Here is a 54,513-nt window from a genome sequence, read left to right on the forward strand (position 1 = left end):
GTTGGTCAGGCCGCTGAAGCCGTGGATGTCGCCACTGCCGCCAAACTGCACCAGTTGCACCTCGCGCAACTCACCGGGCTCGAATCGCACGGCAGTTCCGGCCGGGATATCCAGATGCATGCCGAAGGCGAGTTCCCTGGGGAAATCCAGCGCCTTGTTGACCTCGAAAAAGTGATAGTGGCTGCCGATCTGCACCGGGCGGTCACCGGTGTTGATCGCGCGCAGTGTGACTGTGGGCCGGCCGCAGCTGAGCTGAATGTCGCCCTCTGGCGAGATGATCTCCCCTGGCGTCGGCATGATCTTGAGTGCCAGTCGGCCGGGGCGGATCGGCTGATGCACGGTGACCAGCTTGGTGCCGTCAGGAAACGTGCCTTCCACCTGCAGCACCGGCAGCAGGTCGGCGACACCGGGCATTACGTCGTCGGTGGTCAGGATGGTCGAGCCCAAGCCAATCAGCTCGGCGACGCTACGACCTTCGCGCGCGCCTTCGAGAATTTCGTCGGCGATCAGGGCGCTGGCTTCCGGAAAATTCAGGCGCAGGCCCTTGGCGCGGTGTTTGCGCGATAGCTCAGCGGCGGTATATAGCGTCAGCCGTTCGAGTTCTGTTGGGGTCAGCAGCATGTTCAAGCTCCTGTGTTGACGGCAGGCACAGAGCCTATCGCTTCAATTGGCAAAAAGTCGGAGTGCCTGGGTTTCGTGACGCATCACGGCAATCTCTGCCATGGGGGTAAAACCGCAGGCGTCTTCAAGCTCGGGTATGGGGCGAGTGAGGATGTCCATCAACAGCGGCTGGATAGTGGTCAGCACCCTCTGTGCATCCAGATGGCCCATGACGCCCAGGCGTACGGCGGCACTGACCAGCCCCGTGCACAGTCCATGAGCGGCGGCCAGTTGGCAGTGGTCGTGGTCCATGCCCAGTCGTTGCCAGAGCAACCCTTGCACCACGGCCAGATGCCCCGGTGCATTGCCCGCCAGCACACACCGCTGGTAGCCCTCGGCGCCCGGGGTGGCCAAGGCCACATGCACACCCAGCAGTGACTGACCCACACGGCGTGAGCCCAGGCGTAGTTCTTCGGCCAGGGTCAAGGCCTCGACCTGTGCATCCAGTGCACATAGCCCCTGAGTATCGGTGGCCGCGTACCAGGCTGCGGACAGGAAGGCCCGGTCGAAACTGGCCCAACGGTGGCGCAGTTGGCCCTCGACGAATCCACTCACCTGAGCACTGCGATCCCGATGCACGCCCCGTTGGCGACGAGGGGCCGAGATTTCTGTGCTCAGACGACCATCGGCTACCAGCGTCTCCAGCCCCCATGACCAGGCCACCGCGCCCCCCGGGAAAAAGCTGTCGGCCTGTTGCAATGCCAACAGGCTGCTGTGCAGCGAGTTCATGAACGCGACACCCGGCCGTCGGCCAACATCGGTGCGAGGCGCTCCAGGTAGTCAGCTTCCGGGCCATGCAGCGGAATCTGTAGCTGGTCATCGGCGAAACGCACTTTCCAGTGCATGTTGCCTGCGAAATACCCCAGTTCCAGCGCCGCGCCCGCATCGCGAGGGCGCAGCGTCAGGTACTGCTGGTCCTGCATCTGCACGACGATGGCGCGCTCATGGTCGAGCATCAGCACCGAGCCATTGCGCAGCTGTTGGTGGCGCTCAAGCCGAATGGCGCAGTCGGTGCCACGGTCACTGGCCAGGCGCAGGCGATGACGCTGGATGTCGCTGGCCGAAAGGATCAGGGTTTCGACCTGACCGTTGTGGTCCAGGTCGTGCAGCCGCTCGGCCAGAGCCGGGTCGCTGACCTGGCCAAGGATGCGATCGAGTATCAACATGGTGGGTTCTCCCGTGTCGAATCAGATGGTCAGGTAGCGCAGGATGCGCTCGCAGTCCACGGTTTCACGGACTTCGCTGTGGACGAATTCGCCTTTCTCGATGATCAGGTAACGGTCGGCCACTGCCATGGCGAACGACAGCACCTGCTCGGAGACGATCAAGGAAAACCCTCGCTCTTTTTTCAGCAGGTTCAGGGCTCGGGCGATGTCCTTGATGATCGACGGCTGGATACCTTCGGTGGGTTCGTCGAGGATCAGCACCTTGGGGTTGGAAACCAGCGCGCGGGCGATGGCCAGCTGTTGCTGCTGGCCACCGGACAGATTGCCGCCTTTGCGACGGCGCATATCGAACAGCACCGGGAAATACTCGTAGATGTAGTCGGGAATCGGCGCGGCCGGTGCGCCCTGCATACCGGTCATAATGTTCTCTTCGACGCTCAGGTAGGGAAAGATCATCCGGCCCTGAGGCACAAACCCGACGCCTGCCGCGACCCGGTCGTAACTCTTGCGTCCGGTCAGTTCCTCGCCCGCAAGTTTGATGCTGCCACTGCGTGCGGGGAGCATGCCCACCAGACTCTTGAGCAGGGTGGTCTTGCCCATGCCATTGCGTCCCATGATCGCCAGGGATTCGGCGGGCGCCAGATTCAGGTTCAGACTGCGCAGCACGTGGCTATCGCCGTAATACACGTTGAGGTTATTGACGGTCAGCATGCTCAGTGCCCCAGATAGACGTCGATGACGCGAGGATCGTTTTGCACCTGATCCATCGAGCCGTAGGCCAGGGTCTTGCCCTGATGCAGAACGGTGACTTTGTCAGCCACCGATTTCACGAACTCCATGTCGTGTTCAATGATGACCATGGCGCGACCCTTGGCGATCTGTTTGAGCAAGCCTGCGGTTTTTTCTCGCTCGCCCGCGCTCATGCCTGCCACCGGCTCGTCCAGCAACAGCAGTTCGGGGCGTTGCATCAGCAGCATGCCGATTTCCAGCCATTGCTTCTGACCGTGGGACAACAGCCCGGCCTTGCGACCCAACTGGTCGTGCAGAAAGATCATCTCGGCGGTGCGTTCGATTTCAGCCTGCAAGGCCTTGTCCTTGCGGGCGAACAGGCAGTTGAAGATGCCGCGCTTGTCCGGTGAGGAGATGTCCAGGTTCTCGCGCACAGTGAGGTCTTCGTACACCGAGGGGTTCTGGAATTTGCGACCGACACCGGCGCGCGTGATCTGGTACTCGATCATGTTGGCCAGTTGCAGATCCTTGAACCGGATGCTCCCGGCACTGGGGCGAGTCTTGCCACAGATCATGTCCAGCAGCGTGGTCTTGCCGGCGCCGTTAGGGCCGATCACCACGTGCACCTGATTTTCCTCAACGTAGAAGTTGAGGCCGTCCACGGCTTTGAAGCCATCGAATGACACGGTCAGGTCTTCGATACTCAATAGCATCGCGCTCATGACTGCACCTCCTTGTTGCTTAGGCGTTGCAGCAGCCCCGCCAGACCGGACGGCAGGAACAGCACCACGCCCATGAACAGAAAACCGATGAAGTACTGCCAGAAGTTGACGAAGTTTTCCGACAGGTAAGTCTTGGCCACGCCGATCAGCAGCGTGCCGTAAACCGCGCCCACCAATGACAGACGCCCGCCCAAGGCTGCATAGATGACGATTTCGGTGGACGGAATGATGCCCACCAGCGAAGGGGAGGCGAGGCCGACCTGGAGTGTGAACATCACTCCGCCCAGAGCCGAAATCAGTGCTGCGACGGCAAAGATGAATGCCTTGAACAGGGCCGTGTTGTAGCCGGAAAAGCGCACCCGGTCTTCCCGGTCACGAATGGCCACCACCACTTTGCCCAGTCGGCTGCGCAGAATGAACCCACACAGCGCCACGCAGCCGAGCAACAGCAGGGTGGTGATGAGGTACAGGATCCAGGGTGTTTGCGGGGTTTGCAGGCTCAGGCCGAAGGCGGTCTTGAAGTCAGTCAGGCCATTGACGCCGCCGGTGTAGCCTTGCTGGCCGATGATCATGATCGACATGATCGCCGCCAGGGACAGGGTGATGATCGAGAAGTACACACCGCCCACGCGTTTTTTGAAGTACGCGTAGCTGAACGCGAACGCCAGCAGGGTCGGAAGGATCAGGATCGCGGCGATAGTGAAGGTCGCCGATTCGAATGGTTTCCACCACCAGGGCAAGGCATCGACACTGTTCCAGATCATGAAATCGGGCAGGGCCGAACCATAGAACTCAGCCAGGGCGCTGGCCGCTTCATCGGTGGCGGTCGCTTCCAGCTTCAGGTACATGGCCATCATATAACTGCCCAGGCCAAAGAAGATGCCCTGGCCCAGGCTGAGAATTCCGCCGTAGCCCCAGATCAGCACCATGCCTAATGCGCAGAACGCCAGGCTCAGGTATTTGCCTGTCAGCCCCAGGCGAAAATCCCCCAGGCTCAGGGGCAAAATGACCAGCAACAGGATCGACAACCAGATCAGGCCGTGTCGTTCCATCAGTGGCAACCAGCTCGCAATGAGCCGGCGCGAGCCACCGGAGGGCGCCTCTGGCTGGGTAGCCGGCTTTTCAGTCACGTCATTCATTTCAGCGTCTCACTTTCGCGGCAAACAAGCCGTTGGGGCGGAAGAACAGCAACACAATCACCACCATCAGGGTGATCGCCTTGGCCATGGAGCCGGTGGTCAGATACTCCAGCGAGATCTGCGTCTGGCCGATGGCAAAGGCGGAAAGAAAAGTCCCGAGCAGGCTTTCGACGCCGCCGAACACGACCACGATGAACGTATCCACCAGGTATTGCTGGCCGCTTACGGGGCCTGTTGAAGCGAGCATGGTGAAGGAGCTGCCGGCAATCCCTGCGAGACCACAACCCAGTGCGAATGTGACCGCGTCGACGCGAGCGGTGTTGATTCCAGCGGCGCCGGCCATGGCGCGGTTCTGGGTGACGGCGCGGATGCGCAGCCCCCAACGGCTGCGGTACAGGAACAAAAACACGGCACCGGCAATGACGAATGTCAGGCCTATGATGAAAATCCGGTTGAGGGGCAACTCCAGTCCCTCACTGATAGTCCAGGCGCCTTGCAGCCACTCTACGGTCGGCACGCTGACTTCCTTGGGGCCGAACACCTGGCGAAACACTTGCTGCAGCACCAGCGACAGGCCCCAGGTGGCGAGCAAGGTATCCAGCGGGCGGTTGTACATGAAGCGGATGAAGCAACGTTCGAGCAGAAAACCGAAGGCAAAGGTCACCACGAAGGCGACACCGATACCGAAGATGAAGTACCAGCCCATGTACTCGGGTAAATAGCGCTGAAACACCAGCGATGTGACATAGGTCATGTACGACCCCATCGCCATCAGCTCACCGTGGGCCATGTTGATCACGCCCATCAGGCCGAAGACGATGGTCAGTCCCAGCGCCATCAGCACCAGTACTGAGAACAGCGAGAATCCGCTGAACACCTGCATTATCAAAATATCGAGAGTCATTACGTTACTACCTGTCGCTGCTCATGGGCGGACCCGTTTCAGGAACCCTGGGTGACCGCTGGCGCGAGGTGAGTCGCGCCGGGTCTGCTTTACAGCTTCGGGAATGGGTTGGGCTCGATCGGCTCGGACTCGTAGACCACATCGACCTGGCCCTGGGCGTTGATGGTGCCGATGCGCGCACGCTTCCACAGGTGGTGGTTATCCTTGTGGACTTTGACCTCGCCTTCAGGCGCATCCAGGGTCAGCTCCGAAGAGGCAGCGATCACGGCCGGGACGTCGAAGCTGTTGGCTTTCTCCACGGCTTTCTTCCACAGGTACACCGCGGTGTAGGCCGACGCCATCGGATCGCCCACCACACGTTTTTCGCCATAACGAGCCTTGAATGCCGCGACAAATTTTTCGTTGACCGGATTTTTCAGGCTCTGGAAGTAGCTCATGCAGGTCAGAAAACCGGTGAGGTTTTCGGCGCCGATGCCGGTGACTTCTTCCTCAGTCACAGCCAGGGCCATCAACGTCTGGTTGTTGCTGTCGATGCCTGCGGCCTTGAGCTGTTTGTAGAACGCCACGTTGGAGCCGCCGACGACGGTCGACAGGACGATATCGGGCTTGGCGGCCTTGATCTTGTTGATCACCGAGGAGAACTCGATGTTACCCAGCGGCAGGTAGTCCTCACCCACGATCGAGCCGCCATGCTTGGTCACCGACGCGCGGGCCAGCTTGTTGGTGGTGCGCGGCCAGATGTAGTCCGAGCCCACCAGATATACGCTCTTGCCTTTGTTGGCCATCAGCCAGCTGACCGCGGCCAGCGTCTGCTGCGAGGCTTCGGCGCCGGTGTAAATGATGGCCGGGGACTTCTCCAGCCCTTCGTAGAACGTCGGGTAGTACAGCAAGCCCTTGTTACGTTCGAACACTGGCAGCACGGCTTTGCGCGAGGCTGAGGTGTGGGCGCCGAACGTAGCCACCACATGGTCCTTTTCCAGGAGCTTGCGCGCTTTTTCAGCGAAGATCGGCCAATCGCTGGCGCCGTCTTCGACGATCGGTTCGATGGTCTTGCCCAGCACACCGCCACTGGCGTTGATCTCTTCAATGGCGAGCTTTTCCGCGTCCGCCACCGAGGCCTCGCTCATGGCCATGGTACCGGTGAGTGAGTGGATGATCCCCACTTTGACGGTTTCTGCCGCTTGCACCTGGCTGGCCAGGCAGAGCGGCAGCAGGCTGAAGGCCCCTATTAACAGGGCATGCTTGATCACACGGCGCTTGTCGTTGTTCATTTTTTCTCCCCAGGAATAAAAAAAGCCCGACGTCCCAGTTAAATGATTAACCGGGAGGTCAGGCTTTTTGTGCCGAATCTGGCGGGACGACGGTGTCCGATCCAGTCGTACGCCAGGTGTCTCCCTACTTGCCAAGCGGGCGTAGGGCAGACAGCCGGCGCGATGTCTCGGGAGAGTATTTGCAAGGGCGGTGCCAATTGCCGATGAAGGCACCATCAGGGGCCAGCGGGCATAACGATCGGCATTCCCTGCATTTATTGCACGCTTGGCGGGTCATGCGCCGATTTGGGGCGGGGCGTCTGGTTGTGCACCAAAAGCGTGAAGGCTTGATCGGTGCTGTGCGTCCAGCATTGTCCTGCTGATGGTCCGTTCACTCTAGGCGTGGCTCCACGATCAGGCGGCTGGAGAGCGAGTGGCCCGCATTCTGCATGAGAGCACGGCATCACCCTCGCAGGGTTCCTTGCCGCACGCCCGTTTCCGGCAGGTGCGGAAGGCTCCCCGCATGGCCGGTCCCGACAGCGCAGTCGCACCGGTTTCAGGCACAAGCCGCCTGAGAGCAGCCGTTGAATACACGGCCACCGCTCAACAACGCATTGCACAATGACTCTTTGCAGATGGCCCGCGCCTGACGGACGCCGGGCGTCTGATCACACATTGAACAAGGTTGATAGGCATGGTTGACCAGGCGATCCGCATAGGCGGTCTGTTTTCCGACACTGGCGTCACGGCAGCCGCCGAGGGCTCGACAATGCGCGGTGCGCAATTCGCAATCGAGCAGATCAACGCAGCGGGTGGCGTCGGGGGGCGGCCTCTGGAACTGGTTACCCGCAACCCCGATTCGACCCCCGCGTTGTATGCCATGCATGTCGAGTCGTTGATCCGCGAGGAAAATCTGCGGTTCTTCTTCGGTTGCTTCACTTCGGCTGCGCGCAAGGCTGCGCTGCCGATCGTGGAACGCTACGACGCGCTGTTGATGTACCCGGTGTATTACGAAGGTTTCGAGTATTCGCGCAACATCATCTACACCGGCGCAACACCCAACCACAACGCGGTGCCGCTGGGCAATTACATGCTCGAGAACTTCGGCAACCGGGTGTTGATGATTGGCTCCGAGTACGTCTATCCCTACGAAACCAACCGATTGATGAGCGACCTTCTGTATGAGCGCGGCGGCACCAAGCTCGGTGAGTATTACCTGCCGCTCAAGAACGCCCAGCCCAAGGATTTCGCCAAGCTGATGGTCAAGGCCAGGGAGCTCAGGCCGTCGTTTATTTTCTCCACGGTCGTGGGCGAGAGCATGGCGCACTTGTATCAAGCCTATGCCGACGCCGGTTTTGATCCGGCCGTGATGCCCATCGCCAGCCTGACCACCAGCGAGACCGACATCAAGCAGATGGGGGCTCATCTGGGGGCAGGGCACATTTCGGCAGCGACCTATTTCCAGTCGGTGGACACTGCGTTAAACCGCCAGTGCATCGCGCAATACCGTGCACTGTTCGGTCAGGAGCAGGTCACCGACCGATGCTGGGAGGCTGCCTATTTTCAGGTGCACCTGCTGGCCAAGGCAATTCTCAGTGCAGGCAGTACCGAAGTCGATGACGTGCTGCAAGCCATGCGCGGTCTCGAATTCGAGGCGCCTCAAGGGCGCGTCAGGGTCGACGCGCACAACCATCACACCTACCTTTATTCGCGCATCGGACGGGCCAATGCTCTGGGGCAGTTCGACATTCTTTATGAAAGCCAGAACGCCCTCAAACCCGATCCATACGCTATCGCGCCGCGCCAGAACGAGTGGTCGAGTGATACCGGGAGGGCGCTATGACCTTGCGTGCGGCAAAGAAACGACAACGCAATGTCAGTAGTTCGGGGATCAAGGCTCTGCGCGACATAAGCGTGCTGGTGGTGCACCCGGATGACGACGATGGCCGCAACCTGATCGAACAGCTGCAGCGCATCGGCTGTCAGGTGCGTGTGCAGTGGCCGATTCCCGAGAGGCTCAACACCGAAGTGGACGTGATCGTGCTTGCCGTATCCCCGGAAAGCCTTTCGACCAATACGCCCTGGTTGCTGTACGCCAGCACCCCGCCGATCATTCCGGTAATCGCCTACGAAAATCCGATTATTGTCGAGGCGTTGGTGCAGCTCAACGCCAGTTCGGTGATCCCGTCGCCAGTTCGCTCGTTCGGTCTGCTCACGGCGTTGGCGCTGACCTTGAGTCAATCGCGCAAGGCCCGTGAGCGCGAAAAACACGTCAAGCGACTGGAAGGCCGGATGGCCGTGATGCGCACCGTACAGCAGGCCAAGATCATCCTCATCGAGACCAAGGGAATGTCGGAGGCCGAGGCTTATAACGCCTTGCGTGATCAGGCCATGGCCAAACGCGAGCCAGTGGAGAAGATCGCCAAAGCGCTGGTCAAGGCCCATGAGTTGTTGCAAAAAGCCTGTTCCTGAGCGTCGGCCCCAAGAGGCCTGACCCTCTTCTGCGTGGAGGCTTGCCATACGCCCTTGATCGGCAAGTATGGATCACCGCGTGGCGACCGGACTGGACAACGGAGTCCTCCGGAACGAACCGCTACCTGCGCATTCGCGCAGTGGGTTCGAGTCAATGGCTGCCTGGTCACGGGCAGTCCTTAACCGATATCTGGAGAGCCACCATGTCTGTAAAACGCCCGAGCAAAGCCGATTTTCTGATCGCCGCCGAAGACCACAGCTATCACCTGAACGACAGTCAGATGGAGTCCTTCCTCAGTCTGGCTGATGAGACTCTTGGCTCCTACGACGCCATTGACAAACTGTATGCCCAAACCATCGCGCAGCAGCCGCCCGTGCGTGAATTCAGCAAGGCACCGGAGGCCGATAATCTTCATGGTGCCTGGTACGTGAAAACCCATATCACGGGCGCTGCCCAAGGCCCGCTGGCCGGCAAGACCGTGGTCATCAAAGACAATGTCTCGGTGGCTGGCGTACCCATGGCCAACGGCTCGCTCAGCCTGGATGGTTACATTCCGTCAGAAGATGCGACCGTGGTTAAACGTCTGCTCGCCGCTGGCGCGACAGTAGTGGGCAAGTCGGTCTGCGAGGATCTGTGCTTCTCCGGCGCCAGCTTCACCGCTGCCAGTGGCCCTGTTAAAAATCCATGGGACCAGACCCGCAATGCCGGCGGTTCATCCAGCGGCAGCGCAGTGCTGGTTGCGCTCGATGAGGTCGACATGGCGATCGGTGGCGATCAGGGAGGCTCGATCCGCATGCCTTCGGCCTGGAGCGGCATCGTCGGTCACAAGCCCACCTACGGCCTGGTGCCTTATACCGGGACTTTCCCGATCGAAAGGACCATCGATCATGTCGGCCCGATGGCCAACAGCGTGCATGACGTGGCCGTGATGCTCGATGTCATCGCCGGGGCCGATGGCCTCGACTCCCGGCAGAAGAACCCGCCAGCCGTTGCCTGTGTCGCCACGCTTGATCAGGGCGTGGCGGGCCTCAGAATTGGCGTGCTGCGTGAAGGTTTCGCGATTCCCGGGGTATCCGAGGTGCAGGTGGATGCTCAGGTCAAAGCAGCAGTCGCCCAACTGCAAAGCCTCGGTGCGACGGTCGGCGAAGCCAGCGCGCCCTGGCATTCGGGGGTCGCAATGGATATGTGGAAGGTCATTGCCACCGATGGCGCGGCGTATCAGATGCTACAGGGCAACGGCTATGGCATGAACGTGGACGGCTATTACGATCCGGACATCATGAGCTACTTTGGTGCCAAGCGTCGCGAGCACGCCGATGCGTTGTCCAGCACCGTTTGCGCTGTGGCCTTGACCGGTCACTACAGCCTGAAAAACCTGCACGGCGCCTACTACGCGAAGGCGCGCATGCTGGTGCCGGAACTCACTCGTCAATACGACGAGGCGCTCAAGGATTTCGATGTGCTGGTGCTGCCAACCATGCCCTTCGTGGCGACGCCGCTGACCGCAGCCGATGCGCCGATCGAGGAGTACGTGCACAGCGCGCTGAGCATGCTGACCAACACTGCACCGTTCGACCTCACTGGCCACCCGGCGACTTCGATTCCTACAGGCCTGGCTGATGGCTTGCCGGTGGCGATGATGATCGTCGCCCCACGGTTTCAGGACGCTTTGGCCTTGCGCGTGGCTCAGGCCTACGAGCAAGCCCGTGGTCCATTCCCTAAACCGCCACGTCGTTAAGCAGGTCTTGGCCGGGTGCTGACGGTGTCAGCACCTTGCCCTATTCGAGATTCAGGAGTGTTTTCATGGCATTGAGTCAATTGGTACGGTTTTCGCTGGGCGCTGTCTTATGCCTGCTGCCGGTGTTCGCATTTGCCCATCCCGGGCATGACGAGTCAGGCTTTATGGCGGGCCTGGCACACCCCTTCAGCGGAGTGGATCACCTGTTGGCGATGTTCGCGGTCGGCCTCTGGGCCGCGCAGCAGACCGGCAAGGTACGCTGGATGTTGCCACTGATCTTCGTCGGCGGCATGTTGCTGGGTGGCCTCATGGGGTTCGATGGATTCGCCATTGACTATCTGGAAACCGGGATCGCTGCATCGGTGCTCGCCTTTGGTTTGCTGGTCGCGGTGGCGGCGCGTCCACCTGTGGCGCTTGCCCTGGGCATTACCGGCTTTTTCGGGATGGCCCACGGCATCGCCCACGGTATGGAGTTACCGGACATGCTAAGCCCTGCGGCTTATGCGGTTGGTTTTCTGATCGCAACATCGGTGCTGCATGCAGCAGGCTTTGCTTTGGCCCGGGTGTTGCCGATGCGCGCCGATGGACTGGTTAGAATGCTCGGTATGGCTTCGGCGGGGGCAGGCGTCGCGTTACTGGCAGGCTGATGGGGGGCGCTTATCAAGCGCTCGCAGTGAGGCTGATGTAGGCAGCCTCACTGCACGGCTCATTTCGATTCAACGCCGATTGAGCTAGCAGTGGTTGCCCGTACAGACCTCGTCGACATCCTGCCCCCGCGAGTATCCGCATTCCTTAACCTGCCGCACATCCACACTCTAGACACGCTGCGACCGCATATGGTGTGCTGTCGCCATCGAGCCCGGTGATGGTTGCCTGGGCTCATGCCGTCTCAGCCTATAACCGATGAGGTTCGTCTCTTGAGCAATTCTCCTTATGTTCCGCCTAAAGTCTGGACAAACACCGCACCGTCCGGTGGGCATTTTGCAAGTATCAACCGCCCGATTGCCGGGCCTACGCATGACAAGGAATTACCGGTCGGCAAGCATCCGTTGCAGTTGTATTCGCTGGCCACGCCCAATGGGGTGAAGGTGACGATTCTGTTGGAGGAGTTGCTGGCGCTGGGGCATAGCGCAGCTGAGTACGATGCCTGGTTGATTCGTATCGGTGAGGGCGATCAGTTTTCCAGCGGCTTTGTCGCGGTCAACCCGAATTCTAAGATTCCAGCGTTGCTGGACCGAAGTGTTGACCCGGCCATTCGGGTATTTGAGTCGGGCTCAATTCTGCTCTATCTGGCTGAGAAGTTCGGTGCCTTTATTCCCACTGACCTGGCCGGGCGTACCGAAACCCTGAACTGGCTGTTCTGGCAGATGGGCGCGGCGCCTTATCTGGGCGGTGGCTTTGGGCATTTTTATGCCTACGCGCCAGAGAAACTGGAATACCCGATCAATCGCTTCACCATGGAGGCCAAGCGGCAACTGGACGTGCTGGATCGTCGTCTGGCTGAAAGCCCGTATCTGGCGGGCGAGACTTATACCATCGCCGATATTGCGGTGTGGTCCTGGTATGGGCAATTGGTGCGTAACAATGTGTATTCGGCGGCTGAGTTCCTGTCTGCCCACGAATACACGCATTTGCAGCGCTGGGCTGAAGAGATTGCCAAGCGCCCCGCAGTGATTCGTGGGCTGCGGGTCAACCGTACCTGGGGTGATGAAGCCAATCAGGTGCCTGAGCGTCACCAGGCGTCTGATCTGGATTGATCGCCTTTACGCCAGCAGCTCGCTGATCCAGCGCACCTGTCGGGCGATGTCTTGCACTTTTTCCTCAGGCACGGCCTGCCGTGCTTGAGTGAACTGCTTCAACGTCTTTTGACGCTCACCCAGCAGCCGCTGCCATTTGGCCAGAAAGGCCGGGCTGCGGTTGGGCAGGTGCAGCGGGCCAAAGTACAGTTCTTGAGCGCTGTAGGTCACTGGCCCGGAGCGCTCTGCGACGATGATTTCGTAGTAGAAGCGGTTTTCCAGTAGAACTTCTTCAAAGACGATGCGGTAATGATGTTCCATCAGCCACTGACGTAGCGGTTGTTCCCCGCCGTTGGGTTGCAATATCAGGCGTTCCTGGCCGTTCAAATGGTGCTTGCCACTGTCCAGAATGTCGCGAATGGTCTCGCCACCCATGCCGCACAGGCTGATTGCGGTGATCCCGTCATCCGGTTCGATGGCCGCGAGGCCGTTGGCCAGGCGCACGGTGATCCGATCTTCCAAGTGATTGTCCCGCACGGTGCGTTGTGCCGCGTGAAAGGGCGTGAGTGCGACTTCGCCCGCCACCGCCGTCGAGATGGCGCCACGCTGTATCAATGCCACCGGCAGGTAGCCGTGGTCTGAGCCAATATCGGCCAGCCGCGCACCGGCTGGCATCTGCGCCGCCACGCGCTCAAGGCGCAGGGACAATGTGTGTGGGTTCAACGGCAGTTCCTTATCAGCACCCATGCGTGGCACTTATGCGGCCTCACGAAGTGCTCGCGCTGGGAAAAAGGGCGATTTTGTCATATCGGGCCGTTGGTGCGCTTGGCTCTTGGCGATTAAATGGCGCGTTGATTGACACGTTCAGTCAGTGCTTGCGCAGATTCCTTGCGCTCTGAATAACGATCCACCAGGTCGGGGCGCTCTCTGAGCAGCAGCGTGAACCTGACCAGTTCTTCCATCACGTCTACCACGCGGTCATACAGAGCTGAAGGCTTCATGCGGTTGTGTTCATCGAATTCGAGATAAGCCTTGGGCACTGAAGATTGGTTCGGGATGGTGAACATCCGCATCCAGCGCCCCAGCACCCGCAGTTGGTTGACCACATTGAATGACTGCGATCCGCCACTGACCTGCATGACCGCCAGGGTTTTGCCCTGGGTCGGGCGCACAGCCCCCAATGCCAGCGGCACCCAGTCAATTTGCGCCTTGAACACCGCAGACATGGCGCCATGTCGCTCCGGTGAGCACCAGACCTGGCCTTCAGACCACTGCATCAGCTCGAGCAGTTCCTGGACTTTTGGGTGATCGGCGGGCGCGTCGTCCGGCAATGGCAGCCCGCTGGGGTTGAAAATCCGCGTTTCGGCGCCGAAGTGTTCCAGCAATCTTGCGGCTTCTTCGACCAGCAGACGGCTGAATGAGCGCTCGCGCGTAGAACCGTACAGCAGCAGGATCTTGGGTTTATTTGCGTCGGCGCCCACCAGCGTGCTGGTGGTTAATGCGCTATCGAGGTTAGGCAGTCGGTCGGTCATATGAGCTCCGGTTACAGAGTGCTGATGCGGTCCAGTTCGTGTTTCAGGGTGTCACGGTCCAATTGCGTGAGCGGTAAGGCCAGCAGGGCGCTGCAGCGTCTTTTGATCTGCGCCAGGGTCGCGTTAAACGCTGCCGATACAGTGGCTTCGTCGCCGCTCACTTCAGACGGATCTTCAAGCTCCCAATGAGCTTTGATGGCGGGGCCGAAATACACCGGGCAAGCTTCACCGGCGGCCTTGTCGCAGACGGTAATCACTATGTCGGGCGGGTTGTCTGCGAAGGCTTCATTGCCCTTGCTGCTTAAACCGCTGATGCTGATACCGGCTTCTTGCAGTGTGCGCAGGCTGCGTGGCAGCACGCTGCCTTTGGGGAAACTGCCGGCGCTGATCGCCCGGATGCCTTGAGGGGCGAGGTGATTGAACATGGCTTCGGACAAAATGCTACGGCAACTGTTAGCGGTGCACATAAACAGGATACGCATGGAGTTTCTCGCTTCTGGGGCAGGGTCAAAGGCTCAAGCGCAAGGCCAGGGCTGACAAGGTGATAAACAGAATCGGCAAGGTCAGAATCACCCCGGTCTTGAAGTAGTAACCCCAGGTGATGCGGATGCCTTTGCGCTGTAAAACGTGCAACCAGAGCAGTGTTGCCAGGCTGCCGATGGGAGTGATTTTCGGGCCCAGATCAGCGCCAATGACGTTGGCATAGATCATGGCTTGACGCATCACATCACTGGCATCACTGGCCTGGATCGACAAGGCACCCATCAACACGGCAGGCATGTTGTTCATGGCCGATGACAGAAACGCCGAGAGAAACCCGGTGCCTAGTGTGGCCAGCCACAGGCTAGAGCCGAGCAGATGGTTCAGGGCAAGGGTCAGATAGCCCGTGAGGCCCGCGTTTTTGAGTCCGTAGACCACCAGGTACATGCCGAGAGAGAAAATCACGATCTGCCAGGGCGCATCGCGGACCACGCGGCGGGTCGAGATGATGCCGCCGCGTGCAGCGACTGCCAGCAAGACCACGGCGCAGACAGCGGCAATTGCACTGATCGGGATGCCCATGGGTTCCAGCACAAAAAGCCCGGCCAGCAACAGAATCAACACCGCCCACCCTGCGCGGAAAGTCATGATGTCGCGCACGGCAAGCCGTGGTTCTTGTAAGTCAGTCTGGGAGTAATGGCGAGGAATGTCGCGACGGAAAAACCCGTACAGCACCGCGAGGGTGGCGGCTATCGCAACCAGGTTGACTGGCACCATGATCGACGCGTACTCGTTGAAGCCCAGTCCGAAGTAGTCCGCCGACACGATATTGACCAGGTTTGACACCACCAAGGGCAGGCTGGCGGTATCGGCAATAAACCCGGCGGCCATGACAAATGCCAGGGTCGAGGCGGGAGAGAAGCGCAAGGCGAGCAGTATCGAGATGACGATGGGCGTCAAGATCAGCGCTGCGCCGTCATTGGCAAACAGGGCCGATACGGCGGCACCCAACAGCACTGTAAAGGCAAACAGGCGGCGGCCGTTGCCCTTGGCCAAACGCGCGACATGCAGTGCCGCCCACTGAAAAAAGCCGGCTTCATCCAGCAGCAAACTGATGATGATCACAGCGATAAAGGTCGCCGTGGCGTTCCAGACAATGCCCCACACCAAGGGAACATCGTCGAGCTTTACGACACCTGTGATCAGCGCCAGCGCAGCGCCCAGGGCGGCACTCCAGCCGATACCCAGACCTCTGGGTTGCCAGATGACCAATACCAGCGTGAACAAGAAAATGGCAGAGGCGGTGAGCATAAGCGTCTCGTCCTTTAGTCAGCAGCACATGGTTGTGTTGAGAGGGCGACCCTCCATGGCGCTGAGGCGGTGAGTGTTTGATTCAAGCCACTCGGTATTGGCTGCCAGGGTGGTGTCCAGTACTTCGCGTACCCAGGCGGGGAGTTCAGGGTTCAAGCGGTAATACACCCATTGACCCTGTCGACGATCAAGGAGCAACCCGCAACTGCGCAATTGAGCGAGATGCCGGGATATTTTGGGCTGACTGTCATCCAGCGCGCAGACCAGTTCACACACGCATAACTCGCCTTCGCGGGTGATCAGCAACGTTGCCCGGGCCCGGGTTTCATCGGACAGGCATTTGAAAACGGCAGCGGGAGTGAGCATGGATGTGCCTCTGTATATATGTTTATCCGAATATACGTTTATCCATATGTTTCAATCAAGCCCGGATTTTCCTCTCCTGACATTTTCGGCACCAGTGGAGGGTTGGCTGAAACAAAAAAGCACATCACGCCTGCACCGCTTCACCCACATAGTTCGCTCGTGGCCGAATCAATTGGCCTGTGGTCTTTTGCTCCAATGCATGGGCTACCCAGCCAACGGAGCGCGCCAGGGCAAACAGGATGACCGGTGCTTCAGAGGGCAGGGCATATGTCTCGGCCAAGGCCGACAGGACGAAATCGATATTGGGCTTTTCGCCGGAGATCTCTTCACCGGCTTCGCTGATGGCCTGATAAACGGGGGTTAAGCTGAACTGCTGCAACAGGGCCGCAGCCCGCGCATCGCCATGGGGGTACAGTGGGTGACCGAAAGCGGGCAGGGTGTCGCCGCGCTGTAAATGATCGCGCACGCTTTGCATAACCCCCTGCTGTTGCGCCTGAGCTTTTAACGCCCGGACACCTTTCACCGCTGAACCATGCAGTGGCCCGGTCAGGGCCGTTAAGCCCGCCATGAGCCCGGCGGGTATTGAGGCGCCGGTTGATATTGCGACCCTCACGGCAAATGCCGAAGCGTTCAATTCATGGTCGGCCAGCAGTACCAGGGTGCGACGCAGGATGTCTTCAGCCTCTGGAACGTCCCATGCCTGGGCGATACGACGATGCAGTGGCATGCCCGGTGTTTCTGAATGCCCAAGCATGGCGGCTATAAGAGTGCCGATCACGCTCATGGCTTCATTGACCAGCACGGTTGTTGCGCGACCACGGGAGGGCAGTGCGGTGTCGATCTGCGGCACCAGTACCTGCATGGCCCGCGCCAGCGGGGAGGTGAAAGCGACATCAACATTGGCGATGCGCGCCGGTGTGTTGAAGCTGACCGTGTCCACTTGCCACAACAAGCTCGCAATCTGTTCCAGTGTGTGGGTGTGCGACAGCGCCACAGCATCTTGCCCGCGATACCACAGGCGGTTCGTGTCCACGGTGGTGATGGAGGATGACAGTACCGGATCACCCCAGGCCATGGTCTTGGCGGCCACCGCCGCGACACTGCGCCGCCCGGTTTGGCGAGAGGCCATGCGTTTTACATCATCGGCGTTGTAGAGGCTACGCCGGGAATCGCCGGGATCCGGTTTGGCGCGAATGCGCCCGCGACTGACATTGGCGTACAGCGTTTGGGGTTGTACCTGCAAAAACGCCAGGGCTTCTTTCGCGGTAAACCATGCCATCACACACCTCATATTGATCATTTACATCAAGATTGACGTCAATCTTAGCGCGCCTATAGTCGCTCGCATCAACCTGACGTGAGAACACAGTCCATGACCCAGCCTGCCATGCTTCACGCTGTTTGGACCGCTTTGGGCGGTGATGTTGATGAGTGCACTCAAGTGACGCTGACGACTGCGGGCGCGTTGTCTTCAGCTTATCCGGTGACCGACCTGGCCAGTGCATCCATGGCCGCTGTAGCGTTGGCGATTGCCAAACTGCGTGCTCAACACCGTGGCCAAGCCATTGAGCCGCTGCAGGTCGATCGCCGCCTGGCGTCGATCTGGTTTGGCACTTCTTTACGCCCCGTCGGTTGGCAAATGCCCAACGTGTGGGACCCGGTTGCGGGGGATTACAAGGCCAGGGATGGCTGGATTCGTTTGCACACCAATGCCCCGCATCATCGTCTGGCGGCTGAGCGTATTCTCGGGCCCCATGCCGATAAAACCGGCATGGCCCAGGCCGTGTCACAGTGGCGCAAGGAAGAGCTCGAGGCAGCAATCGTCGAGGCGGGAGGCTGTGCGGCACAGATGCTTTCGACCGAAGCGTGGGCACGTCACCCGCAAGGTCGGGCAGTTGCTGATGAACCGCTGGTTCATCTGGCGCGTCGAGTCCAGGCTCATGCTCCCGCGCCTCCTGTTGACCTTGCTCGCCCGCTTGCCGGGATCAAGGTGCTGGATCTGACCCGGGTCCTGGCCGGTCCCATCGCCACGCGTTGCCTGGCGGCTTACGGCGCTGAGGTCTTGCGGATTGATTCACCGGACTGGAATGAGCCTGGGATTGTGCCAGAGGTGACGCTGGGCAAACGTCTGGTGCGGCTCAATCTGCGCGATCAGGCCGCACTGGCGACAGTGAAGTCGCTGCTGGCTTTAGCTGACGTGATTGTCCATGGATACCGCGCCGATGCCCTGGAGCATCTCGGATTGGGTACTGCCGTCAGGCAGCAAATCAATCCGCGCTTGATTGATGTCAGCCTCAATGCCTATGGCTGGACCGGGCCGTGGTGCAACCGGCGCGGCTTTGACAGCCTGGTGCAAATGAGCAGCGGCATTGCCGATTCCGGTATGCAGCACGCGCTAGCCGACAAACCCGTACCGCTGCCCGTTCAGGCGCTGGATCATGCGACCGGCTATCTTATGGCGGCCGCGGTGATTACCGGCATCACCGAGCGCCTGCAGGCCGGTACGGTACTCCAGGCCCGGTTGTCTTTGGCGCGAACGGCGAAGTTGCTGCAGGATTATCATGCGCTGGCTAATGGGCCCGTGTTCGCCGCTGAGAGTGATGCCGACAAAGGCATGCCCCTCGAACACACTTCATGGGGCGACGCGCAGCGCATTCTGTGGCCAATCCATATCAATGGCTGCCACGCCCAATGGGCATTGCCTGCCCATGAGCTGGGCTCGGACGCTGCGCACTGGTAGCCGAGTTCCCTTATGATGAGCGCCTATAAAACCAGCAAGGAAGTTGTTATGGGCGTAAACCATAAAGATCGGCAGATCGACAATATCGAGTTCAATGTGGGCGACATAGCCCGTAGCAAAGCCTTCTACGTTAGCGCCTTCGGCTGGACGTTCGTGGATTACGGGCCAACTTATACAGAGTTCACCGATGGTCGCTTGACCGGTGGATTCTCCACCGGAGAACCCGTGCGACCTGGCGGTCCTTTGGTCATTGTGTATGCGGATGATCTTGAAGCCACTCAAGAGCGCCTCAAGGGCTTGGGTGCCGTGATCAGCCGGGAGACCTTTGCGTTTCCGGGCGGTCGCCGGTTTCATTTTGTCGACCTTGATGGTTATGAGCTGGCGGTTTGGACGAGCCAGGAGTAGATTTCACTCTCGCAGTTCATATGGCGCTCCGGTCACCGCTCACTCCTGTGACCGGGCTGCTTCTTTAAACTGATATGATTCAAGCGCTTACAATCCGAGTGACCGAGAATGAATCGTCGTAAAAAGATCCAGCAGTTATTAAAGGCGCATGCCAAGAAGGCCAGTGCCAAATTGGCACCGAAAAAAAAGTCCACGTATGTCAGTAAGGCTGATCGATTAAAGTTGGCGGCTGAATCCACTGAGGCCTCAACCGTTATATCTGAGGACTGAGCAAGCGATAGCGCCTTTGTCATCAAGACACTTTATGTTGCTGCAATAAACGCATGATCGGGTGACCCGCAAGCCAGTGACCGAGCACGATTCGAGATCGTTTTCGTATCTGGCGTGACGGTTAAGGATGACTCTTTGACAAGCGGTGTAGAAGATGAAGTTTTATTCCCTCATGGATTTCAGGGGTATAACCGTGGTCAAGCATTCAGCCGTGGTTTTTTTATCAATTTCAGTGCTGGTCGGGTGCGAGGGCGATAAAGACCAAGTTGCACGGGAAAAGATCGAAGCCATTAAACAGATTGTTGCAACGCGCAATCAGGAAGATATCGATGTTTACAGTGTGCAACCTCTACTGCCTGACAACTTGAATCGCTGTATCGTTCAAATGACCGAAAACAAGGCCAAATTGGATGCAATTCAAGTGGACTACGCCGAGACACAAACTGTGCAGTCTTCTGACACCCACACGTTATACAGCATGATTAGTTACCAGCTCACCGCCTGCAAAGATGCGACACAGTCACAACGAGACTGATCCGCAGACCTGTCTCATTCCCCACGTTCTGTTCATGGCTGAATGTTTAAACCTGCTACGCTGATTTGCACCCACGGCGAGGTACTGATTTCGGGTGTTTAAGCTATTGAATCCGGCCGTTGGCACGGTAAAGGGGTTATTGAGGGAGTGATATGGAGTATTACGCATGGGTATTGGCGAAGTTTGTTGCGGGTTTTGTAATTATTGCAACTCACATGTACATGTCGGGGCGGACCCAGTTGTCACAGATGACGGCCATTGATCTCATCGGCAACTTTATCCTGGGTGGGATTATTGGCGGTGTGATCTACAGCGATACCATTCCCTTTAAACAGTACTTGCTGGTGCTTCTATTAGGCGTGCTGTTGATATACATCCTTAATGCTGCGACCAAACATATCCAGATTTTGCGTGGCTTTGCGATAGGCAGCCCGATACCGATCATCAAGAACGGTAAGTTCATCGTTGAAAACCTGATCGATAATAAACACAAGATCGACATTCTGCGGCTTGCCTCACAGTTGCATGCCCAGGGAGCGTGTGCATTTCAACAGGTGTACTACGCGCAAATCGAGCCGGGTGGCGAGTTGACGGTGATCTGTGATGAGCGTGACATGCCGTCGGTGATCGTGATGTACAACAGCGAGGCACGGCTCGATCAGTTGGCGTCCATAGGCCATGATCCGCAATGGCTGGAAGCGAAAATCAAAGATCTGGGGCTTAAAACCGAGGATGTGTTCCTGGCTGAGTTCTGGCGCGGCGAACTGTCCATCACGATTCGCGACGGCAGTGTCATTTGCCATGTGCCCCCGGCGCACCGTCATTGTTGATCATCGGTTGAACGCCTGTGCAGCGTTGGCGCGTGGCTCGGCAGTGTAGGCCCTGGCGTTCAGCCGTTGCGGGGCAGGGCTTCACACAGCTCCAGCAGTTGGCTTTGCAACAACTGGCCAGCATGGCTGAGCCCGCCTTGGGCGTAGAGCGCTAAAAATACGCCCTGGATATCTGGCAGGCCGCTGCTGGCGTCCAGCACTTGGTGCTCTGGGGTCACCACGCGCAGCGGCAGCAGGCTGACACCCAAACCTGCCGCCACCGCCGAACAGACACTGGCCAGGCTGGCACTTGAATAGCTGATACGCCACTGCCAGCCGCCCATTTCCAGGTGATGAAGCATTTCATTGCGGTACAAGCCGCCTGCCGGGAACGCCACCAGCGGCAACGGGTCGCGGCTCAGTGCGGGATGCAAGCGGCTGTCTACCCAGCACAAGGGCTCGGGCCAGCAGGCCAGGCAATCATCGTTCCGACCCATCTGCTTGACCAGCAGCAGATCAAATTCACCCCGTCGAAACAGGCGCAACAGTTCAGGCCCCAAGCCACTGGTGACCTCCAGCCGGACGTTCGGATGCTCCAGCCCGAAGCGCGAGAGCATGGGCATCAGGCGCTCGGTGGCAAAGTCCTCGGGCACACCCAGGCGCAATACGCCTTCACTTTGTTGGTTGTGCAAGGCCTCTCTGGCTTCTTCGTGGAGCATCAGAATGCGTCGTGCATAGGCCAATAATCGCTCGCCTTCCGTCGTGGCGACGACCTGGCGTTGATCGCGGTCGAGCAGTTTGCAGCCAAGGGTGTCTTCGAGTCGGCGTATCTGCTGGCTGACCGTGGACTGAGTCAAATGCAGGCGTTGGGCCGCACGGGTGAAGTTGGCGCAATCCACCACGGCGACAAAACTGCGCAGCAACACAGGATCGAACATGGGATCACCATTCATGTAGCCACTGGAAGGCATGATTATATTTAATTTCAGAATACCTGCCTGCATGACCATACTCGGCCTTCATGGTATGTGCACAGGGAGCAGAGCAATGGGACGCCTGACGGTTAAATCCGGCCTTCTAACGGCTGGGCTGTTAATGATGGGAGACGTGATGGCAAGCGAAAACACGCTGTTGAATGCTGTGCGCGGCGATGAGCGGGCGCACGTGCAGCACTTGATCACTCAAGGCGCTGACCTCAACGCTCAGGCTGCGGATGGCAGCAGCGCATTGCTGCTGGCGACTCAACAAAACAACGTTGAAATCGCCCGGGCTCTGATCACTGCGGGCGCCGATGTTAATCAGAAAAATCAGATGCAGGACAGCGCTTACTTGTATGCCGGAGCCAGTGGCTATAACGAAATCCTCAAGCTGACGCTGGCCCATGGAGCTGACCTCAAGAGCACCAATCGCTACGGCGGAACGGCACTGATTCCCGCATGTGAGCGCGGCCATGTTGAAACCGTACGCTTGTTGATCGCCGCTGGAGTTGACGTCAATCACGTCAATCGACTGGGCTGGACCTGTTTGATGGAAGCCATTGTGCTGTCCGATGGCGGCCCCGCGCATCAGCAGATTGTTTCCCAGCTAATCCAGGCGGGCGCCGATCTGAATCTGCCTGACAGCCAGGGCCACAGCCCTTTGCATCAAGCGCAACAGCGCGGCCAGAGAGCTATTGCCTCTCTGCTGCGTGAAGCCGGCGCCAAGTGACTCAGAGGAGATTGTATGAATACGGATCAACATTACCTGGCCCGCGCGGTTGAACTGGCGCAGGGTAACGTCAGTGCTGGCGGGCGACCATTTGGTGCGGTTCTGATCAAGGACGGCAAGGTACTCGTCGAGGCTGTGAACGAAATTCACCTCAGTCAGGACCCGACCGCCCACGCTGAACTGCTGACTCTGCGCCGGGCTAGCGAGCGTCTGGGCGCTCGTCTGGACGGCTGTGTCATCTATGCCAGCGGCCAACCGTGCCCGATGTGTCTGGCGGCCATGTACCTGAGCGGTATCTCACGGGTTGTGTATGGCGCGGCGAACGAGGTGGGTGAACCGTTTGGTTTGTCGACCGCCGATCTTTATCGGCAACTGGCGTTGCCATTAAACGAACAGACGCTCAAGGTTCAGCATCTGCCTCAGCCCGCCATGGCCGAGGTGTACCGAGACTGGCAGGCGCGCCATGCAAGCCGCTGATTCACGCTTGCGTAGCCTGGCCAATTGGGCGCTGATTATTGCCTTGGGGCTTAACCTGCGGCCGATTTTGAGCTCCATCAGCCCGTTGTTGATGCAAATCCGCAGCGATACCGGCTTGAGCTTTCAAAGCAGCGCCTGGCTGACCAGCTTGCCGGTGATTTGCATGGGCCTGGTTGCGTTGGTTGGTGTGCGGATCGAAGCCCGCTTGGGAGAGCGGCGCGGCGTGGCGCTGGGGCTCATGATGATTCTCGGTGCATGCGTGTGGCGCTTGTTGGGGCAGCAGGCCGAAGTGCTGCTGATCACTGCTTTATTGGGCGGCGCTGGCGTGGCGTTGATTCAGGCGCTGGTCCCGGCATTGATCAAGCGACAGTTTCAGCAACGTGTGGCGCTGGCATTGGGGGTGTACTCAGCTTCGCTGATGGGCGGCGGTGGGGTGGCGGCGATGCTCAGCCCGGTGGTGGCCGGACATTTCAGCCATTGGCAGGCGGGGCTTGGTGTCTGGTTATTACCGGCATTGGCGGCGTTGCTGATGTGGTGGCTGTTGCCCTTCAAAGGCTTTGCTCCACGCACGTACGGTGTGGCTGCCCAGCCTTGGCGCAACCGCAGGGCCTGGTTATTGGCGCTGTACTTCGGGTTGGTGAATTGCGGTTACATGAGCATGGTGGCCTGGCTGCCGGCCTATTACCTGCAAATGGACTGGAGCGCGACCCAAAGCGGTTCACTGTTGGCGTTCATGACCGTGTTCCAGGTGCTGGCGGCGCTGGTCATGCCCGCTTTGGCGCAACGCAGTATAGATCGTCGGCCATTTCTGGCTATCAGTCTTGGCGCCCAGGCCCTTGGTTTCTTCGGCTTGCTGATGTGGCCGCTTGAGGCGCCACACGTATGGGTGGCCTTGATCGGTTTCGGTCTTGGAGCGTGCTTTGCCCTAAGTCTTATTCTGACCCTCGATCATTGCCGTGAACCCCGTGCAGCCGGGCAGTTGGCGGCTTTCGTGCAGGGCGTGGGGTTTCTGATCAACGCGGTCTCGCCTTGGTTGACCGGCTGGCTACGAGAGCTGACCGGCAGTTTTGTCAGCGCGTGGTGGGTGCTGATTGTCGGGGTAGTGTCGATGCTGATACTGACCCGCGTGTTCAGCCCGGCCAGTTATCGCGGTACAGACACTGAACTCCAGCCCGCGGCGCTGTCGGCCAATGCCTGAGCAGCCGCGTACTTGGGGTCAATAGTGTGCTCCAGTACCCACAGCAAGTGCTGCATGAGCGGGGAGTCGTAGTGCGCGCATGGCTGAGGGCAGGCGGGACCTTGGGGAAGTTTAATGGTTAATGGCGTTGTCGCGGCGTGTTGAGCCGCTGGGTTTGGGTCATGTTGTTCTTCCTTTGAATTGATCCGTGCGGGGCGCCGTTTCGCTGTGATAGGCGCAAGGTATCAACTTCGCCTTTGAACGGTATTAAACACGCCAGCCCCGGATTGTTAAGGTGTTGGGGTCATCAGGAGGAATCAATTATGAATTTTGCAGGCAAAACCGCCATTGTGACGGGTGCCGGAAGAGGCCTGGGCTTGAGCTACGCCCGCGAACTGGCGCGTCTGGGGGCCAATGTTGTCATCAGCGATATCGGTGCGGACAACCTGGGCGATGGGGTCGATGCTTCGATTGCCCATAGGGCGGCCCGCATGTTGGAAGCTGAAGGCTACAACGTAGTGGGGCATTGCGCAGACCTGGGCACTGAGCAGGGTTGCCAGCAATTGGTAGAGGCAGCGGTCGAGGCGTTTGGCCAACTGGATATCGTGATCCATAACGCGGGCTGGGTCGGTTATCAGCCCATAGAAGCTATTGAGTCCGCGTTCATAGCGCGCGCGTTGGATGTCAGCGTTTATGCTCCTGTGTGGTTGTGCAAGCATGCCTGGAAGTACTTGCGGCAATCGGTAGCGCCACGGGTAGTTTTGACCACTTCGGACCGGGCCATGTACGCGCAATATGCGCAGCCGGGTCTGGTCGCTTATGCCGCGGGCAAAATGGCGCAATTGGGCATCATGAACGCACTAAGCATGGAAGGCAGGAGCGACGGGATCATGGTTAACGCGGTTTCCCCTGTGGCCAAGACCCGAATGTGGGGCGTGACTGAAGAGCCGGATACGCTCAAGCCGGAATGGGTGACCCCCGGTGTGGTGTTTTTGGCGTCTGAAGCGTGTCAGGACACAGGCTACGTTTTGCGAGCCAGCAATGGCCAATTCACCGCGACCCGTTTCGTCGAGAACACTGGAGTCGACTACCCAAGTGATTTGGCCAGGGTCAAGGCCGACAGTGCAGGGCAAGTGGCCCAGTTGTGGGAGCAGATCAAAGAAGGCTGATCCGATGATTCCAGGCCACGGTCCTGCGCCCCGCATTGCGTAACGACAAACTGCAGGACCGAGCTTGTCTCGCGATCTTTTGATCTTGTGGGTTGTTTGACCGATCAAAAGATCGCAGCCGTTGTTTCTTGGCGGCTCTCAGGGAAGACGTTTGGCGTTACAGCTTCCACTCCAGGCCCAGGCTGACAGTTCTTGGCTCGCCCCAGAACACGCCGTTATAGAAACCTACGTTGTCGTAATACTTCTGATCCAGCACGTTTTTGACGTTTAACGTCGCTGCGACATGGGCGTCGAACTCATAGCGCGCCATCAGGTCGAGTAGGGTGTAGGACTTCTGGGTGATGTTCTCTTTGGTGGTGATCGGATAGCCGTTCGGGTTTTTCTGGCCGGTCGGGCGATTGCCTGCGCGGTAGATGTCGCTCTGCCAGTTAACCGCTGCGCCTACGGTCATCGCGCTCCATTCGCCCGGTAACTTGTAACTGGTCGACACCTTGACCAGGTTCAGCGGTGAGGCGGTATTGATTCGCTGGCCATCAGCATTGAGCGAGTGGGTGTAGGTGTAACCGGCCATCATGTTCCAGCCACGGGTGAGTTCACCGGCCAGTTCAACTTCAAAGCCTTTGATTTTGTTGCCCTTGCCCCCGGATTTGTAATATTCCTCGCCGTTCGGGCCGCGTGGCACGGAGTCGTCGATTTCCGGGACGTTATCCTGCTTGCTCCAGAACACCGCGCTCGACAGGTTAAGGCGTTCTTCCAGGAAACTCCCTTTGAGGCCCACTTCATACACGCTGCCGACCACGGGCTTGAGGTATGAACCACTCGCGTCCTTGTCAGTGGACGGTTTGAAGATGTCGGTGTAGCTGACATAGGCCGTCAGTTCATCGGTGAAGTCATATAGCAGGCCGGCATAGGGCGTGATCATGTCGTTGTGGGTTTGCACGACCTTCTGGTAATTGATGCCGCCCGGTGCCTGGTCGTCGAATTCGCGGCTGGCGTTTGAGCTTTTCCAACTGCCATAACGCGTACCGAGCACGGCGTGCCATTCATCTGTCAGGTTAAATCGCGTGGCCAGATAGCCGGATTTTTGCTTGATCGTGTTGTGGCTACCGTCAATACCGGTGTCCTGGTCTCGGTATTTGGGAATTGAACCCAGGTCATGCCAGTCCGGTATGGTGCCGTAGTCGTCAGGGTTCAAGTCAATCGACAGGGGCGAAGTGCTGTCGTACTTGGCTTCGCCGTAACCGACCATCAGTTCGTGTTCGCGCCCCAGCAGCGGGTAAGTGCCCGAGACGTTGACATCAAGTGCCGTCATGGTTTCGTCACCGGCAAAGTGGCTGCTATAAGCCGACATGCCGGTGCCATCGGCGTTGGGGAAGCCACCTCCGGCGTAATACACCTTGCCGTCGGAGTCGCTGGTGCGATGGGTATAGGCCGCCTTGAGTCGCCAGTTATCGAACAACTGCTGGTCGAGGGTGGCGAATGCAGTTTTGTCCTTCATTGGCCAGGAACTCCAGGGGGCCGCCCAGTTGGTTGAGCGCCCCAGGTGCGCCTTGTCGCCCGTGCCGTTCCAGTAGGGTGTTGTGCCCCAGGATGAGCCGCGTACCTGTTTGTCCTGATAGTCGTAGCCGACGGCGACCGTGGTGTCGTCGGTGAGGTCGGCTTCCAGGATGCCGTAAGCCACTTCACGCTTGAGCGCGTATTCATCACGAAACGACTTGCTGTCGCGGTAGGCCAGCACGGTACGGCCGCGCAAACGGCCGTCGAAGCCCAGTGGTCCGCCCACATCGACGTAGCTGTAATAGTCGTCGAAGCTACCACCGCTGATTCCCGCCGTGGCAGCCAGTTCACGGGTAGGGCGCTTGCGGATCATGTTGATGGTGCCCGACGGATCACCCGCGCCGGTGGTCAGGCCGGTGGCGCCGCGTACCACCTCGATGCGGTCGTAAATGATGGTGTCAGCGTCAGATTTCATGTAGCTGAACGTGTTGAGCATCCCGTCAATCTGGAAGTTGTTGATGGTGTAGCCGCGTGAGGAATAGCTGACACGGTCCGAATCGTTGTGCTGCACCACCACGCCTGTGGTGTGGCGCATGGCTTCGGTGAGGGTGTTGAGGTCGAAGTCATTCATCTCCTGGCGGGTCACCACGGAGATCGACTGCGGGGTTTCGCGAATGCTCAGGTTGAGCTTGGTCGCGGTGTTGGTTGATCCGGTGGTATAGGATCCGGTGTCTTCAGTGGTCGAACCCAATCCCTGGGCGCTGATGCGGGTGCTGGCGAGTTCCATACCGGTAGGTTTCGTTTCGGTGTCATCCCGGGTTTCAGCATCTGCCAACAAATGCGAACTGCTGATAAGACCGAGGGCTAACGTCACAGAACGGGTGAGGGTGGCACGCATTGCCGCTGATTCCTTGTCAGTTTTTTGAAGTTGTCTAGTGCTTCAAACGAATGACGAGGCAGATAGTTAGTAATTTTTCAGTTTATTTCGAATACATTTTCCCCGGGGTGTGTGTATTCAAATCTTCGGGCGCTAGGGGAAACATCGAAGGGTATACTTCTTGCCTTCGCACATCTTCAATTCACACGTACCGAGATTCTTAATGAGCCGTACTCTGTCTATTGCACCGGAGCGCAAGTCGTTTGCGCCGCTGGTGGCTTTCATCCTACTGTTACTGGGCGCCGCATTCCTGCAAAACACAGTGGGGTCGCGCCAGGTGTTATTGCTGGTGGTGGGCGCCGCCCTGGGTTTGACCCTGTATCACGCAGCCTTTGGTTTTACCTCGGCCTGGCGGGTGTTTATCAATGATCGACGCGGCGCTGGCTTGCGCGCGCAAATGGTCATGCTGTCAGTGGCTGTGCTGCTGTTCTTCCCGGCGCTGGGTGCTGGCACGCTGTTCGGCCAACCCGTGGTCGGGCTGGTGGCTCCCGTGGGAGTGTCCGTTGTGTTCGGTGCGTTCATTTTCGGCATCGGCATGCAATTGGGCGGGGGCTGCGCTTCCGGCACCCTGTTCACCGTCGGTGGCGGTAATGCGCGGATGCTGGTGACGCTGTTTTTCTTTATCTGTGGTTCGGTCATCGCCACCCATCACGCCGACTGGTGGTTTGCGCTGCCTTCGCTGCCGGCCACTTCCATCGTCAAGAGTTTCGGCGTAGTGCCAGCCCTGTTGCTGAGCCTGGCCATCTTCGGCGTTATTGCGGCGGTCACCGTGCGCCTGGAAAAATCCCGTCATGGCCAGTTGGAAGAGGGCATAACCAGTGAACACCAAGGGTTTCGCCGCTTTCTGCGCGGGCCATGGCCACTGGTGTGGGGCGCGATTGGCCTGGCGTTGCTCAACTACGCCACACTGGCCCTGGCGGGTCGCCCGTGGGGCATCACCTCGGCCTTCGCCCTGTGGGGCGCCAAGGTGGTGAGCGGGCTGGGCGTGGACGTCAGCAACTGGGGGTTCTGGCAAGTGCCGAGCAACGCCAAGGCACTGGCGGCGCCGGTCTGGGAAGACATCACCAGCGTCATGGACATCGGTATCATCCTCGGCGCGTTATTGGCGGCAGGGCTGGCAGGCCGCTTTGCACCGAGCCTGAAAATCCCGGCCCGTTCGCTGTTGGCGGCAGTTATCGGCGGGCTGTTGCTCGGCTATGGTTCGCGCCTTGCGTATGGCTGCAACATTGGCGCGTACTTCAGCGGCATCGCTTCGGGCAGCCTGCATGGCTGGGTATGGTTGGTGGCGGCATTTTTGGGCAACAGCGTGGGTGTGCGCCTGCGGCCGTTATTCTTCGCCGGCGAACGTCCGCAAGTGGCGTTGAGCGGTTGCTGACCGTGCACTGAAGCTTTCGTCACATCGCTTGCAAGGCGTTTAATCAGCGATGTGGCGCAGGCTGTTCAAGAATGCCGCGTTGACGATTACGGATTTTCCATTGGCTTAACAGCCAGCCGCCCTGGCCTGTGAAAAACGCCGTGCTGGTGACACACCGGGTCATTCTTGCCAGCCGAAAATGCCGGAAATCGTCGCGAAGCTCACACCACGCGGCGAGTATCCGAAAACCATCAAAATACCCAATGCACACCGGCCGAATCAGGCGTTGGGTACTGGTTTGTCCTGCATCGTTGTATTCAATGATCACTTTCTGCTCTTGACGGATCGCATCACGCAGCGTCCGTGCGATCTCCCCGTCATCGTCATCGGACAGCCCGGGGCCTGCAAACAGCGCCGTGTTGTCGAACCGCTCTGCGACTCTGGGTTCAAGTACCGCACGGATCTTGCTTTCGACATCGGCCGCAGCCTGTGACAGCGACGAGTCGGTTCTGCGACTCACCCAGCGCAGGCCCAAAAGCAGGGCCTCCAACTCGGTCTCGGTGAACATGAGCGGGGGCAGGGTGAAACCGGGCTTGAGCACATAACCGATGCCGGGCTCGCCCTGGATATCGGCTCCTTGCCTTTGCAATGCGGTGATATCGCGATAAATCGTGCGCAAGCTGACACCGGTTTCGTGAGCGAGCACATGACCGCTAACGGGGTAACGGTGCCGACGCAGTATCTGCAGCAGGAGTAATAAACGTTCTGAACGGGTCATGGCGGGCATGCTGACAGGATTTGTCAGCATCGTCGAATAACCTGCGCGCTCTTATCGCATAAGGGTACTGCCATGAATCATTCCAATCTCTTTGTTCTCTACGTTGCCGATGCAGCGCGCAGCCGGGTGTTCTACGAACAGTTGTTGCAAAAAGCCCCGACAAGCGATTTCCCTTTCTTTGTGTCCTTCGAATTAAGCAACCACTCGCACCTTGGGCTGTGGTCTGAACAGGCAGCCAACTTCCAGTCCGGCGGGAGCGGGCATCGGATGGAAGTCGGTTTTCTGGTCGACACCGAAGCCTTGGTCGAGGCCGCTTACCAGCGCTGGCAGGCGCTGGGCATTGCCATTGAACAGCCCTTGGCACGTGCAGTGTTCGGGCTGACCTTTGTGGGACTGGACCCGGACGGGCACCGGTTGCGAGTGTGCATGCCCGATTGAGGGCGGTAACTGCAGGAACTGCCGCAGGCTGCGATGTTTAGCTCTTGAGCGTTGCACGGCTAAGCGTACGATCACGGCTGTTGTGTTCCGGCAGCTCCTACGCTGAAGGTGTATCCAGGCAAAAGCGTTCAGGCCGACACGCCGCCAGCGCCTCGCTGACCTTGCCGTCGACGATTTCTTCGCTCACCAGACGGCCGACGATGGCTGCCAGCGCAACGCCTGGATGCACAGTGCACACGTAGACACCGTCGATGCCGGGAAAGTAGCCGATGATGGGCATCCGGTCTGATGCTATGGGGCGCAACCCCACGCACGCCAGCTCGGGTTCCAGGAAATCAACACCTTCAAGCTCGTTCTGGATGGCGTGGGCTGTGCGCAGCGCAATGGCAGCCGGCTGGTTTTCGGGGCTGTCGTCCAGGTAATCCTCTGCCGCCAGTAACGCACCGTCAGCCGTGTGCCGGATTTCCATTGCAGCATTGGAAATGATCGTCTGCACCCGATCGGGCGGTGCTTTGTAGCGGATGAAAATACAAGGTGAAGCCTCGACAGGCAGCGGCAGGTTGAGTGTTTGTGTCAGCGCTGCGATACCCGTACCTGCAGCCAGCACGACGGTGTCCGCGGCCAGTAGGCCGTTTGAGGTTTTAATCCCAGTGACTTTGCCATGCAGGGTTTGAAAGCCCAGAACACGGGTTTGTGTGAGCACCGTTGCGCCGTTTTTTTGCGCGCCCGCGATCAATGCCCGACTGGCTGCGACGGCATCCAGCGCGCCTTCTTGAGCGACATACAGCGCTTGTTGCGGCGGCTGTTTTAGGTTTGGTTCGAGGGCCAGGATCTGTGCTCGCGTCAACTGACGGGCCGGGTCGTGCAACACGTTGTCCAGCCCTACACCGTAAGATAACGCGCCTGTCCAGCGTATGTTCAGCTCCGGCAGCTGTGCTTCAAGGCGGTGATATTCCTTGATAGCCTCGCGACGCAGCTGAGCAATCGGGTCCGGCTCACCGCAGGTGGTGTTGATCCAGGCGAACGAGGTTGCCGTCACTCCAGAGGCGATCTCTCCGGCTTCAATGACTGTGACTTTCGCGCCCTTGTCAGCCAGGTGATAAGCCAACGACGCCCCGACTATGCCAGCGCCGATGATGACGATGTGTTTGCCATGCGTTACTTCCATCCGAACCTTCCCTGTGTCTGCTTGTTTCTCTTTGTGCTTACCGGTGCTGGGGCCATGGATCGGTGATTTCATGCCATCCGGCCTTGGAGGCTACACAGATGTGCTTTTGTTTATCGCAATGGATAGGCGTGTCGAGGGTGCCCACGGCAATAGAGATCCAGTCCGCGTATTGCCCTTGGGAGGTAGACCAGAACAACGATGAACCGCATTCGCCGCAGAACTGACGTGATACCGACGGCGAAGACTCGAACGACTTGAGGTTTTCGGCGCCGTGGGTCAACTCGAGATCCTCGCGCAGTACATTGCAAAAACTGGCATAGGCCGCCCCGTGATGCTTGCGGCACTGGCTGCAATGGCAGTGGGAAATAGACACGGGCCGCAAAGGTGTCTGGTACCTGACTACACCGCACAGGCAACTGCCGAGCAAGAGGTTATTCATTGGCAAAGACCTCCATGTATGAGAGGCGACACTCTAAACGTGTACTGAATTGCAACTCAACGTTTAGGTGCGACCACCTGATCGTGAACCGTTGCTGGTGGCTGCCTATTACGACGCCCCCTCACTCAGCCTTGAGGCACGCGAAGCGGTGTTGAAGGAAGTCGGCGCGGCATTTGTGAAGTGGGCCAATGGATAAGTGCCTGCTGACACCGTCATAATTCAGCCATTTCGGCGGCGTAAAATCGTGTATCAATTTGTTTATTCATCAAACGTTTGGCGGGCGGCGGGGAGTGACCCTTTCTGCGTCTGTGATGTAAGGACAGCTTATGGCGCTCACCAGTAAAATTTCGCCGTATGACCCTCAATGGCCGCTCCAGTTTGCGACTGAAAAACAACGTGTAGAAAACGCCTTTGGCCCGGAGTTGATCGACATCCATCACATCGGCAGTACCGCCGTTCCCGAGATCTACGCGAAACCGGAAATCGACATCCTGGTGGTTGTTTCTGAGCACGGCAATGAAGAGGCTCGCGGCGAGTTCTTGCAGGCATTGGGCTATGTTCGTGGCAGTAATCTTTCTGCTGGCCATCACTTTTATCGCCGCGATATCAACGGGGTGCGAACCCATAAAATCCACGTCTGCGTCGCCGGTCATGAACAGATTGAGCGCATGCTGCTTTTTCGCGACCTGTTGCGTGAAAATGACAACATTCGCCAGCAGTATCAGGACGTCAAGCTACAACTTGAAGCCAATAATCGGGGCGGCATTAGCGAATACCTTGCGCACAAGGCACCCTACATTGATGCGTGGCTGGAGCCGTTTCTGGAGGAATAAGGCCCAAGGCTAATGAGCAAAATCCTCTATGGGCTTGCGGCTCAGTCCAACAGGCTCCGGGAGAATCAGGCTGAATGTTTTGGCGGCGGTTTTCCCCTCTGGCCATGCTGGATCGCCCTCTGGTGTTTGCAGCGGGCGTTCAGGTTTATAGGCCGATGACTGAACAATTGGCGAGCAGCGGCGGTTGATACTGGGCTTTTCGCGCTAGCAGAATGCACGCCTGGATGGCGCCTTTGCAGTGTCTATCCCGACTAAATCACTGATTCGCCGCCGTGCGGTCCACCAGCCGCACACTATTGCGGCCTCCGCGTTTGGAGGCGTAGAGCGCGGCGTCGCCCAATTCGATCAACTGGCTCAGGTTGGCAGGTGGGCGGTCGAACAGCTCGGCACCAATGCTCAGGGTCACGGCCTGTGGGGTGGCGAAGGTTTGTGAAGTGGCGAGGTAAAACGGGTCGCGCAGGGCACTGGCCAGGGTTTCGATACGTTCGCTTGAGGCGTTGCTCAACAGAATCACGAACTCGTCGCCACCCAGTCGGGCTGCGAGGGCGTCTTTGGGGAGTTCGGCGCGAATGATTTCACTCAGAGTCACCAGTAACCGGTCGCCCGCCATGTGGCCAAACAGATCGTTGATCAGTTTGAAGTTGTCGATATCGATCAGTAGTAGTCCCCCTGGCCGCTGGGCTGATACGCCATTCAATAAAGACGGTGCGCGCATTTCCAGGGCTCGACGGTTGTACAGCGCGGTCAGCGGGTCACGGGCAGCAAGACGTGCGATCAACTGCTCACGTCGGTAGCGCTCGGTACCCGTCATCGACAACGCAATCAGCATGATCGCCATTGCCCCTTCCACCAGAGAGATCTGAATGATCTCGCCACGAAACGCCGCCAGGTCAATAAATTCGCCGGGTAGCACTGCGATGACGGCTTTTATCAGATAAAACAGACCGTGAATCAGCAGCACATACCGCAACTGCACAGCGCCCACGCTCAATGATTTACCGTGGGGCCGCAGCAGCCAACTGGCCTTGAGTGCCAGCAGTGAAACCAGCAGCGAGTTGATCAGCAGCATGACTCTGGACCATGACGGGTCATTCGGGATAAGCAACAGCGCGGGCCAGATCGCAAAAATCAGGTACCAGCCTCGCGACAGGCGCACTTGGGTAAAGCGCGCAACGCCCAGCAGAAACAGCCAATGGGCAACCACCAGCAAGCCATTGGCGAACCAGATACCGATCAGCAAGAATCCAATGCTGCGCAACAGCGCGAGTGATGAGCCCACGGTAATCGTGGCAAATCCCGCACTCCAGAGCAGCAGCGAAGACTCACGCACACTGCGCCATTCGATGGCCAGATACAGTGCCGCCGCAGCGGCCAGCGCGACGGTGAGTGTCAATAGGGTAAGGGGGTCGAGCGCCATGAATTGAGCGGCCTGCCATGGGTGTGAAGGTGATGGCAATTGTATGCTCAATCACTGAATTTTCGCAGAACCGTCCGATGAACCCCCAAGCCATCCTGCAGGCAAGTTGGCAGGCATCACTGACTGTGCCGGGCCTAATGCTGGGCAGTACTCACCGGCGGGCTTGCCTCAAACATGGCTTGGTAGGTGCCTTTGTGCGCCGCGTAATACTCGGCGACCACCTGATCTGCCGATGATTCCCGGGCGTGTTTCATCATGTCTTCCAGGTCTTTTACTGGAATGCTGAAGCGTGCAAAGAAGTGTGCAACTTGCGGGTAGTCATGGGTGAAGCCCTTGCGCGCCACCGCGTGGATTTGCTCGGTCTTGCCGTATACCTCTTTGGGATCATCCAGGTAACGCAACGACCAGGTGGAGAACATCCAGTGGGGGCTCCAGGCGTTGATCAGCGACCATTTGTCACGCTTCAGATTGCGATCCAGCTCATTCAGCATGCCGGTTTCGGACGACGCAACCAGCTTGTAACCATCTAACTTGTATTGTTCAATAGCCCGCGTTGCCGACATGTACTGTCCGTTACCCACCTGTGAGGTCAGGATCTTGCCGCCCAGCTTCGCTCGAACTTCGGGCTTGTTGAGGTCTTCAATACTGGCAACTTCACTGATCGGAACGGTTGTTGGGACGGCCAGCCCCAGGCGGCCCTCGTATAAGACGCCCAAGTCTTCCAGACGGTCGTGATACTGGTCCCAAAAAGGTTTGTGGCTGTAGGTGAGCCAAGCCATCGGGATCATGTCGAGTTTGCCGTTGGCGAGCGCCTGGAACTGGATGCCGATGTCAGCCTGTATCAGTTTTACCGGCTGCTTGAGTTGATCTTCCAAAATGGTTGTTGCGAGTTTGGTGGTGATTTCGGCATCCGCCCAGTTAACCCATCCAATCACTACCGGCTTTTGAGTATCAGCCTGCACAGTCATGGCGGTGTTTAACAATAAAGCTCCCACTAACCAGGCGCACAGTGTTCGAGTACGCAATAAATAAGTCATCATCGAATAATCTCCAATTAATATAATTATCAAGTGTTTGGCAGATAGATGATCGGGGCGGGTCCTTTCGCCTGTTTTTATTATTTAAAAATCAGTTGTCAAACATATTGGTAGCGGTTAGCGACGGGCGAGTTAATAGCCCACTTGGCCTGGACACCTTTCAGAATGGTGACATGTTTGCCGGGTGTAATCGTGACGGGTGGGTTAGTTGGGCTATGGATAACCGCTTCACCCTGTTGAACGACAAATTGAACATCCTGGTCGTAGGTGTACTCGAATACGTCGGATTCACCACTTTGCCAAAGTTCCCACTTCAGGCACTGCTGTTTCTCCAGCGGGCTGGCTTCACGTTGAATGATTTTCGACATTCAGGCTGTACTCCGATCAAGTCTGGTGGGTTGGGCATGCCAGTGAAATGGCAACGCTTCTTGAGGTAATGCGGGGTTGTTCAACAGAATGTCGCTGGCTTTTTCGGCAAGCATGATGGTGGCGGCATTGATGTTGGCGCTCGGTACAGAAGGGAAGACCGAGGCGTCAATCACCCGCAGGTTTTCGATGCCGATGACACGCAGCTGGCTGTCTACTACGGTCATGGGGTCGTCAGGTTTGCCCATCTTGCAGGTGCCGCATGGGTGGTAGGCACTTGCCGCGTCTTCGCGAATAAAGGCGTCCATCGCCTTGGCGCCGCGAATATGTGGTCCTGGCGTATCTTCGCGGTAGTTGTAACGCTTGAGCGCCGGTTGACTGGCGAACTCCAGGCCTAAACGCATGGCCTCACGCATGACGCGCCAGTCTTCGTCTGTGGCCATATAGTTCGGGTCGATCAGCAGCGGGTCAGAGACCTTGGCACTGCGCAGCCTGACCGCGCCGCGGCTGGTCGGACGCATTGGGCCGACGCCGATCCGATAGCCGTAAGTGGTTGAAACAGGTATCCAGTTTTTGTCGAAAAAGACCGGAAAGAAGTGAAATTGAATATCGGGATGCGGAGTACTCGCAGCGCTATTGAGGAACGCACCCACATGGCACTGGTTGACTGCGGCGACGCCTTTTTTCAAGCCGAACCACTGGGCGCCCGCCCAGAGCATCCGGTGCGGTTGCAGTTCCCTGTTCAACGAGACCGGCTCCTTGGTTTCGACCTGGATATGGCATTCAAGGTGGTCTTGCAGGTTTTGACCGACACCCGGCAAGTTCGCGTGGCAGGCAATGCCATGCTCATGCAGATGGGCGGCGGGGCCAATCCCCGACAACATCAGCAATTGCGCAGAGCCGAATACACCGCAGGACGCAATGGCCTCACGGCGGGCTGTGACCTTAACCCTGCGGTTTTGATAGCTGACCTCAAAGCCGGTGGCGCGAGAGCCTTGCAGCGTGATCTTTTGTACTTCGCAGCCCAGCCAGATTGTCAGGTTGGGGTGCTCACCCAGCGCATGCAGATACCCATAGGCTGCGCTGTTGCGGATGCCGTCCCTGACGCTCATTTCAAAGCGCGAAACCCCTTCTTGCTGATAGCCGTTGACGTCATCCGTGAGGGAAAAGCCTGCCTGCTGACCCGCTTGCAAAAAGGCTGCATTGAGCGGGCTCAAGTGTTCCTGGCGCTGAGCCCTGATGGGGCCGTTCTGCCCGCGGTAACGGCTGGCGATGGCACTTGATTCGATTTTTTTGAAGTAGGGCGCGCAATCGGCCCAACTCCATCCTTTTGCGCCCTCATGCTCCCAGCGGTCATAGTCCATGGGGTGACCGCGTAACCAGGTCATGCCATTGATGGACGAAGAACCGCCCAGCACTCGGCCCCGGGGCTGTTGCAGGCGCCGCTTGTTCAAGTGGGCCTGTTCCTCGGTGTAGTACCACCAGTTGTATTTGGAACTCGGTTTAAATGCCGAACGCAAACCGGCGGGCATGCGAATGATCCAGGACTTGTCCGAGGGGCCCACTTCGAGCAGCAACACCGTGTGCCCGGCATCCGAGAGTCTTCGTGCCAAAACGCAGCCTGCAGAACCTGCACCCGCAATTACATAATCAAATTCAGTCATTATTTTTTCCTGGACGAGACTTGCCGGCCATCGGCGTCATCAGGCAATGCAGATCCAATGGCTTTTAACGTTGGATAACGGCGTTTCGCTAAACGTATAGGAAGGTCAAAAACTCCGATATTTAATAAATGAAATGCCCGGCTTAAATAATGTTTAAGCCGGACTTGCACCCAGATGCTTGTTTGACAGCCTGTGAAATTTTCTCGCTTAATGCCGTTTGCGAGTCACTGCCTGATTGAGGGCCACCTCTGTGCGACAACTGGATCTGTCACTTCTGCATACGTTCAAAACCATTGCTCAATGCAAAAGTTTGTCGCTGGCGTCACAACGCCTGCACAAGACCCAGGCGGCGATCAGCATCCAGCTTAAAAAGCTGGAAGAGTTGGTGGGCAAGCGCTTGCTTGATCGAGGGCATCAGACGGCAGAACTCACCCCACATGGCGAATTGTTGCTGCAATACGCCAGCAAGATGCTTGCGCTGAGCGATGAGGCCATGGATCTGTTTATCAAAGAGCAGATCAGCGGCGCTGTTCGCTTCGGTATTCCGGACGATTATGCGAGCGCCTTCCTGAGGCCGGTTCTTCGCGATTTTATTGAGCGTTATCCGAATGTGCGGCTGCACATTCGTAATGACATCAGCCAAAACCTGTTCACGGCCCTTGAACAAGGGGAACTGGACTTGGCCTTGGTCACGCGGCGCAATAACGACGGCAACGCAGATGTCTTGCGCTGTGATGCGTTGCACTGGGTGGCGGGAGAGTCCTTCACATGGATGCCACAGACACCGCTGCCGCTTGCGTTGTACCCCCACGGCTGCGGCTTTCGTGGGCAGATCCTCAGCGCCTTGAGCGCCAGCCAGTGCGACTACGAGATCGTCTTCGAGTGCACAGGGGTCGCAGGTGTTCAACTGGCGGTCGACAGCGGCCTGGCAATTGCAGCAACGTCCAGCGCCTTGATGCAACCGGGCTGGCAAGTGCTGGATGCGGCGGCTCATGGTCTGCCGGTACTCGGCAACGTGATGATTGAGTTGCGGCTTGCCAATCAACCCGTGCCGGTAGCAGTGCAGCAGTTTGCCGAAGAACTGCGCAAGCAGGTGTCGCTCCGTTAATTTTTTACAGGCTTTTACACGGTTGAAGCGTTATGCATACGCACTGCGCGCCGTGTCATGAACATTGCCAGAACCGGCGCCACAGTAAACAGTCCAAACAGCCAGAATGCAGCATTGGCAATGCCGGTGTTTCCAGTTGGGTCATTGATGCCCGCCACATTGGAAATCACGCCCGCAAATGCCGCGCCCAAGGCCATGGCGAACAGTTGCAAAGTGGTGATCGACGCCGCGGCAGTGTCTTTATCTTGCTCCGAGGCCACTTGCAGGATGCGCGTGAGCAGGTGAGGCCAACCCAGCCCAATCCCAAACCCAACCAGAAAAAGTCCCAGGCCGATAGGCGCCAGATGCGTCCATTCGCCCAGGCTGCTCATTGGCGTGGTAATGGCCAGCAGCACCAGTCCGGCCACAATAAACAGTGGCCCCGCGAGGATGGCACGTTGCGGCCCGCGGCCGGTCCAGCCGGAGCTGAGGATTTCAGCGACGGTCCAGCCCGCAGCCATCAATGCAGTCATGTAACCGGCAATCAGTGGCGACTGACCGTGCAGGTGCTGCAAAAAGAACGGCATGAAAATTTCGCTGCTCATGCCGATCACCAGCAAGCAGGTCGTGGCATAGAGCGCGAAAAGGGGTGTCTTGATTTTCAGCGCATTTCTGGGCAGCAGACGGATCGCGGCACGGGATTCGTGACGGATCAACGCCCATACCAGAATCGCGCACGCCGCGATGCCCAGCAGGTTCCAACTCGGCAGCGACGAGACGCTGCCGGCACACACGGCCAGCACTGCCGCGGCGAGCAGCACCAATTGCACGACTGGCAGGCGCGAAGAGGTGACTGCTTCGGGGTCACGGGGCGGCAGTGCGCGATGGGTAAGGGCGATGTAGGCGAGACTGATCGGCACCATCGAGCCAAACGCTAGGCGCCAGGCATCCATTTCAGCGAACACGCCACCCACCGCCGGGCCAACCAGTGTCGCAACGCCCCACATGCCGGACACCAACGCCATGGCCCGCGGCCATAGACGTTCTTCAAACACCAGTTGAATCATCGAGTAGCACAAGGCAAGCAACATGCCGCCGCCCAGCCCCTGGATCAGTCGCCCGCCGAGCATCACCGGCATACTCGGCGCCAAAGCGCAGATCAATACGCCAAACATGAACACTGACGTTGCGACTGTGTAAGCCAGCCGCGGGCCGGTGCGTTGCAGCAGTTTGGAGGTAAGGGCAGAGCCGAGGATCGAGGCCACCACATACAGCGTGGTGCTCCAGGCATACAGTTCCAGCCCGCCGATTTCGGCGACTACAGACGGCAGAATAGTGGTGGCGATATAGGTGTTGGTGGCATACAGGGCGATGCCACCTGAGAGGGCGATGGAGCGGGTGGCGTTCTTGCCGAGGAGTAACTCTCCCCAACTGCTGTCTTGGGCTTGCATGGATGTTTCCTTGTGCGGCGGTTGCGCCTGTGAGCGCTCGGCGAATTGCATGAAACGTGGGGTTGAGTTAATTTGCCAAGCAATTGCTTTGAATATTGCTGCGGGGCTCATTATTTTGTCAAGAAATGGCTTGGAATATTCCGCGTCGTCATCGCCGGCGGATCGCCTTTTACATCTGCTTAAAACACGCGGTCCGCAACTGGCCAGTGATGCGGGCGAATACTTGGGCACCTCCGGGGAGGCGGCACGACAACAATTGGTGAAGCTGGCGGCCAGTGGTTTAGCTGAGGCCAAGGCAGAGGTACGCGGGGTTGGGCGCCCAACGCAGGTTTGGCAACTCACCGCAGCGGGGCATGCGCGTTTTCCGGATACGCATTCCGAACTGACGGTGCAACTGCTGCAGACCGTGCGCGATACCTTTGGTGAGGACGCCATTGAGCGTTTGATTGATGTGCGTGAACGTCAGACCCAGGCCCTCTACGAGTCAGAAATGCTAGGGCTCGTGGGCTTGAAAGCACGCACTGAACGGCTGGCACAATTACGCACCCGTGAGGGGTATATGGCGCAATGCAGCGAGCAACCGGATGGCGCACTGATCCTGGTGGAAAACCACTGCCCGATCTGTGCAGCCGCGACGGAGTGCCAGGGTTTTTGCCGTGCAGAACTGCAAGTCTTTGAGCGGGTCTTGCAGGCAAAAGTGCAGAGGGTAGAGCACATCCAGCTGGGCGCGCGGCGTTGTGCCTACCGCATTACTGAAGGGTGAATGACTCACGAATTGTTACATTTATGGAGCTTGACGCTTTACCTGATAATTGATCTCAAATAGTATTCAGGCGCATTTGCAATCATGGATCCGCCATTTTGAAATCTATCCTGCCTGTTTCAGCCCTGCTGGCCGCCGCATGGGCGACAGCGCCTGTTGCCCACGCGGACGCTTTAACCCTCCCTAAAACCGAAGTTCAGGCCAGTGCCGAGAGTGACTCCTCGACCACCGATTACCAGCAACCGGTCGATAGCACCACCACCCGGATGGGCCTTTCGGCCAGGGAAACGCCGCAGGGTGTGACCACTCTGTCACGCGAGCAGTTGAATGATTTCAACCTCAACAGCGTCAAGGATGCGCTGCGCAGTGCGCCGTCGGTGACCGTCGAACAATATGAAACGGACCGTACCAGCTTCACCTCCCGCGGCTTTGATATCAGCAATTTCGAGTACGACGGTATCGGCGCACCCTTCAGCGCAGGCTTGCTCAATGGCGACCTGGACATGGCCGAATACCAGCAGGTGGATATTCTGCACGGCGCCAACGGCTTGATGAGCGGCACGGGCAACCCTTCGGCCACCGTCAACTTTATCCGCAAGCGCCCGACGGCTACGCCGCAAGCCCAATTGAAGGTGTCGGCAGGCTCGTGGGACACCCGTCGGGTAGACGTTGATGTCTCCGGCCCGCTCAACGATGCCGGCAATGTGCGGGGCCGTTTGATTTTTGCCAACGAAACCGGCAATTCCTATCTTGATCGGTACTCGCGTGAGAAGAATGTGCTCAGCGGCATGCTGGCTTTCGACTTGAGTGACGCAGACACGCTCACGGTCGGCCTCTCGGACAACAAGAGCAATGCCAACGGCAGCAGTTGGGGCGGCCTGCCGCTGGTCGATGCTGACGGCAACCTGATCCATTACAGTCGCCGTGGCTCCAGCGTCGGTCAGGACTGGACCTACTGGGATGTTCATACCCTGCGGGCCTTTGCCGAGCTGACCCACGAATTCAATAACGGCTGGAAGGGCACGTTGAACGTGACGGCGGTAGACCAGCGTCAATCGGCCAACATGTACTACCTCATGGCCAACGATGATCAGCAGCCCTGGTTGGCCGACCCGAGCCACACCAATGTCAACGAAAAGCAATTGCTGGGTGAGGCGCAACTCAGCGGCCCGTTCAGCCTGGGCGGTCGTGAGCACCAGTTGACCGTGGGGGTGAACTACGGGCGCTCGCGCCATCATGAACGCGGTTACTACAACAGCATTGATGAGCTGATTCCGGCCGATCTGGACCAGACCCTGGGCGGCCATGTCCCTCGTCCGGACATGACCTATACCGACAACGATACAAAAATGGCCAGTTTCACTGACCGTCAAAAAAGCGTGTATGCCGGGGCGCGTTTCAGCCTGACGGATCAACTGCACTGGATCGCCGGTGCGCGCATGCTCAGTGTCGACAGTGACGGTACTGACTACGGCACGCCGCGTGATGTACGCATTCACGGCAAAGTCACGCCGTACACCGGGTTGGTCTATGACATCAACGATCAATACTCGGTCTACGCCAGCTACACCAAAATCTTCAATCCGCAATACGTCGTCGATTCAGCAGGCAAGGTGCTCGAGCCGCTGGATGGCAAAAGCTATGAAGTTGGGGTCAAGGGCAGTCTGCTGGAGCAGAAGCTCGACGTCTCCGCCGCCGTGTTCAAGACCGATCAGCGTAACGTCGCCGAAGCCACTGGCCAGATGATTGGCTCGCAGTCGGTGTACCAGAGCCAAGACTATAAAAGTCGTGGTGTGGAGCTGGAAGCCAGTGGCCAGTTGGCGACCGGATTGCAGGTGCTGGGTGGGTATACCTACGTGCACATCGAAGACCCGGACGGCGACAAGGCCCGTCAATACGTCCCGGCGCATACCTTGCGGGGCAGCCTGACCTACCAATTGCCGGGCATGCCGCAGGCCAAGGTGGGTACCCGTGTGGCCTGGCAAAGTGCGATCCAGGTGGACAGCGACAGCCGCATTCGCCAGAACGCCTATGCCTTGGTCGACGTGATGGCCAGTTACGACATCGACAAACATTGGAGTACCGCGCTGAACCTGAACAACGTGGCCAATCGCAAATACCTGATGAGCCTGTACAGCGGCGGTTCGGGCTTTTACGGCCCGTCGCGCAACGTGACAGCCTCGCTCAGCTACAACTTCTAAAACCACCACGTGGTCCACTGTGTGGACGCGGGCTTGCTCGCGATAGGATCGGTAAGGTTTAACAGGTATACCGAGTTTGCCAGCATCGCGAGCAAGCCCGCTCCCATAGAGCGGACATTTGCCAGTGGCTACTTCAACGCCACCGGCACGCACGCCTTGGGTGTGTCCTGGCTTGTGCCTATCAAGCTGATCAGGCCACACGCCAATGAACCCCGCCATTGCAGGTAGTCATGGCCACTGGCGTATTCGACGTGGTCAACCGGATAGCCTTTGGCTTGCAAGACATTGCGCAGTTGGCGGTTGCTGTCCAGAATCCCGGCACCGGCAGACCCCGATTTGTCTTCGAACAAGCCGGCCTGCAGATAGAAGCGCAGCGGTAAACGCGGGCTTGTCACGTACTGGCGGGTGAGCCACTGATCTTCAGTGTTTGGCGGGCTCCACCAGAACGATCCGGACAAGCTCAGTACATTGCCAAACAGTTCAGGGTGTTTTAGCCCCAGCCACGCCGAGGCCAAGCCTCCATAGCTGGAGCCCGCCACCACGGTATGCGCGGCGTCGGCATTAAGCCCCTGGCGCTTGGCCCATGGCATCAACTCCTCAGCCATGAAGCGTGCGAACTCCGGGTTGGGCGGCAACTCCACGGGCCGGGTTTCATCGCTCGGGTTGGCAATGATCAGCGCCGCTGTCGGGGGGATAAGACCGTCGGCAATCAGGTTGTCCAGAATAGTCGGCGTGGGCACCTGGCGCATGTAGGCGTGAGCATCAAACAGCACCAGCAGGCCTTGGTCATCGCCGGCGTCTTTCCACCCCGCAGGGCGATACACATACACGTCGCGGGTGTTGCCTAGAATACGACTGCTCAAGGACTCGCGCGCAACCATGCCGGGTGCCACGTGCGCGCGCTTTTGGAGCCACGGCTGTGGCGGTGCATCAGGCAGTTCCAGGATGGAGCGAGTCAGGTTGGGCTCGTACTTGTGATTGCCAAAGCGGTGTGGGTTGAGCGGGTCGCGTTGCGACGTGGCCAATAGCGTGCGGCGATCCCCGGCCTCAGGCACATCTGGCGCCAGTTGGTAGCTCAGGCGGGCACTGGAGGGTACCCGGTAGGTGGCGTACCAGACGTCACTGTCACCCAGACGCTGCAAGGCGTCATGGCCGCCCGAAGGCGAACCGAACACCCGCACGTTGTGCTGGGCGCCACGCCACAGGAACGTGACAAGGCGCTCATTGGGGCTGTCTGCGATGGCTTCCACCAGCGGCGTTCCTTGTTGCTCGCGCTCTTTCCAGAACGCTTGCGTGGAGCCGCCCTGTTTCAGTTGTTCGGCCAACTGACGCAAAGTCGGGCTGAGCAGAGGCGCCTGTGAGCGTTGTTGCAGGCTCAGCGGCAGTACCTGGTTCAGCGTGAGCGAGAACTCGGCCTGTGGACGTGTCACCAGCGGCTCGACGCGCAGCAGGTACTGACCGTCCTTGTCGGCGATGAACATAAAGTCCCGTGACATGTCCGCGCCATCGATCAACAAGCGCAGCGGATAACCCTGTGCCGTCAGCAGGCGCAGGCTGACATCGCCCGCGACCTTGCCCTGGACCAGATCTCCCGCCTTGAGTGTCAGGCTCCAGCTGGGGGGCTGAGCCTGGGCGACACTGGCGTGCACGCTTTGCCCCTGGCTGAGTGGCTCGACAGCCAGGGCCGAGGCGCAGGCCGTGACGCTGAACAGGCACCCTAGGCCCCAGCGATTGAATGGGTTCATGATGACCTCAGAAGTCGATGCTGGTTGAGAGCTTCAAGGTGCGCGGCTCGCTCACCGTGGCGAAACCATCGTTGAACACACCTGCCCAGTAAGAGCGGTTTTCAACGTTCTCCAGGCTGGCACGGAACACCACGTCCTTGCTCAGGATGCGGGTGGAGTAGCGAGCGCCCAGGTCGTAACGGGTCCACTGCGGGATCTTCAGCGTGTTGGCATCATTGAGGTACTGCGAGCTGCTGTGGATGACCAGCGTGGTCAAGGTCAGGCCATCGACCCACGGTGTATCCCATTCGCCGCCCAGGTTGGCCGACCATTTCGGCACGCCACGGGCGGTGTTGCCGTCCAGAGCGCCGTTGGCCGTGCGGGTCAGCTCGGCGTGGGTGTAGGTCACCCCCCCGAGCAGGCGAACGGAGGGAATCACCGAACCGAACATGTTCCATTCCACGCCACGGTTACGCTGCTTGCCGTCGTCGCTGTAAAGGTTGCTGGCCTTGTCGAGAATCAGGCTGGGCTTCTCGATCTGGAACGCACTCAAGGTATGGGTAAACGTGCCCATGTCCCATTTCACACCGGCTTCCAGTTGCTTGGCCTTGTAAGGCGCGAACTGGTCGCCGTAGTTGGCGGCGCTCACGTCGCCCACGGTATTGCCTTGGGTCAGGCCTTCGATGTAGTTGGCATACAGCGACACCGGCGCATCCCAGGGTTTGACCACCAGCCCCACGGCCGGAGTAATGGCTTGTTCGTCATAGGATTTAGGCGAGCTCATCTGCTGGCGGACCCGTTGTGAACGAGCCCCCAGGGTCAGCAGGACTTTGTCATCGGCAAACGCCAGGGTATCAGCGACGGCAAAGCTGGAGAGGGTGTTGTCGCCGGTCTTGACGTTGGAGCCGGTGTGCCCGGCAATGATCGGCTTGCCCGGGTGATAAATATTGGTCGGGTAGCGGGCGCCGGTCACGGTCGGCGCACGGCCGATATTCTGGTGCAACAGGCTGGCGGTGAAGACGAGCTTGTGGTCGATCGGGCCGGTGGTCAGATGCCCGCGAATACCCGCTTCATACGCGGTGCTGGCGGAATAGCCCGCCTGATTGTAGGTCTCGCCGATGGCATCGCCATTGTCATTGTTGACGCGCAGGCGGGTGCCGTTGAGGAAACCCTTGTAGCGATTCTTGGAACTGCCAGCGCTGGCGAAAGTGCTCCAGTCATCATTGAGTTCATATTCACCGCGCACGATCACGCCCTTGCTGATCTGCTTGGCAGAAATACCTTTGAGTATGTTGGTGTCAGCTTTTGGCGCCTTAAGTACATGACCTATGTCGCTGAAGCCCACCATCATGGGGCTGCCATTTTCGGCACGCTCGTGGCTTTCGTAAGCGTCCAGCGCGAGCTTCCAGCCATCGCCACGATAGTCCAGGGCCAGGGAGGTCAGCGTGCGCTCCTTGGATTGTTTGTCGACGCCTGTATCGCCGTCGCCATACACACCATTGAAGCGAATGCCAAAGCGCTGTTCGTCACCCAGGCGGCGGCTGAAGTCCAGGTGTTCGGCGAAATAGCCGTCCGATACATAACTGGTGGTCAGGCGCGTCAACGGCGTGTCACCGGCGCGTTTGGGGACCAGGTTGATCACGCCGCCCACACCACCGCTGGGTGCCATGCCGGACAACAACGCGCCCGGGCCTTTGAGCACTTCGACTCGGTCCAGGAATTCCGTAGGGACGTGGCCGTCCGGAGCCATGCCATACAGGCCGTTAAGCGCCAGCTCTGCGGAGTCCAGTGAATAGCCCCGAATCGTGAAGTTCTCATACACATGGCCTTCACCGGTGGTGAAGCGGATCGAAGGGTCATTGCGCAAAACCGCACCCACCGTGCCGCTCTGCTGGTTTTCGATGGTTTGTGCGGTGTAGGAGGTGATGTTGAACGGCGTATCCATGATATGGGTATCGCCCAACATCCCCAAACGGGCTCCGGTCGCGACTTGGCCACCGCTGTAGGCTTCCGGCAGGTCACTGGCGCCCAGGCCTGCAGCGTTGACCCGGGTTTCTCCCAGGTTAAGGGCGCCGTCGACGCTCGCCTGACGCAGCACGATCACGCCGTTTTCTTCGATGGCCACCAGCCCGGTATTGGCCAGCAACTGCTGCAAGGCTTCACGCAGGGTGTATTGACCGTTGAGTGGCTTGGCGCTGCGTCCGGCAAGCAGTTGGCTGTCGGCGGCAATGGCGATTCCGGCTTCACGGGCCAGGGTATGAACCGCCGATTCCAGTGGCTGGGATGGCAGGTTCAGATTCAGTGGGGTGTTGCTGTCCGCCAATGCGGTGCCGGTGCCAAACAGCAGGGAGCATGCCAGGGCCAAACGGCTCAGCGGGGCGCGGTAAGGGGAGGAATAATGCGACATGGTCAGTCCTGACTCTGGTGTGGTTATGGGTGAAGACGGACCTCGACGCGTTTACCCCTCAAAAAAATTTCAACGTAATTGCACGTAGGGTTCACCGGCTACGTTGACCAGTTGCACAGGCAGGATTCGGGGCAGTGAATTGAGCAGGATTTGCGGCTGATCGCTGGGGAAACTGCCGGTCAGACGCAAGTGCGCCGCCTCGGCGCTGACCCCCACGGGCCGGGCTGCGTAGGCGTTGTATTCGGCGATTACTTCGGACAGCGGGGCATCGGTGTAGGACCACCAGCCTTTGCGCCAGTTTTCAATGTCAGGGCCTATCTGACGATGCGGGTTGAACGCGCTGGTCTCGCCTTGGGCATTGATGCTGACGTGCTGCCCGGCGGTGAGGATTTTCGCTTCGCCCTTGAGCCCTTGTACATGCACCCGGCCACGGGCCACGGCTACCTGGATGCAGTCGCCACGATCGCTGATGCTGAAGGCAGTGCCCAGCACCTTGACTTGGCCCAGTCGGGTATTGATCACAAAGTTGCGCAAGGTCTCATGGGCCACATCGAAGTAAACGTTGCCATGCAGCAGCATCACCTGGCGTTGAGTGTGGCTGAATTGCACCCGGACATTGGATTGCGCCGCCAACAGTAACTGGCTGCCATCGGGCAGTGTGAAAGGGCGAGAGGGTTCAGCGTGCTCAGTGAGCAGGCTTTGCGTGAAGGGCGAGGTTTCGCGCCACAGCCAACTCAACCAGCCCGACGCGCCGATCACTGCCAACAGTCCGGTACCCTGGCGCAGCAGGCGTCGACGACTGAGGTTGGCCGGCTGCGAATGCACGGCGCCGCGCAACTGCGGGGTTAACCGGTGGATCATTTGCCAGCGCCGCTCGGCTTCAAGCCATGCGTGTTCGTGCTCACTGCTTTGGTTGCGCCAGCGTGCCAACTGCTTGCGGGCTTGCTCAACCCGCGAGGGATCATCGCTGTTGAGCTTGGCCAGATACGTCAGGGCCTGTTGCACTTTGCGTGTAGAAAGTTGCTCAGGCATGTCGGCAGGCCAGGCTCAGTTCAGACAGATCAAACACCGCCCGGGCGATATGTAACTCCACCGACTTGGCAGACAAACCCAGCTCGGCGCACACCTGACGGTGGCTCTGGCCCTCGAGGCGCACGCGCACAAAAACCTCGCGGCGCAGGCGGGGCATACGCTCGATGCGGTCGATCAAGTGCTGCAGTTGCTCGCGGGCAATGATGATGTCTTCCACCGTCGGGCTCAGCACATCCTGGCGACTCATCCAGTCATCCAGTGCCGCTATTTCACTGCTATGGCGGCGATATTGATCGATGCACAGATTGCGCGCGGCCTTGAACAGCAATGCCCGCGGATTGGCCACCGGGCTGTTCAATGCATGGGCATAGGCCTGGGCAAAGCTGGACTGGGCAATATCCGCTGCATCGTCCGGATTGCGCAAACGGTTACACAAATACCGACGCAGCTCGGTGTAACTGGCCAGTAGATCGTGGACCACTGAGTTCAAAGTGGATGTGCAAGACGTAGGAATGAATGACATGCCGAGCCGTTGAGAAAAAGATGCTAATAGGAATTCCTATCATTCTCACATAAGTGTAACGGATTGTGCCAGCACGTTAACCGAGCGGGTGCAGATCAAAAGCTCGCAGCCATCGCCAGCCTGTGACGGTGCTGGCGAAGGTTGCGATTGTTTGTGTGCTTCACTTTGAGAACACCACTGGCACGGTGAAGCGCAGTTTGCTGCCTTGCGGAGGGCGAGGCACAGGCGAAGCGCGGTTGATCATGTCCAGGGTGGCGTTGTCGAGTTCTGTGAATCCGGCAGACCGAACCACGCTGGCGCTCAGGACCTTGCCGCTACTGTCGATTTCAAAACGCAGGTAAGCCACGCCGCGGTCACCGCGATCACGGGCGTGTTGCGGGTAGCGCTTGAAACGCTCCAGGTGCGCCAGCAACTGCGCTTCCCACTGCACTTTCAATGCCGGGTCGGCAGCACCGCGTGAAGACTCCGTTGCCGCGGTGGTGGTGGAGGTCTGGGCGTCGAGCTTGGGCGGAGCCGTCGTGGCCGCAGAGGCTGACGTGGCGCTCTGCTCGGGTTGTTTTTTCGGCGGTTCGGTCAATTCTGAACCCTGTTCGGGGGCGCTTTGATAGGCGCCGTGGGCCGTTTCCTTGAGTGGTGACTTGGCCTGTTTGACCGGAGCCGGTTTAGGCGCTGGGGTGACTTTTTTCACCACCTCTTTGGGCGGTTTTGCTGAAGGCGTACTGATCTGTTTTTGCACGAGTTTGTCCGGTGCGACTTGCAGGTCTTCCTCGACCGCCTGAGCGACGGGCACTGCAGCCAGCTCGATCATCATCGCTGCCGGTGCAGCCTCGGCCGATGGGATCGGCGAAGTGTGCAACAGCCATACGGTGATGCCCGTGTACACGCTCAAGGTAATCAGTGTCGCGCTGCACCAGAGCGTCTTGCGGGATTGGTTCAGATAGGTCATGAGCTCATCAATATTAATCAACGTAAAACGGGACACCCATGGGCGTCCCGTGTGTTAACCAGGTTCGGATCAGAACTTGACCGTCAAACCTGTGCTGACCGTACGGCCCGGTGCGGGCATAAAGCTTTGTGCCAGCGGGTCCAGGTAATACACGTTGGTCAGGTTGTGCACGCCAAAGTCGATTTGCGTGCCCTTGTAAATCTCGTAGCTGGCGAACAGGTCGAAGATCGCCGATTTGCGGTAGTAGATCTGGTTGGTGGTGATGCCATCGTTCCACGGCTTGTTCAACTTGGCGGTCGGGGCGCTGTTGTAGACCATGCGCCCGCCCAGCACCAACTGGTTGTCGAACCAGCGCGAACCCACCGTGGTGTTGATCGAGTACTTGGGCGGGTTCTGGGTGTTGGTGTACGAGCCAGGGAAACCGCCGTCTACGCAGTTGGGCGTGGGCGTGCCGTCGTCACGCAGTTTTTGCGCCAGGTCCGGTGCACAGGTCTTGGCGTTCAGGTAGTAGGTGGCCGATACGTCGGTGAACACACGGCCCATGTCGTAGCTGGTTTGCAACTCGACGCCCTTGACCCGGAAGCTGTCGACGTTCTGCAGGTTGCCGGCAAAGATGTCTTGATAGTCACGGGTGATGTAGTTTTCGATCTTGTTATCGAAGTAGGCCAGTTTGGCCGCGGCCGTGTCGCCCTCAAGGAACAGGCTGTTTCTCAGGGTGCTGGCGCCCAGCTCCCAGTTCTTGCTGCGTTCAGGCTTGAGGTTGGCGCCCGGTACTGCGGCGGTGAACAGGCCCAGTGTGGACTCGAACAGGCTAGGCATGCGCACGCCTTCGCTGTAGTTGAGGTACACGAAGCTGGTCTCGTCGAGGTCGTACTTCACGCCGAAGGAAGGCGTAAAGGCGTGATCGCGGCGCTCGATGGGTTTGGCGTAGCTGTAACTGGTGGCGTACTTCTGCATCTCGGTGTCGTTGGCTTCGAAATGGTCGTAGCCCGTGTTACCGACGGTGCCTTTTTCATACGGCGTGGCGTTGAGCGAGTCCTGGGTGAAGTTGCCCTGTTGGTCCGGGCGCCAGTACACATAACCGATGCGATCGTTGCCTTTGTACAACCAGGTCCAGCGTACCGGGCGGGTGGCAAAGGTCGCAGGGGTGGCAAGCTGGTTGTGGTCCTTGCTGTGGAACTCACTGTAGCGACCGCCCACGGTAAAGGTCAGCGGCTTGATCGGTGCCCATTGCAGCGAGCTCACCAGGCTGCCTTCCTGACGGTCGCCGCTGCGAATGAAACGGTTTTGCTCCAGGTCAGATTGCAGCACCGGCGAATTATCGTCTGGGCGCAGACGCTCTTTCTGGAAGGACGCGCCGTAGCTCCAGGCGAATTTGCCGACCTGAGTGTCGAAGCGCGAGGTGTTGCTGACATCGGTGCCCCAACGCAAATCCTTACTGCGGTTGAGCAGGGCATCCTGATAGCCGTCTTCGCTCAATTGATCCGGTTCGCCTTCATAGCCAAACAACGGCGTCACGGTGCTCAAGCCGTTGTACGTTTTGCTCTGAGCCTTGGTCACCCAGGCGTTGGCGCTGAGATCGATCAGCGGATTGTCTTCAGGCTTGAACGTGTAGCGGGCCGTATAGGCGTTGATCCGCATGCTGCCGGGTGCCCACTGCGGCACGGTGCCGGTGGTGTTGCGAATGATCCGCGACGGCATGATTTCGCCGTACTCGCCATCGGTGTAGCGGTAGGCCAGCTCAAGATTCTGGTCGGGCGAAGGCTTGATGATGGTCTTGAGCAATAACCCTGTGGAGTCGGTGGAGGTGTTCAACACCTCGTTGCCCGCCTTGAACACCTTGGCCGGGCCGTTGGCTTCTTCGGTTCTGTAGACGTACTGCCGGGTCGCCGGGTCCCAGCGGCGTACTTGCTTGAACACCTGGTAATCCTTGAAGCCCTTTTTACCGGCGTAGTAGTTACCGCTTTCGCGCTCGGTGTAGGCGGCGACAAAATCAATCGTGTCGCTGGTGCTGGCAAAGGCCACACTGCCCGAGTGAGCTTGCGGGTTGAAGATGTTGTTGCTGCCCTTGCGCGGGGTAGCGTTGTACTCGTGCGGACGGTCGACGCTGTTGCTCGAAATATCGCCCTTGAGGCGCACACCGTAGGTTTCGCCTTCTTTGAGGATGTCCTTGGGTTGCAGGGTTTTCATCTTGACCATGCCGCCGATGGCGCCAGCTGCATCGGCGTTCAGACTTGGGCCTTTGTCGACGGTGATGTCACTGATCATGTCCGGGTCGATGTAGCTGCGCTGTTGCATGCCACCGTAACCGCGATAGGCGTCAATCGCTTGCTGGCTGCCGTCGATGGTCACTGGCACGCGGCTCTGGCCCTGAATGCCGCGGATGTTGACGTCCAGCGCGCCGCCGTTGCGAGTGTCACCGGTTTGCACGCCGGGCACGCCCTTGAGAATGTCCGCCGGGGAAGAACCACGGAAGCGGTTGATGGTTTCGCCGGAGATATACACGCTGGAACCTGCGGTGGTGTAAACCTGCGCTGCCGGGCCAGTCAAACGGCTTGCCTGCCCGCCTTTGATGGTCACCGCGCCGAGCATTTCAGACTCATCCAGATCGGCGTCAAAGCCGGTGTTGGCTTCGCTGCGCGGGCTGAGGATCAGGCTGCGCTGACCGTCGATTTTCCAGCTGACAGGCGCATTGCCGAGTAACTGGCGCAGCGCCTGTTCGTTGCTGAAGTTACCGCGCAACGCGGGCGCTTGCAGACCGTCCACCAGACCGGCCGCAAGGCCCAATTGCAGATTGGCCTGACGCGCAAAAGCGCTGAGGGCCGTGGTCAGCGGTTGCGCGGGAATATCGAAGAAACGGGTAGCCTGATCACTGGGCGATGCGCTGGATTCTGCTGCAACCGCAGACGGCGGCTGAAAAATTGCGCTGTTGATTGCCACACACAGTACGGCCAGCGCCACCGGTACTTTGGAGTGCGCAACGTGTGATCGGTTACCCATGTTTCTTCGCCTTTTGTTTTTGGTATTACGAGTCATTCGCAATACAAGGAGCTACAAAGACGAACACCGTGCGGATTTTTTTCAGCGCAAACGCAAATATTTTTCATTCAATGCTTTTTGGCGTGCCAATAACTGTCAATAAAGGCGAGTACTGCCGCACCTCACCGCCAATGGGCGCGACCAATGCCTGGAGTGCACGCTGGGTATCGCGCATGTCGTACAGGCCGGTCACACGCTTGTTGGCCAGGGCAGGATCGGTGATCACGATCCAGCCGCGCTGATAGCGGTCGAGTTGTTCGACCACCTGAGCAACGCTGGCATTTTCAAAAAATTGCGCCCCCATGATCCAGCCCGCGACCTCGCCAGGCATCACCAGAGATTGAGTGGCGATGCCGGTGCGGCGATCAATCCACAACCGTTGGCCGGCACCCAGCCGATACTGTTTGTTCACCCCGACAGTGCCTTCGCGGACCTCGACACTCAGCCCGGCGTTGCGTTGTGCCACATCGAAGGCGGTGCCCAGAACCCTGATCACGGCTTCGTCGCTGCGCACTTCAAAGGGTTTGCTGGCGTCATGGGCCACGTCGAAAAACACCTCGCCTTTGACCAGCGTGACCTGGCGCTGATGATCATCGAAGCTCACATTGACTGCGCTTTGCGGGGCCAGTGTAAGGCGGCTGCCATCACCCAGAGTGACTTCGCGGGTTTGCGCGATCCCGGTACTGTAATCAGCCCGCCAGTTCGGGCTCATCACCAGCGCTGCGCATACGGCCAGGGCACTGAGGCAGGCTGCAGCCAAGAGTGGCAGACGTGCGCGGGGTTTGAGTGGCGTGACATTGGCAGGGGCAGGGGGCCAATGCTGCTCGGTACCTGGGGCTTGAGCGCCCAGCGCCTCCCACGCGCGGTTGACCTGGGCCCAGGCGTCAAAATGCTCTTCGTGACTGTGCAGCCAGCGATCGAAATCCTCGAAACGCTCGGGGTGCTGTTGCAGATCCAGCAGCCACTGGCCGGCAACTTCCAGGCTCTGTGCCGAGACCGTCCGGGGCAGGGGGACGTTATGCATACGGGCGTTCCTTAGAGTGCGCGCTGGGCTCAGGGGCGTGTGTGGCGACGCTCGAAGCCAGGTGAACGATGGCATCCTTGACCAGCCGATGAGCGCTGGAAAGCGAGATTTTGAGATGATCGGCGGTTTGCTGCAACGTGAAACCGCCCAGACGATTCATCTCGACCGCGATACGCATTTGCTCGGGCAGACTGGCCAGCGTCGCGGCGATGCGACTGGCGTCATCACTGTGTACGACTCGTTGTTCGGGTGACAACTCGTGGCCGGGGCGCATCCACTGTGGCGGCGACTGTTGCTGACGCTTCTCGGCGGCCTGTCGGCGCACAGCGTCCAGCGCCAGATTGCGTACGATGCGATATAGATAAGCCACGGGTTGCTCGACGACCTCTTCGGTACTGGCGCAAAAACGCAAGAAGGCATCCTGCACCACATCCTCGGCGCGAGCATGATCACCGACCACCACCTTGGCGTAGTTGATCAGTGCGATGCGATGCTCGAGATAGAGTTGCAGCCTGGCGGTAGTGTCGTTCACGGGGGAACTCAAGAGTGATGAGTCTGAAAGCGCGGCGACGTTAATTTAATTGAGAGTAATTATCAATACCGGTGTTTGTAGGGGTATGTGGTAAGGGTGAGCTTTGTAGGCTGCTGCTGCGTATCAGATGGGTATGTTCGGCGGGGCAATGACTGAATAACTGGGTACATATCCATTCGATGGGTAATGGCCACTTTGGGTTACGCCCTTACGGCGTGCCACTTTGAAAAGCGCAAAGTGGCCAAACGCTTTCGCCCCTACCCCTCGGTGCCTCGCTGTGGCTCGGCATACCCTCGCCACAGGTCTTGCTCCGTGGGCCCGCCGCGATCGGCCATCCATGGCCGTGTCGCGGCTAACCCGG

The 54,513-nt window shown here is 58.8% G+C and carries 53 protein-coding genes (1 of these 53 cut by a window edge); 21 read left to right on the plus strand and 32 right to left on the minus strand.

All coding sequences use genetic code 11. From position 1 onward, the window contains the following. From NTD86_RS08030 to urtA, 8 genes are all read right to left on the minus strand, one after another. Positions 1 to 621, minus strand: the 5' portion of a protein-coding gene (locus NTD86_RS08030; protein WP_262201655.1) for an urease subunit beta. It extends 75 nt beyond the left edge of the window; the window shows 621 of its 696 coding nt (coding positions 1-621); the start codon lies at positions 619 to 621; its stop codon lies off the left edge, out of view. A gap of 42 nt (positions 622 to 663) precedes the next feature. Beyond that, positions 664 to 1,389 carry an urease accessory protein UreF gene (locus NTD86_RS08035; protein ID WP_262201656.1) on the minus strand — a complete coding sequence of 242 codons (726 nt, stop codon included), beginning with the start codon at positions 1,387 to 1,389 and terminating at the stop codon, positions 664 to 666. Beyond that, entirely contained in the window at positions 1,386 to 1,826 is a 441-nt protein-coding gene (ureE, locus tag NTD86_RS08040) for an urease accessory protein UreE (protein ID WP_262201657.1), read from the minus strand. The genes NTD86_RS08035 and ureE overlap by 4 nt, the downstream gene beginning before the upstream one ends. Before the next feature lie 21 nt (positions 1,827 to 1,847). Next, positions 1,848 to 2,537 carry an urea ABC transporter ATP-binding subunit UrtE gene (urtE, locus tag NTD86_RS08045; RefSeq protein WP_262201658.1) on the minus strand — a complete coding sequence of 230 codons (690 nt, stop codon included), beginning with the start codon at positions 2,535 to 2,537 and terminating at the stop codon, positions 1,848 to 1,850. Positions 2,538 to 2,539: 2 nt separating this feature from the next. Continuing rightward, positions 2,540 to 3,277, minus strand: a complete 738-nt coding sequence (gene urtD / locus NTD86_RS08050; protein ID WP_262201659.1) for an urea ABC transporter ATP-binding protein UrtD — start codon at positions 3,275 to 3,277, stop codon at positions 2,540 to 2,542. Beyond that, on the minus strand, positions 3,274 to 4,416 hold the full coding sequence (gene urtC, locus NTD86_RS08055; protein WP_262201660.1) for an urea ABC transporter permease subunit UrtC: 1,143 nt from the start codon (positions 4,414 to 4,416) through the stop codon (positions 3,274 to 3,276). Before urtC ends, urtD begins: the two co-directional genes overlap by 4 nt. Before the next feature lies 1 nt (position 4,417). Beyond that, the gene (gene urtB / locus NTD86_RS08060; protein WP_262201661.1) at positions 4,418 to 5,320 is read right to left on the minus strand and encodes an urea ABC transporter permease subunit UrtB; all 903 of its coding nucleotides are present in this window, start codon (positions 5,318 to 5,320) and stop codon (positions 4,418 to 4,420) included. Between the two features lie 89 nt (positions 5,321 to 5,409). Further along, entirely contained in the window at positions 5,410 to 6,591 is a 1,182-nt protein-coding gene (gene urtA / locus NTD86_RS08065) for an urea ABC transporter substrate-binding protein (protein ID WP_262201662.1), read from the minus strand. A gap of 673 nt (positions 6,592 to 7,264) precedes the next feature. Between urtA and NTD86_RS08070 the strand changes: the two genes are divergently transcribed. The 5 genes from NTD86_RS08070 (at position 7,265) to yghU (ending at position 12,538) form a co-directional block, all read left to right on the plus strand. Then, positions 7,265 to 8,413 carry a transporter substrate-binding domain-containing protein gene (locus NTD86_RS08070; RefSeq protein WP_262201663.1) on the plus strand — a complete coding sequence of 383 codons (1,149 nt, stop codon included), beginning with the start codon at positions 7,265 to 7,267 and terminating at the stop codon, positions 8,411 to 8,413. Next, positions 8,410 to 9,042, plus strand: coding sequence for an ANTAR domain-containing response regulator (locus NTD86_RS08075; RefSeq protein WP_262201664.1), 633 nt, complete (start codon positions 8,410 to 8,412; stop codon positions 9,040 to 9,042). The genes NTD86_RS08070 and NTD86_RS08075 overlap by 4 nt, the downstream gene beginning before the upstream one ends. A 203-nt stretch (positions 9,043 to 9,245) precedes the next feature. Then, positions 9,246 to 10,781 (plus strand): amidase, encoded by a 1,536-nt coding sequence (locus tag NTD86_RS08080; RefSeq protein ID WP_262201665.1) that lies wholly within the window; start codon positions 9,246 to 9,248, stop codon positions 10,779 to 10,781. 65 nt (positions 10,782 to 10,846) lie between these two features. After that, positions 10,847 to 11,428, plus strand: a complete 582-nt coding sequence (locus NTD86_RS08085) for a HupE/UreJ family protein (RefSeq protein ID WP_262201666.1) — start codon at positions 10,847 to 10,849, stop codon at positions 11,426 to 11,428. Between the two features lie 270 nt (positions 11,429 to 11,698). Next, positions 11,699 to 12,538 (plus strand): glutathione-dependent disulfide-bond oxidoreductase, encoded by an 840-nt coding sequence (yghU, locus tag NTD86_RS08090; RefSeq protein WP_262201667.1) that lies wholly within the window; start codon positions 11,699 to 11,701, stop codon positions 12,536 to 12,538. A 6-nt stretch (positions 12,539 to 12,544) separates the two neighbouring features. On the opposite strand, the gene NTD86_RS08095 is transcribed toward yghU, so the two are convergent. The 6 genes from NTD86_RS08095 to NTD86_RS08120 form a co-directional block, all read right to left on the minus strand. Beyond that, positions 12,545 to 13,240: a tRNA (adenine(22)-N(1))-methyltransferase gene (locus NTD86_RS08095; RefSeq protein WP_262201712.1), complete on the minus strand. Its 696-nt coding sequence runs from the start codon at positions 13,238 to 13,240 to the stop codon at positions 12,545 to 12,547. A gap of 116 nt (positions 13,241 to 13,356) precedes the next feature. Further along, positions 13,357 to 14,049 (minus strand): arsenical resistance protein ArsH, encoded by a 693-nt coding sequence (gene arsH, locus NTD86_RS08100; protein WP_262201668.1) that lies wholly within the window; start codon positions 14,047 to 14,049, stop codon positions 13,357 to 13,359. Positions 14,050 to 14,060: 11 nt separating this feature from the next. Continuing rightward, positions 14,061 to 14,531 carry an arsenate reductase ArsC gene (locus NTD86_RS08105; RefSeq protein ID WP_262201669.1) on the minus strand — a complete coding sequence of 157 codons (471 nt, stop codon included), beginning with the start codon at positions 14,529 to 14,531 and terminating at the stop codon, positions 14,061 to 14,063. Positions 14,532 to 14,556: 25 nt separating this feature from the next. Next, entirely contained in the window at positions 14,557 to 15,840 is a 1,284-nt protein-coding gene (locus NTD86_RS08110) for an arsenic transporter (RefSeq protein ID WP_262201670.1), read from the minus strand. An 18-nt stretch (positions 15,841 to 15,858) separates the two neighbouring features. Beyond that, positions 15,859 to 16,206 (minus strand): metalloregulator ArsR/SmtB family transcription factor, encoded by a 348-nt coding sequence (locus NTD86_RS08115; RefSeq protein ID WP_262201671.1) that lies wholly within the window; start codon positions 16,204 to 16,206, stop codon positions 15,859 to 15,861. Between the two features lie 124 nt (positions 16,207 to 16,330). Further along, positions 16,331 to 17,485 carry a citrate synthase gene (locus NTD86_RS08120; protein WP_262201672.1) on the minus strand — a complete coding sequence of 385 codons (1,155 nt, stop codon included), beginning with the start codon at positions 17,483 to 17,485 and terminating at the stop codon, positions 16,331 to 16,333. 108 nt (positions 17,486 to 17,593) lie between these two features. On the opposite strand from NTD86_RS08120, the gene NTD86_RS08125 reads away from it, so the two are divergent. The 5 genes from NTD86_RS08125 to NTD86_RS08145 all read left to right on the plus strand — a co-directional run bounded on the left by NTD86_RS08125 (position 17,594) and on the right by NTD86_RS08145 (position 20,986). Further along, positions 17,594 to 18,946: a CoA transferase gene (locus tag NTD86_RS08125; RefSeq protein ID WP_410016964.1), complete on the plus strand. Its 1,353-nt coding sequence runs from the start codon at positions 17,594 to 17,596 to the stop codon at positions 18,944 to 18,946. 48 nt (positions 18,947 to 18,994) lie between these two features. Further along, positions 18,995 to 19,351, plus strand: coding sequence for a VOC family protein (locus tag NTD86_RS08130; protein ID WP_262201713.1), 357 nt, complete (start codon positions 18,995 to 18,997; stop codon positions 19,349 to 19,351). Positions 19,352 to 19,459: 108 nt separating this feature from the next. Beyond that, entirely contained in the window at positions 19,460 to 19,621 is a 162-nt protein-coding gene (locus NTD86_RS08135) for a DUF2986 domain-containing protein (RefSeq protein WP_262201674.1), read from the plus strand. Between the two features lie 154 nt (positions 19,622 to 19,775). After that, the gene (locus tag NTD86_RS08140) at positions 19,776 to 20,156 is read left to right on the plus strand and encodes a hypothetical protein (RefSeq protein WP_262201675.1); all 381 of its coding nucleotides are present in this window, start codon (positions 19,776 to 19,778) and stop codon (positions 20,154 to 20,156) included. Between the two features lie 152 nt (positions 20,157 to 20,308). Continuing rightward, positions 20,309 to 20,986 (plus strand): DUF421 domain-containing protein, encoded by a 678-nt coding sequence (locus NTD86_RS08145; protein WP_262201676.1) that lies wholly within the window; start codon positions 20,309 to 20,311, stop codon positions 20,984 to 20,986. A gap of 59 nt (positions 20,987 to 21,045) precedes the next feature. On the opposite strand, the gene NTD86_RS08150 is transcribed toward NTD86_RS08145, so the two are convergent. Then, on the minus strand, positions 21,046 to 21,903 hold the full coding sequence (locus NTD86_RS08150; protein ID WP_262201677.1) for a LysR family transcriptional regulator: 858 nt from the start codon (positions 21,901 to 21,903) through the stop codon (positions 21,046 to 21,048). 109 nt (positions 21,904 to 22,012) lie between these two features. On the opposite strand from NTD86_RS08150, the gene NTD86_RS08155 reads away from it, so the two are divergent. From NTD86_RS08155 to NTD86_RS08170, 4 genes are all read left to right on the plus strand, one after another. Further along, complete coding sequence (locus NTD86_RS08155; protein ID WP_262201678.1) at positions 22,013 to 22,672, plus strand: ankyrin repeat domain-containing protein; 660 nt, start codon at positions 22,013 to 22,015, stop codon at positions 22,670 to 22,672. Positions 22,673 to 22,687: 15 nt separating this feature from the next. Next, positions 22,688 to 23,149: a nucleoside deaminase gene (locus tag NTD86_RS08160; RefSeq protein WP_262201679.1), complete on the plus strand. Its 462-nt coding sequence runs from the start codon at positions 22,688 to 22,690 to the stop codon at positions 23,147 to 23,149. Next, a complete protein-coding gene (locus NTD86_RS08165; protein WP_262201680.1) occupies positions 23,136 to 24,347 on the plus strand; it encodes a CynX/NimT family MFS transporter in 1,212 nt (403 codons plus the stop codon). The genes NTD86_RS08160 and NTD86_RS08165 overlap by 14 nt, the downstream gene beginning before the upstream one ends. Positions 24,348 to 24,649: 302 nt before the next feature. Further along, positions 24,650 to 25,495 carry an SDR family NAD(P)-dependent oxidoreductase gene (locus NTD86_RS08170; RefSeq protein ID WP_262201681.1) on the plus strand — a complete coding sequence of 282 codons (846 nt, stop codon included), beginning with the start codon at positions 24,650 to 24,652 and terminating at the stop codon, positions 25,493 to 25,495. 157 nt (positions 25,496 to 25,652) lie between these two features. On the opposite strand, the gene NTD86_RS08175 is transcribed toward NTD86_RS08170, so the two are convergent. Next, positions 25,653 to 27,890 (minus strand): TonB-dependent siderophore receptor, encoded by a 2,238-nt coding sequence (locus tag NTD86_RS08175; RefSeq protein WP_262201682.1) that lies wholly within the window; start codon positions 27,888 to 27,890, stop codon positions 25,653 to 25,655. Positions 27,891 to 28,092: 202 nt separating this feature from the next. Here NTD86_RS08175 and NTD86_RS08180 point away from each other — a divergent pair, with 202 nt between their 5' ends. Further along, positions 28,093 to 29,304: a YeeE/YedE family protein gene (locus NTD86_RS08180; RefSeq protein ID WP_262201683.1), complete on the plus strand. Its 1,212-nt coding sequence runs from the start codon at positions 28,093 to 28,095 to the stop codon at positions 29,302 to 29,304. Positions 29,305 to 29,347: 43 nt separating this feature from the next. Here NTD86_RS08180 and NTD86_RS08185 read toward each other — a convergent pair whose 3' ends face one another. After that, positions 29,348 to 30,091: a helix-turn-helix transcriptional regulator gene (locus NTD86_RS08185; protein WP_262201684.1), complete on the minus strand. Its 744-nt coding sequence runs from the start codon at positions 30,089 to 30,091 to the stop codon at positions 29,348 to 29,350. Positions 30,092 to 30,133: 42 nt separating this feature from the next. On the opposite strand from NTD86_RS08185, the gene NTD86_RS08190 reads away from it, so the two are divergent. Further along, entirely contained in the window at positions 30,134 to 30,499 is a 366-nt protein-coding gene (locus NTD86_RS08190; RefSeq protein ID WP_262201685.1) for a VOC family protein, read from the plus strand. 97 nt (positions 30,500 to 30,596) lie between these two features. On the opposite strand, the gene NTD86_RS08195 is transcribed toward NTD86_RS08190, so the two are convergent. Together NTD86_RS08195 and NTD86_RS08200 are read right to left on the minus strand one after the other, a co-directional pair. Then, positions 30,597 to 31,667: an NAD(P)/FAD-dependent oxidoreductase gene (locus tag NTD86_RS08195; protein ID WP_262201687.1), complete on the minus strand. Its 1,071-nt coding sequence runs from the start codon at positions 31,665 to 31,667 to the stop codon at positions 30,597 to 30,599. A 37-nt stretch (positions 31,668 to 31,704) separates the two neighbouring features. Then, positions 31,705 to 32,106, minus strand: a complete 402-nt coding sequence (locus tag NTD86_RS08200; RefSeq protein WP_262201689.1) for a GFA family protein — start codon at positions 32,104 to 32,106, stop codon at positions 31,705 to 31,707. A gap of 67 nt (positions 32,107 to 32,173) precedes the next feature. Between NTD86_RS08200 and NTD86_RS08205 the strand changes: the two genes are divergently transcribed. Beyond that, positions 32,174 to 32,302 carry a hypothetical protein gene (locus NTD86_RS08205; RefSeq protein ID WP_262201691.1) on the plus strand — a complete coding sequence of 43 codons (129 nt, stop codon included), beginning with the start codon at positions 32,174 to 32,176 and terminating at the stop codon, positions 32,300 to 32,302. Between the two features lie 130 nt (positions 32,303 to 32,432). Further along, positions 32,433 to 32,939: a GrpB family protein gene (locus NTD86_RS08210; RefSeq protein WP_262201692.1), complete on the plus strand. Its 507-nt coding sequence runs from the start codon at positions 32,433 to 32,435 to the stop codon at positions 32,937 to 32,939. Between the two features lie 256 nt (positions 32,940 to 33,195). Here the strand turns inward: NTD86_RS08210 and NTD86_RS08215 are convergent, their stop codons facing one another. The 4 genes from NTD86_RS08215 to NTD86_RS08230 form a co-directional block, all read right to left on the minus strand. Then, positions 33,196 to 34,356, minus strand: coding sequence for a sensor domain-containing diguanylate cyclase (locus NTD86_RS08215; protein WP_262201693.1), 1,161 nt, complete (start codon positions 34,354 to 34,356; stop codon positions 33,196 to 33,198). 134 nt (positions 34,357 to 34,490) lie between these two features. After that, a complete protein-coding gene (locus NTD86_RS08220; RefSeq protein ID WP_262201695.1) occupies positions 34,491 to 35,396 on the minus strand; it encodes a glycine betaine ABC transporter substrate-binding protein in 906 nt (301 codons plus the stop codon). A 95-nt stretch (positions 35,397 to 35,491) separates the two neighbouring features. Continuing rightward, positions 35,492 to 35,761, minus strand: a complete 270-nt coding sequence (locus NTD86_RS08225) for a cupin domain-containing protein (protein WP_262201696.1) — start codon at positions 35,759 to 35,761, stop codon at positions 35,492 to 35,494. Further along, positions 35,762 to 37,423, minus strand: coding sequence for a choline dehydrogenase (locus NTD86_RS08230; RefSeq protein ID WP_262201697.1), 1,662 nt, complete (start codon positions 37,421 to 37,423; stop codon positions 35,762 to 35,764). It abuts the gene before it with no gap. A 250-nt stretch (positions 37,424 to 37,673) separates the two neighbouring features. Here NTD86_RS08230 and NTD86_RS08235 point away from each other — a divergent pair, with 250 nt between their 5' ends. Continuing rightward, positions 37,674 to 38,531 (plus strand): LysR substrate-binding domain-containing protein, encoded by an 858-nt coding sequence (locus NTD86_RS08235; RefSeq protein WP_262201698.1) that lies wholly within the window; start codon positions 37,674 to 37,676, stop codon positions 38,529 to 38,531. Between the two features lie 14 nt (positions 38,532 to 38,545). On the opposite strand, the gene NTD86_RS08240 is transcribed toward NTD86_RS08235, so the two are convergent. Beyond that, positions 38,546 to 39,961 carry an MFS transporter gene (locus NTD86_RS08240; RefSeq protein ID WP_262201699.1) on the minus strand — a complete coding sequence of 472 codons (1,416 nt, stop codon included), beginning with the start codon at positions 39,959 to 39,961 and terminating at the stop codon, positions 38,546 to 38,548. Between the two features lie 49 nt (positions 39,962 to 40,010). Between NTD86_RS08240 and NTD86_RS08245 the strand changes: the two genes are divergently transcribed. Both NTD86_RS08245 and NTD86_RS08250 read left to right on the plus strand, forming a co-directional pair. Continuing rightward, entirely contained in the window at positions 40,011 to 40,724 is a 714-nt protein-coding gene (locus tag NTD86_RS08245; protein WP_262201700.1) for a helix-turn-helix transcriptional regulator, read from the plus strand. 98 nt (positions 40,725 to 40,822) lie between these two features. After that, positions 40,823 to 42,925, plus strand: coding sequence for a TonB-dependent siderophore receptor (locus NTD86_RS08250; RefSeq protein WP_315974731.1), 2,103 nt, complete (start codon positions 40,823 to 40,825; stop codon positions 42,923 to 42,925). A gap of 128 nt (positions 42,926 to 43,053) precedes the next feature. Here NTD86_RS08250 and NTD86_RS08255 read toward each other — a convergent pair whose 3' ends face one another. From NTD86_RS08255 to NTD86_RS08290, 8 genes are all read right to left on the minus strand, one after another. Then, positions 43,054 to 44,670, minus strand: a complete 1,617-nt coding sequence (locus NTD86_RS08255) for an alpha/beta hydrolase-fold protein (RefSeq protein WP_262201701.1) — start codon at positions 44,668 to 44,670, stop codon at positions 43,054 to 43,056. A gap of 7 nt (positions 44,671 to 44,677) precedes the next feature. Beyond that, positions 44,678 to 47,056, minus strand: coding sequence for a TonB-dependent receptor (locus NTD86_RS08260; RefSeq protein ID WP_262201702.1), 2,379 nt, complete (start codon positions 47,054 to 47,056; stop codon positions 44,678 to 44,680). 69 nt (positions 47,057 to 47,125) lie between these two features. Next, positions 47,126 to 48,088, minus strand: coding sequence for a FecR family protein (locus NTD86_RS08265; protein ID WP_262201703.1), 963 nt, complete (start codon positions 48,086 to 48,088; stop codon positions 47,126 to 47,128). Further along, a complete protein-coding gene (locus NTD86_RS08270) occupies positions 48,081 to 48,611 on the minus strand; it encodes an RNA polymerase sigma factor (RefSeq protein ID WP_262201704.1) in 531 nt (176 codons plus the stop codon). Before NTD86_RS08270 ends, NTD86_RS08265 begins: the two co-directional genes overlap by 8 nt. Positions 48,612 to 48,771: 160 nt before the next feature. After that, positions 48,772 to 49,557 (minus strand): energy transducer TonB, encoded by a 786-nt coding sequence (locus NTD86_RS08275; protein ID WP_262201705.1) that lies wholly within the window; start codon positions 49,555 to 49,557, stop codon positions 48,772 to 48,774. Positions 49,558 to 49,626: 69 nt separating this feature from the next. Further along, positions 49,627 to 52,557 carry a TonB-dependent receptor gene (locus NTD86_RS08280; RefSeq protein ID WP_262201706.1) on the minus strand — a complete coding sequence of 977 codons (2,931 nt, stop codon included), beginning with the start codon at positions 52,555 to 52,557 and terminating at the stop codon, positions 49,627 to 49,629. Positions 52,558 to 52,660: 103 nt separating this feature from the next. After that, positions 52,661 to 53,620, minus strand: coding sequence for a FecR family protein (locus NTD86_RS08285; RefSeq protein WP_262201708.1), 960 nt, complete (start codon positions 53,618 to 53,620; stop codon positions 52,661 to 52,663). Next, complete coding sequence (locus NTD86_RS08290; protein ID WP_262201709.1) at positions 53,613 to 54,152, minus strand: sigma-70 family RNA polymerase sigma factor; 540 nt, start codon at positions 54,150 to 54,152, stop codon at positions 53,613 to 53,615. The genes NTD86_RS08285 and NTD86_RS08290 overlap by 8 nt, the downstream gene beginning before the upstream one ends. Positions 54,153 to 54,513: the final 361 nt, after the last annotated feature.

The sequence above is a fragment of the Pseudomonas sp. 7P_10.2_Bac1 genome (assembly GCF_025465935.1).
Taxonomy (GTDB): domain Bacteria; phylum Pseudomonadota; class Gammaproteobacteria; order Pseudomonadales; family Pseudomonadaceae; genus Aquipseudomonas.

Bases quoted from the DNA above. Each gene is read 5' to 3' on its own strand.
- NTD86_RS08035 (WP_262201656.1), bottom strand. From the start codon at position 1,389: ATGAACTCGCTGCACAGCAGCCTGTTGGCATTGCAACAGGCCGACAGC.
- ureE (WP_262201657.1), bottom strand. From the start codon at position 1,826: ATGTTGATACTCGATCGCATCCTTGGCCAGGTCAGCGACCCGGCTCTG.
- urtE (WP_262201658.1), bottom strand. From the start codon at position 2,537: ATGCTGACCGTCAATAACCTCAACGTGTATTACGGCGATAGCCACGTG.
- urtD (WP_262201659.1), bottom strand. From the start codon at position 3,277: ATGAGCGCGATGCTATTGAGTATCGAAGACCTGACCGTGTCATTCGAT.
- urtC (WP_262201660.1), bottom strand. From the start codon at position 4,416: ATGAATGACGTGACTGAAAAGCCGGCTACCCAGCCAGAGGCGCCCTCC.
- urtB (WP_262201661.1), bottom strand. From the start codon at position 5,320: ATGACTCTCGATATTTTGATAATGCAGGTGTTCAGCGGATTCTCGCTG.
- urtA (WP_262201662.1), bottom strand. From the start codon at position 6,591: ATGAACAACGACAAGCGCCGTGTGATCAAGCATGCCCTGTTAATAGGG.
- NTD86_RS08070 (WP_262201663.1), top strand. From the start codon at position 7,265: ATGGTTGACCAGGCGATCCGCATAGGCGGTCTGTTTTCCGACACTGGC.
- NTD86_RS08075 (WP_262201664.1), top strand. From the start codon at position 8,410: ATGACCTTGCGTGCGGCAAAGAAACGACAACGCAATGTCAGTAGTTCG.
- NTD86_RS08080 (WP_262201665.1), top strand. From the start codon at position 9,246: ATGTCTGTAAAACGCCCGAGCAAAGCCGATTTTCTGATCGCCGCCGAA.
- NTD86_RS08085 (WP_262201666.1), top strand. From the start codon at position 10,847: ATGGCATTGAGTCAATTGGTACGGTTTTCGCTGGGCGCTGTCTTATGC.
- arsH (WP_262201668.1), bottom strand. From the start codon at position 14,049: ATGACCGACCGACTGCCTAACCTCGATAGCGCATTAACCACCAGCACG.
- NTD86_RS08105 (WP_262201669.1), bottom strand. From the start codon at position 14,531: ATGCGTATCCTGTTTATGTGCACCGCTAACAGTTGCCGTAGCATTTTG.
- NTD86_RS08110 (WP_262201670.1), bottom strand. From the start codon at position 15,840: ATGCTCACCGCCTCTGCCATTTTCTTGTTCACGCTGGTATTGGTCATC.
- NTD86_RS08115 (WP_262201671.1), bottom strand. From the start codon at position 16,206: ATGCTCACTCCCGCTGCCGTTTTCAAATGCCTGTCCGATGAAACCCGG.
- NTD86_RS08120 (WP_262201672.1), bottom strand. From the start codon at position 17,485: ATGGCATGGTTTACCGCGAAAGAAGCCCTGGCGTTTTTGCAGGTACAA.
- NTD86_RS08125 (WP_410016964.1), top strand. From the start codon at position 17,594: ATGCTTCACGCTGTTTGGACCGCTTTGGGCGGTGATGTTGATGAGTGC.
- NTD86_RS08130 (WP_262201713.1), top strand. From the start codon at position 18,995: ATGGGCGTAAACCATAAAGATCGGCAGATCGACAATATCGAGTTCAAT.
- NTD86_RS08135 (WP_262201674.1), top strand. From the start codon at position 19,460: ATGAATCGTCGTAAAAAGATCCAGCAGTTATTAAAGGCGCATGCCAAG.
- NTD86_RS08140 (WP_262201675.1), top strand. From the start codon at position 19,776: ATGAAGTTTTATTCCCTCATGGATTTCAGGGGTATAACCGTGGTCAAG.
- NTD86_RS08145 (WP_262201676.1), top strand. From the start codon at position 20,309: ATGGAGTATTACGCATGGGTATTGGCGAAGTTTGTTGCGGGTTTTGTA.
- NTD86_RS08150 (WP_262201677.1), bottom strand. From the start codon at position 21,903: ATGTTCGATCCTGTGTTGCTGCGCAGTTTTGTCGCCGTGGTGGATTGC.
- NTD86_RS08155 (WP_262201678.1), top strand. From the start codon at position 22,013: ATGGGACGCCTGACGGTTAAATCCGGCCTTCTAACGGCTGGGCTGTTA.
- NTD86_RS08160 (WP_262201679.1), top strand. From the start codon at position 22,688: ATGAATACGGATCAACATTACCTGGCCCGCGCGGTTGAACTGGCGCAG.
- NTD86_RS08165 (WP_262201680.1), top strand. From the start codon at position 23,136: ATGCAAGCCGCTGATTCACGCTTGCGTAGCCTGGCCAATTGGGCGCTG.
- NTD86_RS08170 (WP_262201681.1), top strand. From the start codon at position 24,650: ATGAATTTTGCAGGCAAAACCGCCATTGTGACGGGTGCCGGAAGAGGC.
- NTD86_RS08175 (WP_262201682.1), bottom strand. From the start codon at position 27,890: ATGCGTGCCACCCTCACCCGTTCTGTGACGTTAGCCCTCGGTCTTATC.
- NTD86_RS08180 (WP_262201683.1), top strand. From the start codon at position 28,093: ATGAGCCGTACTCTGTCTATTGCACCGGAGCGCAAGTCGTTTGCGCCG.
- NTD86_RS08185 (WP_262201684.1), bottom strand. From the start codon at position 30,091: ATGCTGACAAATCCTGTCAGCATGCCCGCCATGACCCGTTCAGAACGT.
- NTD86_RS08190 (WP_262201685.1), top strand. From the start codon at position 30,134: ATGAATCATTCCAATCTCTTTGTTCTCTACGTTGCCGATGCAGCGCGC.
- NTD86_RS08195 (WP_262201687.1), bottom strand. From the start codon at position 31,667: ATGGAAGTAACGCATGGCAAACACATCGTCATCATCGGCGCTGGCATA.
- NTD86_RS08200 (WP_262201689.1), bottom strand. From the start codon at position 32,106: ATGAATAACCTCTTGCTCGGCAGTTGCCTGTGCGGTGTAGTCAGGTAC.
- NTD86_RS08210 (WP_262201692.1), top strand. From the start codon at position 32,433: ATGGCGCTCACCAGTAAAATTTCGCCGTATGACCCTCAATGGCCGCTC.
- NTD86_RS08215 (WP_262201693.1), bottom strand. From the start codon at position 34,356: ATGGCGCTCGACCCCCTTACCCTATTGACACTCACCGTCGCGCTGGCC.
- NTD86_RS08220 (WP_262201695.1), bottom strand. From the start codon at position 35,396: ATGATGACTTATTTATTGCGTACTCGAACACTGTGCGCCTGGTTAGTG.
- NTD86_RS08225 (WP_262201696.1), bottom strand. From the start codon at position 35,761: ATGTCGAAAATCATTCAACGTGAAGCCAGCCCGCTGGAGAAACAGCAG.
- NTD86_RS08230 (WP_262201697.1), bottom strand. From the start codon at position 37,423: ATGACTGAATTTGATTATGTAATTGCGGGTGCAGGTTCTGCAGGCTGC.
- NTD86_RS08240 (WP_262201699.1), bottom strand. From the start codon at position 39,961: ATGCAAGCCCAAGACAGCAGTTGGGGAGAGTTACTCCTCGGCAAGAAC.
- NTD86_RS08245 (WP_262201700.1), top strand. From the start codon at position 40,011: ATGAAACGTGGGGTTGAGTTAATTTGCCAAGCAATTGCTTTGAATATT.
- NTD86_RS08255 (WP_262201701.1), bottom strand. From the start codon at position 44,670: ATGAACCCATTCAATCGCTGGGGCCTAGGGTGCCTGTTCAGCGTCACG.
- NTD86_RS08260 (WP_262201702.1), bottom strand. From the start codon at position 47,056: ATGTCGCATTATTCCTCCCCTTACCGCGCCCCGCTGAGCCGTTTGGCC.
- NTD86_RS08265 (WP_262201703.1), bottom strand. From the start codon at position 48,088: ATGCCTGAGCAACTTTCTACACGCAAAGTGCAACAGGCCCTGACGTAT.
- NTD86_RS08270 (WP_262201704.1), bottom strand. From the start codon at position 48,611: ATGTCATTCATTCCTACGTCTTGCACATCCACTTTGAACTCAGTGGTC.
- NTD86_RS08275 (WP_262201705.1), bottom strand. From the start codon at position 49,557: ATGACCTATCTGAACCAATCCCGCAAGACGCTCTGGTGCAGCGCGACA.
- NTD86_RS08280 (WP_262201706.1), bottom strand. From the start codon at position 52,557: ATGGGTAACCGATCACACGTTGCGCACTCCAAAGTACCGGTGGCGCTG.
- NTD86_RS08285 (WP_262201708.1), bottom strand. From the start codon at position 53,620: ATGCATAACGTCCCCCTGCCCCGGACGGTCTCGGCACAGAGCCTGGAA.